This is a genomic window from Sphingobacterium paramultivorum (genome assembly GCF_014109745.1).
GTDB lineage: Bacteria > Bacteroidota > Bacteroidia > Sphingobacteriales > Sphingobacteriaceae > Sphingobacterium > Sphingobacterium paramultivorum.
Map to the genome: position 1 here is coordinate 2,651,746 of NZ_CP058555.1, position 57,671 is coordinate 2,709,416.

Below are 57,671 nucleotides of genomic sequence, written 5' to 3' on the forward strand. Positions count from 1 at the left end.
TGTTGAATAGGTACCTCAACTTGTATACCACCTGAAAGTGTTATGGTTAATGTTTTTGGTCCTTCGAACAAATCCGTGTAAACCACATCCATCCCCAGACCAATGGCGATTTTGGCAACTTCGCGACCGATACGACCAAATCCAACGATACCGATAGTTTTACCACGAAGCTCAGTACCAGCTCCATAAGCTTTTTTAAGGGCGCCAAATTTTGTATTGCCCTCAACAGGCATTTTTCTATTTGAATCGTATAAGAAACGTACACCATTCAATAGGTGAGCAAAAACCAGCTCAGCAACTGATAAAGAAGATGCCGCAGGAGTATTGACAACAGCAATCCCTTTTGAACGGGCATAGTCTACATCAATATTATCCATGCCTACTCCACCACGGCCGATAACTTTCAAGTTAGGGCAGCCATCAATCAGGGCCTGACGTACTTTAGTTGCACTACGTACCGTGATTGCATCATAAGCAAGGAGTTTTTCTGGCAGCTCTTCTTGTGGAATATGAGTTGTATCTACACTATGACCTGCATCTTCCAGCATTTTCTTTCCTAGTGGATCGATACCGTCATTCGCTAATATTTTCATCTTTATAATTCGTTTTTAAAGGTATCAGTGCCGTTCAACTCATCGGAAGATCCAACCAGGTGAATACAATACGACCTCTATAATTCTTAATCTAACTAATTATCTGTTTGTCAACTACTAAATTTCAGCAACATGCACAGTCCCTTAGGCCGTATGCGTGTCCTCAAATTCTTTCATTGCATCAATCAACGCATTTACGCTGCTTAATGGTAAAGCATTGTAAATCGAAGCTCTAAATCCACCTACAGAACGGTGACCTTTGATTCCGATCAAATTACGCTCTTTTGCCAAAGCCAAAAATTCAGCTTCCAACTCTGGTGTATCCATTACAAAAGTAACATTCATGCGTGAACGATCTTCAACAGCTGCAGTACCTTTGAACAATGGGTTGCGGTCGATTTCATCGTATAAAGCACGTGCTTTGATGATATTCTCTTGCTCCAATACAGAAACACCGCCCTTTGCTTTTAACCAACGAAGGTTTAACATCGATACAAAGATCGAATATACCGGTGGAGTATTGTACATTGAACCACCATTGATATGCAATTGATAATCCAACATCGACGGAAGAACACGTCCTGATTTACCTAAGATGTCATCTTTAACAATCACGAGTGTAACACCTGCAGGGCCCATATTTTTTTGAGCACCAGCATAGATCAAATCATAGTCAGCAACATTGATCTCACGTGAGAAAATATCAGAAGACATATCAACAACTACTGGCAACGCCGTTTCAGGCTTATCAAAAACCTCAGTACCGTAAATGGTATTGTTAGCTGTATAATGAAAATATGCAGCATCTGTTGGGATGGCATATCCCTTAGGGATGTAGGAATAATTTTTATCAATCGACGAAGCTACAACATCTACTGTACCGAATTTTTTAGCTTCTTTTAATGCTTTTGTAGCCCAGACACCAGTATCCAAATAAGCAGCCTTACCTCCTTCAGGTAAAAGATTCAACGGCGCCATTGCAAATTGCAAACTAGCCCCTCCTTGAAGGAAAAGAATCGAATATCCCTGAGGTACTGACAATAACTCGCGTACTAATTGTGTGGCCTCATCTATCACTGCTTCAAACTCTTTGGAACGGTGAGAGATCTCTAAAATTGATAAACCGGTGTTGTTAAAATCAATTACAGCTTCTGAGGCTTGTTGAAATACTTCCTTTGGCAGAATACATGGACCTGCTCCAAAATTATGTTTCATTGATGTTATAGTTTGTTTGATTGCTATTCTTTAACCCTAGCTAAGCAATCCGTTGTTTAAAAACCAAAGGTAAAATAAAATTATATATTTTTCAACTAATCTGTTTTTTTATTGAAAATTTATAAAATTCTAAATGATTTCAATAAAAAGATCGCACAACAAACACCTAGTTCAATGCAAAAAACATCAAATAAGCAGCACTTTCCACGCCATATCTATCTGATTATCTTGTAAATACTCCTTAGCTTTAAGTTGAAGATGGGTATTACGGGCGGATTGATCGCCAATAAAGGCATTTAGCAATTCGTAAATTTCAGGGAGACTAGTTATATCATCTACCTCATGTGGAGTGGGTAAACGTTCGATCTGAGCCAACTTAATTTTCTCGTTTTCCGTAAAAATATTCGATTCCCTTATAAAAAGAGGAAGCTGATTGTAATCCATAAAAAAGCAGAAATTTTATTCAAATTTCTGCTTAATATCTCAGAAAATAAAATTCTTATATTTTTTCGATAATTCGATCGGCAAATTCACTTGTTTTGACTAATGTAGCATCATCCATCAAATTGTAAAAATCTACGGTCACGGTCTTGGCAATTATGGTTTCGCCCAAGGCCTTAACAATTGCCGCCGCAGCTTCCGTCCATCCAAGGTATTCGAGTAGCATAACACCGCTTAAAATAACCGACGAAGGATTCATGGTATTGGTATTTGCAAAACGAGGTGCTGTACCGTGAGTAGCTTCAAAAACAGCATGCCCTGTTTTAAAATTGATATTAGCTCCCGGTGCGATCCCTATACCGCCAACCATTGCGGCCAGCGCATCAGAAATATAATCACCGTTCAGATTTAAAGTTGCCACAACAGAAAAATCCCGTGGATTAAGTAAGATCTGCTGTAAAAAATTGTCGGCAATAATATCTTTAATCAAAATTTTACCTGAATCCAAGGCCGCCTTTTGTTCCTGGTTGGCAACCTCCGCACCTTTTTCTGCTTTCGTTCGCTCCCATTGTCCCCAGGTATACGTTTTGTCAGCAAATTCCGTTTCAGCAACCTCATACCCCCAAATCTTAAAAGCACCCTCCGTAAATTTCATGATATTTCCTTTGTGAACAATCGTCACTGAAGGTAAATTGTGATGAATAGCATGTTCTATTGCCGCACGGACCAGTCTTTTCGACCCTTCCTCAGAAACCAGCTTGACACCGACTCCTGTCGTGGCCGAGAAATTATAATCAATATTAAGCTCGTCATGCAAGAAATCCTGAAACCTGTTGGCTTCAACTGTTCCCGCCTGAAACTCTATTCCAGCATAAATATCCTCCGTATTTTCACGAAAAATCACCATATCCACATATTCCGGATGTTTGACTGGTGAAGGTACGCCCACAAACCATTTTGTCGGCCTTTGACATACATAGAGATCCAAATCCTTACGCAAAGCAACATTCAAAGAACGGATTCCGCCGCCTACTGGCGTGGTTAGTGGCCCTTTAATTCCAACAAGGTATTCTTTTAGTACATTTAGGGTATCTTTTGGTAGCCATTCGCCTGTTTCGTTAAAAGCTTTTTCACCTGCCAGCACCTCCTTCCATGTTATTTTCCGTTTTCCATCATACGCTTTCTCCACCGCTTGATCAAAAACACGCACTGCCGCATGCCAAAGATCAGGACCAATACCGTCGCCGATAATAAAAGGAATTGTTGGAAAATCTGGAACCTGTAAAGTTCCTTCACTTGACATTGTAATCTTATTTGACATAACCTTCAATTTTAACGGACAATTACTATCCCTTATTAAACATATTTCCGATCTCTTTGCTAATTTTTCTAAAGATTGGAGCTGCTTCGACATCTTCATACTCATCGATGTGTGCATTTTCCACTCTACTAGGAAACACTAAAACAAGATTTTCGTTTGCATAAATACGATCTAATTTCTTTGCTACCCCATCCAGAGAATCACGATAGGAAACTTCTCCATTTCTGGCCGAAACAAAAATAAACATCGCATCTTCTTCCTTAAACGCTTTAAGGCCCTGCAAATTGTCCCAGGCATCGTAATGTTCAAAGGTAACAGGAACAGAATTTTTCAGCTCAACAAGATGTTCTTTAATGGCGGCAGCAGAGCGTTCATCGACAACAAATGTTACTGGAACAGATAGCTCCTGCGCCAGTTTAACAACCTTCTCCAGCCAATACTCGAACCCAAATTCTGCCTCGCACATGGGTGGTGCAAAAACGACAATGGATTTATTAGAAATAAAAGGTTTTTTAAAATGACATAACATCACATTAGCCGAGGTTCTGTTTAAGATACTTTCCGTTTTTTCTCCAACAAACTTATCCATAAAATTGGCCGCACTCGGCCAGCCCAAAACAATACAATTGGCAGAAACTTCTTTTGCCGACCGTGCAACCCCGCTAGCAATGTTTAAATCTATTGTAGCACTGATATTAACATTTGTTTCACTACCCGAAGCATACCTGACCATGTTATCCAGGTTCTTCCGTGCTTTTGACATGTTTAATTGAGCCTGCTCATTATCCTTCACAACGGACACGATATTGACTGGATAGGAACATTTCTTACTTTTAATATAGGTTGAAAAATCCAAAATAGGCTCCATATTATCCATGTTAGCGATAGATATCAAGATGTTTTCATCTTTTTCCTTCACCACATCTGTATGTTCTTCGTCCTGTTCACCATCCATAACCACTTTACGCGAGGCATTTCCGGTAACCACTGTAGCGACAATACAGGTAACCAAAATCAACAGAATCGTACCATTAAGCACATTCTCATCGATAATACCGTTCTTATGTCCAACCATGATTACAGCTAGTGTTGCAGCAGCATGAGCACTACTTAAACCAAATATCAGATTGCGCTGACCACGGCTATATTTAAAAACGAGCTGCGTCAACCATGCGGCCACATATTTACCGACGATAGCCACAACGGTCAGTGTTCCAGCAATAATAAGTGCCTGCGGCCCCTTCAAAATCACGCTGACATCGACAATCATCCCCACAGATATCAAGAAGAAAGGAATAAAAATCGCATTGCCGATAAACTCAATTCGGTTCATCAAAGCGGAAGAGTGTGGTATCAGTTTGTTGAGGGCTAGACCGGCAACGAAAGCCCCAATAATAGGCTCAAGGCCGGCAATTTCCGCTAAAAATGCAGCAAAAAATACGACAGAGAGCACGAAGATATAATTGGACGTCTTCTCACTCCCCAAGCGTTCAAAAAACCATTTTGCAATCCTTGGAATAACACCAAACATGATAAACAGGAAAATAGCAAAGGAAATCGTCAGGGTAATCCAAAATTCATTGCCAATATTTCCCTGGGAAACGCCGGTAATCACCGCAAGAATAATCAGCACGGCCGTATCCGTCAGGATTGTTCCACCTATCGTGATCGCAACAGCCTCCATTTTAGAAATACCATAGCTATTTACGATGGGATAAGAAACCAACGTATGGGTAGCAAACATGCTTGATATCAACAAACTCGGTAAAACGCCGTAGCCCAGTAAAAAATGACAAACAGGATAGCCAATACTGATCGGAACAATAAATGTTAAAAAGCCAAAAAGTAAACTCTTATTCTTGGTCTTTTTAAACTCATTCATATCTAACTCCAAACCGGCAATAAACATGATATAGAGCAGGCCTATTGTTGAAAACAGTGTGATAGCCGAGTTTTTTTCCAACCAGTTGAGTCCATGTGGTCCAATAATAACACCAGATATAATCAATCCAATAATACCCGGAACCTTTATCGGTCGCAGTACGATCGGTGATAACAGGATAATAAAAAGTACCAGCGAAAATATAAGTACAGGATTTTGTAAAGGCGCTTCGAAAGCGTGGGAAATATGCTCAAAAGTTTTATTCATAAGTGCTTGTATACTAGCCGTAATATGTATATACTTATTTTTCTATACAGCTCGAAAAATAGTTAACAGCACTAAAAATACGATTTTTTCAAGAAAGCGAAGCCTAAAAGTAGTGTTACTTAAAAGAAATGGCTTTGATCGGACTAATCTTGGTAATTAGCATTGACGGAATAAATAATGAGATCATTCCGATAAACACGACAGCCAAATTGACCAAAATCACATCAGACCATTGAAGTTGAACGGCCACATAGGAGATATAGTAGGTCTTCTCATCCAATTTAAAGAAATGGGTAAAATCTTGAAAAAAGTAAAAACCTAAGCCAATAAGATTACCGATTAATAATCCCAGACCGATGAGGTACAGGGCACTGTACATGAAGACGCGGCGAATCCCGGCATTGTGATACCCCAACGCCTTTAAGATACCGATCATTGAAGTCCGCTCAAGAATGGTGATCAGCAAGGCGGAGATCATATTGATAATAGCAACGACCGTCATCAGTATGAAAATGATTTTGGTGTTCATGTCAAGCAATTCCAGCCACTGAAAAATATCAGGGACCTGATCCTTGATATTGATTGCCTGCATATCGATAGGCAACAGATCTTCAACCTTGTTCGTTGTCTGTTCGAGCTGACTAAAATCTTTAATCCGAATCTCATAGCCCCCTACTTCATGATCATCGAGGTTACTCAGTTTACGAATGACATTGAGAGACCCGATCACATAGACCTTATCTAATTCTTCGGAGCCTGTATTAAAAATGCCCTTAATGACAAATTTACGTTTACGTATAGGATCCTGCACGAAATACATAATAAAATCGTCACCGACTTTTAGGAGCAGTCGATCTGCGAGATACTTGGACACCAAAATCTGATTATCCGCATTATCCGATTTAAAGTCTATCATGCTCCCTTCCACCAGCATACGCTGAAAGGGCTGCTGATTATACAAGGAATCGATACCTTTGAGAACCACTCCTTCAACTTCATTGTTGACATTAATAATCCCGGCCTTGGTCGCAAAGGAACTGATTGAGTTGACTTGGGGAATCGCCAATATGGACTTACGAACCTCCGGTGTAAGTGTTATGGGTGAATTTTCGTAAGACTTATTCAGGTCGTAACGTAAAACCAATACATCGGCAAAAAAGCTCCGTTGCTTACTGATAATCTCTCCCTTAAATCCGCGCAATACCGCAATAGATATGATAATCGCTGCAATAGCAAGAGCAATTGCACCAATAGTCACCCGAACGATCAATTTTGAGAACGTTCTTTTTCCAGAAAATGCGATCCGATTTGCTAAAAAATAAGGAAAATTCAAGCTTTCAATATATTTATGTAACTTCGCAAAGTTATAAAAATTTGTTATTTACAAAACTGAAATGACAAATAATTAGGCGTTTTTCAGTAGGCTATTCAACGAGGAGGCCCCTGTACTGGTTTAAAGGGTTTTATAAAAATTACAAGTATTATGCGTATTATTTTCATGGGTACTCCCGATTTTGCTGTAGCTTCACTTGAAGCACTGATTCAGTCTGGCGAACAAGTTGTCGCTGTGGTTACGGTACCGGACAAACCCGCAGGACGTGGACAAAAAATACATGAATCTGCTGTGAAAATATTTGCTACGCAACATAACATCCCAGTTCTTCAACCAGTGAAACTCCGTGATGAGGCATTTTTAGATGAACTGAAAAGTTTTCAGGCGGACCTACAGGTTGTGGTAGCATTCCGCATGCTTCCTGAGATCGTCTGGAATATGCCTAAATTTGGAACAATCAATGTCCACGCCTCACTCCTTCCACAGTACCGGGGTGCAGCACCGATAAATCATGCAATCATCAATGGAGAGAAAGAATCGGGCGTAACGACATTTTTACTACAGCACGAAATCGATACAGGAAACATCTTATTGTCGAAAAAAGTTGCTATCAAAGAAACAGACAACGCCGGTGATCTTCACGATAACCTCATGGTGGCCGGAGCAGAAACTCTCCTGCAAACCATCCAGCAATTAAAGGATGGAACCTTGCAGCCCAAACCTCAGGAAGTCCTTCTCACAACGGAGCCGCTCAAACATGCTCCAAAAATTTTCAAAGAAGACTGTAAAATAAACTGGGATCAGCCCACTGCGCAAGTGTATAACTTCATTCGCGGTTTAAGCCCCTATCCAGCGGCATTTACCCTCTTAAATGATAAGGTCCTAAAAATCTATAGCACAGAAAAAGAACTTGTCAATACAGCTACAATACCGGGAACCATAGAAACTGACAAGAAAAGTTTCTTAAAAATTGCGGCGCAAGACGGCTATATTGTCATTTCTGACCTTCAACTCGAAGGGAAGAAAAGAATGAATGTAGTCGATTTTTTAAAAGGTTATCGATTTTAGCCTTTTTCATCACCACCATCATAATATTGCAGCAGATCACCAGGCTGACAGTCTAGCGCTTTGCATATCGCTTCAAGGGTGTCTAATCGCAATGCCTTCGCCTTTTGATTCTTGATGATTGAAAGATTGGAAAGGGTAATTCCGACATTGTCACTCAATTGGTTAAGCGACATTTTTTTCTCTTTCATTATTTTATCCAAGTGAATTAAGATTGGCATAATATAATTTTTATTCTTTTAAATTTATTTAATGTCACTAATAAAACAAAAGATCCATCTTTTTGTTTTATCATAAAATTATCATTTTAAAATAAATTTGAGGAATGCATATTGCATAATAAATCAGCTACTACCGAGTTAAATTGTCTAGAATAAGAAAAAAAATTTAAACCCTTTAGCACTTTAAATATCAAACAGTTGAATATTACAGCAACAGATAAGAAGAAAAAAAATATTAAAATGGAATAGTTTTTGATGATTAAAAATTGAAACTCAAAAAAACCTAACTCATTAAATATGAGTGGCTAGATAATCAATTTTCCATTAATAATTCAAAAATTTTTCGTATTTTCGCAAACATTTCTTAGAGAGGAGAATTAATAAAAATTAATGAGACAGCTCAAAATTACACAATCTATCACCAATCGTGAGTCACAGTCTTTGGACAAATACTTACACGAAATTGGTAAAGTAGACTTAATTACAGCAGAAGAAGAAGTAGAATTAGCACAGCGTATCCGCGAAGGCGATCAAGTTGCCTTGGAAAAATTGACTAAAACCAACCTTCGTTTCGTAGTATCAGTAGCAAAACAATATCAAAATCAAGGTTTAACCTTAGGTGATTTAATCAATGAAGGTAACCTGGGCTTAATTAAAGCAGCTAAACGTTTTGACGAGACAAAGGGGTTTAAATTCATTTCTTATGCCGTTTGGTGGATTCGCCAATCTATTCTTCAAGCAATTGCTGAACAATCGCGTATCGTACGTCTGCCATTGAACCAAGTCGGTTCATTGAGCAAAATCAGTAAGGCTTTCTCAAAACTAGAACAAGAATACGAACGGGAACCATCTCCAGAAGAATTGGCGGATATCCTTGAAACCACAGTAGACAAGGTTTCGGATACCCTAAGCAACTCTGGTCGTCACGTATCTATGGACGCTCCCTTTGTTCAAGGTGAAGAAAACACACTTTTGGACGTTTTGGAGAACCATGATCCAGACACAGACAGTTCTTTGATTGATGAATCTCTATCGGAAGAAATCAAACGATCTTTGGCAACATTGACAGAAAGAGAACGTGAAATTATCGTACTTTTCTTTGGCTTAGGTTCCAATCACCAATTGTCGTTAGAGGAAATCGGAGAGAAATTCAATTTGACACGTGAACGTGTTCGTCAGATCAAAGATAAAGCTCTTCAGCGTTTGAGACACACTTCAAGAAGCAAAATCTTAAAATCCTATTTGGGTTAACAAGAGATACTTATTAGACATTTTGGCAATCCCAATCAGAAATGGTTGGGATTTTTTTGTCCATAATTTTTTGTCCAATAGAAAAAGGGTTGCCTACTGGGCAGGCAACCCTTTTTCTATTTTCCAAGACTCCTGTTATTTAGAATCCGGCATCAAGATAAATTCAAAAAGTCGATCTCTTTTCAAATATTTCCCGGCAACGTCCTGCACCGACTTTGAAGTTACCTTCTTCAAATTGTCTATTCTTCGTGTATATCGCGTAAGATCAAGATCATTCTGATATGAACTTGATATGTAATTCAGCCAATAGCCATTTTCACGAAGATTTAACTCATTTTGTCGCTGTTGTTCTGCTAGGAACTTCTCAATATCTCCATTTTCGGGGCCCTGTTCCTGAATCTTTTTTACCTCATCCAATGCTGAAGCGATTAAAGCATCAGCCTTATCTACTGCGGAACCAAAACCAATGGAGAAAGCATAACGCGCTTTTGGCAGCTTACTAAAACTAGCCCGAGCACCCACTCCATAAACACCACCTTCTTTTTCACGGAGTCTTTCAAGCAATTTGATCGTCAAAACACTCTCCAAGGCTTCCATATTAACATTTTCAGTTTCATTATAGGTATAGTCCCCATAGTAGGCCAATTGCGTACTTGCCTTTTCTTCTTTTCCCTTATGAACAACCACGCGCTCTCCCTTGCTCGGCTCCAGAATATTTAAATCCTTATAGCTCTCCCCTCTTTTAAGGGCCGGCAATGAGGCAAGATAGGTTTCTAAATAAGGCTTGATCTGATTCTCGTCAAATGAACCCACAATTGTAAACACAAAATCCGAAGCATCCGCAAATCGTTCTTTGTAAATTGCCAAAGCACGCTCCCGATCAATTTTATTGATCGTTTCTACTGTTGGGTTTTGCCGACGGACATTGTTGCCATAAAGCACTTCTTTCACTTTATCCGAGAATACATTATTTGGATTGCTCAATCTATTTTCCAAAGATCCTTTTGCCCGGGTCATGGTACTCTGGAAAATATCCTCGTCCAATCGAGGTTCCGTAAAATAACCATAAATCAATTCAAAAGCATTCTTCAATCCTTCTTTATCTGTGCTACCTGAGATACCTTCGTAACGTTCAGAAATGTACGGAGAGATGGAAACATCTTTTCCCGAAAGATACTTCGTAAGCTCAACGTTGTTCATTTGTCCAACGCCGCTTGCATCAATTAAAGAGGATGCATTGGAGGCCGAAAAGTAATCTGCATCGTTATAGCCTGATGTTCCACCTGGACTATACGCCATAATCTGTATCTCATCATTTTTAAAGTCCGTAGGCTTTAAGATCACTTTAACGCCATTGCTTAAGGTCAATTCTTTCGCTTGAACGGCGTCAATATTTCTTGACGATACAACAGCGCCTTTCACCGGTTCTTTTGAAAGCAAGGGAAGATTGGAAACTTTATCTTCATAAGCTGTCACAGGAGTCTCTTCAACTGCTTTTACCCAGCTCATTACGGTAGACTCAGCCGGTAAACTGGCCTTATCCTTCTCTGGCCCCATAACCAGAACATCGCGGTTCAGATCAGTATAATATTTTTTTACCAAGCCATTTACTTCTGACAGCTTCAACGTTGGTAACAGCTGTTTAGTCAAACGATAAGCGTTTTCATTACTTAAAGCTGGTTCATCATCAATAAAATAATTTAGATAACGATTGACGTAACTATCCGATTTCTTTTTATCACGTTCGATAAAAGACATCTCGTTACCTTTTTTCATATCTGCGATGGCACGATCCAACTCCGTCTGTGTAAAACCGTATTTTTGAATGCGCTCAAATTCTGTTAGCATCGCTTTAAATCCGGATTCTAACTCGCCCGGTTTTGGGACCACCAGCAATGAAAAAGTATTGAGGTTAGCAACAAAATCGCTGATACTTCCACCTGCCTGCATAAAAGGAGGGTTCGGTTGCTGCATCAATTCAGAAAAACGACCTGCGATCATCTGATTGAAAACACTCTTCAACAGCTCGTTTCTGTAATCTCCTACGGTGGAAACTTTTTCTTTTTCACTTTTGATCAAAATCTGCGCGACGGTATAAGGCAGTTCCGGATCTGAAATTGCCAAGAACTGGTTCTTGTTTAACAAATCAACACGATATTTTTTACGCTCCAATGCTTTTTTGGGCATTTTCATATCGGAAAACAAAACTTTCACCCTTTCTTCCATTTCCTTAGGATCAATATCCCCAACGATGATTAGAGCCTGTAAATCTGGGCGATACCAGTCCTGGTGGAATTTGCGTATTTCTGTATAAGGAAATGTCTTCAGTATCTGTTCAGTTCCGATAGGCAAACGTTTGGAGTAAAGGGAGCCATTGAGCAACATCGGAAAGTATTGATCCTGTAAACGCTGCTGTACTCCTCTTCCACCACGTTTTTCTTCGAGGATAACGCCCCGCTCTTTATCAATTTCTTCGCCATCCAACAAAGCATCCTGAACCCAGTCGCGCATCACCTGCAAACCATTTTTTAAAAGTTCAGGATCGTCAGAAGGAATTGGTAGCTGATAAACTGTCTGATCGAAGCTGGTATAGGCATTGAGATCCGAGCCAAATCGAACGCCCGCTTTCTGGAGATAGTTAACCAATTCATTCTTTGGAAAATGCTTCAGGCCATTGAAGTTCATATGCTCTAAAAAATGTGCCAAACCAAGCTGTTTTTCATTTTCCAGAATAGAGCCGGCCTTCATGCCCAAATACATGGTAACACGACCTTTAGGCTCGCTATTTTTACGAATGAAGTATGTAAATCCATTTTTCAGCTTCCCCGTGATGACTTCGTTGTCCAAGGGTAATTTTTGATTCAGGGCCAAACTATCTTGGGATAGAATCGCTCGTGCTTCCGCGGTTAACGTGGTTGGCTTTTTTGCTTCTGCTATATAGAATGTAGCCGGTAACAGAAAAGCTAATGCGAGTGGTTTAATGAATTTCATACAAAAAAATATCTTTTTTTTAGTCAGTTATTTTTGCTAATTGTTTTATATTAGGGTAAACGGAACTGGAGATCAATTGTCCCGATAAATAGTAAAATACAGATCAATACTTTTTTCATTATCCAAGGAGGAATCGGGTACCTCCATTAGGGAACATCTCTTTGTGTTACTTATAATCTGTAAAATTTCACCTAAAAATACAGAATAACTTTCGAAAAGAACAACAGTTAATTGTAATTTTGTTGCAAATGGATTTTGAAAACTGGAGTGATATAAAAAAGGAATTCGAACAATTCTTAAAGTTCGAAAGAGGCTTGAGCATTAATTCAATTGATGCTTACTTAAATGATGTATCCAAATTTCAGATCTACTGTGAAGACAATCATTTGGTTTTAAATACCGTAACGAGAAAGAATATACAGGAGTTTTTGGCTTGGTTGCAGGAATTTAATATTTCGCCCTTCACACAATCCAGGTTGATATCTGGCCTTAAGACTTTCTTTAGCTTTTTGATGATCGAGCATGAATTCGTCAACAATCCGACCGATCTCCTTCAGGCGCCACGCTTGGCACGCAAGCTGCCCAGCGTTTTGAGTATACATGAAATCGATCAATTAATCTCGGCAATCGATCTTACTTCACCCGAAGGTGAACGTAATAAAACGATCATCGAAATCTTATACGGATGTGGCCTCCGTGTTTCCGAACTTGTCACCCTCAAAATATCAAACCTTTTTTTAGATGTAGAATTTATCAAAGTTGAGGGCAAGGGAAGCAAAGAACGCCTAATTCCAATTGGCCAACACGCCATTAAACACCTTCGCATCTACTTAGAAACGGTCAGACCACATATCAAAATTAAGGGCGGAAATGAAGATATTGTATTCCTCAACAGAAGAGGCGCCGCATTATCGCGGGTTATGATCTTCTTGATCATTAAGGAACTTGCCTCAAAAATCGGCTTACAAAAAACCATCAGCCCACATACCTTTAGACATAGCTTTGCATCACACCTGGTGGAAGGTGGTGCCGACTTAAGAGCTGTACAAGATATGCTCGGTCATGAAAGTATTACCACGACCGAAATATACACACACATCGATAGGGACTACCTTCATTCCATTATTACGCAATATCACCCCAGATCTTAACTATATCGATTTTTCCTGCTTGGACATTCGGATAAGATGCGCCAAATTTTTCACCACACGATCGTGTTTCAAAACGAATGGATTGTTTTTATCCCACACGTATCCCGCTAATATTGCACAAATGCTACGTTTCACCTCCGGGTTTTCGGGTTGATGATAAAATAACTCCTGCAGATTGCCTGTATACCATTCCTGTATATATGTTGTAAAAACTGCAATCCCATCTTTCATATAGTCTTCAAATTCTGACTGCCAATCCACTGTTTCACCCTCGATCTGCCTTAAAGCTAACTTCGCTGCCAAAATACCAGATTCTGTAGCGAAACACACACCGGAAGAAAAAACAGGGTCCAGGAATTCGGAACTATTACCGGTCAGGGCATACCCTGGCCCATACATTTTGCTCACCGCGGTAGAATAATTACTCAATTTACGGGGTTCAAAAACAAAAGGGACATTACCAAACCGCTTGACATAGTAATCGGACAGCTGAATAGCCCTATTTAGTGCTGTAGTGGTATCTTCGCCCAGGCTTTCGATGAACGAAGTTGGCCCCACAATTCCAACAGAAGTATTGCCATTGGAAAATGGAATTACCCACAACCAAACCTGCGTTTCCAATATATCAAAAGAAATCAGACTACCTTCTTGCCCTAGCGGTCGATTAACGTCATTGACATGGCTGAATATCGCCGAATGAGGGCTTAAACGTGAGGGTTGGTCCAAATTTAGCATGCGAGGCAAAACGCGACCATAACCTGAACAATCTATCAGAAAGTTTGCCTCTATTTTTGTTTCAACACCTTGGCTATCGCATACCGTAGTGATCGATTTTGCACCATCAAATTGTACGTCAGTTACTTCTGTACCGAAGGAAAGATCTACCCCTTTACGCATAAGCTCATTCGCCATTTCCTGATCAAAATCAGCTCTCGGAATCTGCCAGGTCCAATCCCAACCTTCGGAAAATTTATCTGAAAAATCGAAAATACAGACTTCTTTCCCGCGTATAAACCGCGCTCCAAATTTCTTTTCGAAACCTTGTGCATCCAACGCATCAAACAGCCCGGCTTCATCAAAATGATCCATCACGCGCGGTATCAGACTCTCTCCTACCACGATTCTCGGAAACTGGCTTTTTTCGACAACCTTTACCCTTGCACCCTGTTTTTGTAAATACCCAGCAGCAACCGAACCGGAAGGTCCCGCCCCGATGATCAAAATGTCAACCTGTTCAACGTTCATTATACGCTTTGATTAAAAGAAAAAAATATTAATTTCGTGCCTGATTAATAATTGCCAAATCTATTCACAAAAAATAAAATAAAAAAAACAATTTCGAGAGTTTTTCAAAATTGCTACCCCATAAATCATGAGCTTACTCACCAACCATTTAGATTTAAAACAGTTTATCCAAATAACCTACGGAAACGAAAAATTGGATATCGATGACGATATTTGGGGAAAAGTAGATGCTAGCCACAATTTTCTTCAGAAATTTGCTGAAAACAAAGTAATTTATGGTGTCAATACCGGTTTTGGCCCCATGGCTCAATATCGGATTAAAGACGAAGACCGCACTAAACTTCAATACAACCTAATTCGCAGCCACGCCTCAGGAACAGGACGACTTCTCGATCCGCTTCAGGTAAAAAGCACGATTTTAGCACGCTTAAATACATTAACTCTCGGTTATTCAGGAGTCCATAAATCCACCATTGCTTTGATGAGAGAATTGATCAACCGCGATATTTATCCAGTTATTTTTGCACACGGTGGTGTCGGTGCCAGTGGTGATCTCGTACAGCTCGCACATTTGGCCCTCGTATTAATTGGTGAGGGTGAAGTGATGTATAAAAACGAACGAATTCCAACCAAGCAGGCTTTTGATGCCGAAGGCCTGGCCCCTATTCAGATTGTTCTACGTGAAGGCTTGGCACTGATCAATGGGACTTCGGTCATGACAGGGATAGGGATACTAAACTGGAACCATGCGCAAAAGGCCTTATCTTGGTCCATCAAAGCAGCCTGTGCAATCAATGAAATCGTTCAAGCTTATGACGATCATTTTTCGGAAGCGTTAAATCAAAGCAAAAAGCATCCTGGACAACAAGCTATTGCCAAAAAGATGCGCAGTCACCTTGCAAGCAGTAAGTTGATTCGAAAACGCGAGGAGCACCTATATACCGGTGAAAATCAAGAGGATATTTTCAAAGACAAAGTACAGGAATATTATTCCGTCCGTTGTGTTCCGCAAATATTGGGTCCGGTTTCGGATACCATTAACAATGTGGGCACCGTGCTTGAGCATGAACTAAATTCAGCCAACGACAATCCCATCATTGATCTAAACGATCAACATGTGTATCATGGCGGCAATTTTCATGGCGACTATATTTCACTGGAAATGGATAAACTTAAATTGGTTATGACCAAGATGACAATGCTTGCGGAAAGACAATTGAATTATCTACTCAACAGCAAGATCAATGAGATTTTCCCGCCTTTCGTAAATTTAGGCACATTAGGGCTAAATTTTGGCATGCAGGGTGTCCAATTTACGGCAACTTCCACAACAGCGGAATCCCAAGCGCTAAGCACTTCGCTCTACATCCATAGCATTCCCAACAATAATGACAACCAAGATATTGTGAGCATGGGTACAAATGCAGCAATATCATGCAGTCAGGTCATCGAAAATTCCTTTGAAGTGCTGGCGATAGAATTTATTACTTTAGCACAGGCAATTGACCATTTAAGTTGTCAGGAAAAGTTAGCCAAAGAAACACTATCTTGGTATACGGACCTGCGTAATTTGTTTCCGGCCTTTGCCGAGGATCAAGTGATGTATCCGATTATTAAAAAAGTAAAAGAATACTTAATCAATAAAAATCATGATTAAAAGGCTCGCATTCGGCGGATTATTTATACTATCATGCAGCTTCGCATCTGCGCAACAATTGGCGCGGGTACAAGAAAAGGGACTTGTCGGATTTATCAATAAAGATGGATCGTTTCAGATTACACCTCAATTCAAAAATGCTCAAGATCAATCCGAAGGAAAGATTGCTGTTTATGATGGCAGCAGATGGGGATTTGTAGATAAAGATGCGAATTATATTATTCAACCTCAATACGTCAATGCCAAATCCTTCAGTCAAGGAATGGCGATGGTGAAATCTGCAAGCGGTTGGCTTTACATCGATTCTCTCGGGCAGGAATTGAAGTCGATCTCTAGCAAGCGGGTTTATGAATTCAATGATGGTGTTGCTTTTTATCGTGATGCGACCAATTTAGTCGGTCTCATCAACAACAAACAAGAGGTTGTGCTTCCACCAACTTATGATGTCATCCGCCCATTTAAGGATGGCTACGCTAAAGTCGCCAAAAATAAAAAATGGGGTGTCATTGACAACCAGGGAAAAGAGGTCGTCGCTCCAAATTATGATGATATCGGCGATTTTAATGTTGGATTGGTATGGGCAAAAAAACAGAACAACTGGTTTCTCGTATCTGGTCAAAAAGAAATTGCCCTCCCCGGTATTTCGAAAATCGAACATATCGAAAACTCGGACTTCATCCTTGTTCAGCAAGGAAATAAAGTCGGTTTTATGGCATCGGATGGCAAATGGGTGATACCCGCAACTTATGATGATGCGCGAAATTTTCAGGAAGGCCTAGCCCCCGTGAAATTAAACGGGAAATGGGGATATATTGATACTACAGGTAAAATGGTCATCCCTACTGCCTATCAGGATGCCCTTTCCTTTTCTCCCGAAGGTCTCGCTGCTGTAAAAGAAGGCAAATGGGGCTTTATCGATAGAGATGCCAAAGTTGTCATCCCCTTTCAGTATGAGATTACTGCGGCGCTTACGTTTAAGAAACAGGAGAAGGGATTTATCGATGGTTTAGCGCGAGTTAAACTCAATGGCAAATGGGGATTTATTGATACCAAAGGAAACCTTTTAGGAAACAAATGGTTTGATAATGCAGAATTATTTCAAAATTAATATACATATTGTAGGATGAAATGCGCTTTAGTTACAGGAGGATCAAGGGGAATTGGCAGGGCAATTTGTCTTAAACTGGCTCAAGAATTGGGCTATCATGTGTTGATCAACTTTCAGCATAATGAAACTGCAGCATTAGAAACACTTGCTGCTATAGAAGCAAACAGCGGTAGTGCTTCGCTCCTAAAATTCGACGTCGCAGATAAATCCGCAGTCGACAAGGCCTTATCTACCTGGGAATCGAGCCATCCCGAAGCTCAGCTTGAGGTTATCGTCAACAATGCCGGTATAGCCAAAGATGGCTTGTTTATGTGGATGCCAGCAGAAGATTGGTCCTCGGTAATCAACACAACTGTCAATGGATTCTATCATGTTACCCAATTTTTTATACAGAAACTGTTACGCCAGCGTTATGGCCGTATCATCAATATGATTTCAGTATCCGGTGTAAAAGGTACACCTGGTCAAACCAACTATTCGGCGGCCAAAGCGGCTTTGCTAGGTGCAACTAAAGCGCTGGCTCAGGAGGTTGCCAAACGGAATATCACGGTCAATGCTGTGGCACCTGGATTTATTCATAGTGACATGACTGCCGATATGGACGAAAAGGAACTAAAAAAACTGATTCCGGCCAATAGATTTGGAGAACCTGAGGAAGTCGCAGATCTCGTCACCTTTTTGGCTTCTTCAAAAGCAAGCTATATTACGGGGGAAGTAATCAATATAAATGGAGGAATTTATTCGTAAATCTATGGAGCAAAGAGTAGTGATCACGGGGATGGGAATATATTCCTGCTTGGGAACATCATTGGATGAAGTAAAAGATTCTCTGCAACAAGGGAAATCAGGGATTATCTTCGATGAAGAACGAAAAACTTTTGGATTTCGTTCCGCATTAACCGGTGCAGTTCCACAACCAAATTTAAAACATGAATTGAACCGCCGCCAGCGAATATCCATTGGCGAAGAAACGGAGTATGCATATTTGGCTACTATGGAGGCCTTAAAAAATGCAGCCATTGACGATACTTTTCTCGATGAACATGAAATTGGAATTCTCTATGGAAATGATTCGGTGTCCAAAGCCATTATTGAAGCTGTTGATATTGTACGCGAGAAAAAGGATACCAGCCTGATAGGTTCCGGAGCGATTTTTAAATCAATGAACTCCACGGTAACCATGAATCTCTCCACGATATTCCGTTTAAAAGGCATTAACATGACGATATCCGCCGCCTGTGCCTCCGGATCTCATTCATTGGGACTTGGATTCAACCTGATTAAAAGTGGCATGCAAGATATGATTATCTGTGGTGGCGCGCAAGAAATCAATAAATATGCCATGGCAAGTTTTGACGGTTTAGGTGTTTTTGGAAATGATACCCTGCCAGCTACAACAGTATCACGTCCCTTTGACAAAGATCGGTCCGGATTGGTACCTTCTGGCGGCGCCGCTACAATAATTATAGAAAGTTATGAATCCGCAGTACGTAGAGGAGCCCCTATCCTAGCGGAAATCGTAGGTTATGGATTTTCATCCAACGGGGGGCATATTTCTACACCAAATGTCGAAGGACCGGCCTTGGCCATGGAACGAGCGATTAAACAAGCTGGCGTTAAACCCTCCGATATTGCCTACATCAACGCACATGCCACATCCACCCCTGTAGGCGATACCAATGAAGCACAGGCTATTTTGCAGGTATTCGGTGAAAGCCAACCTTTTGTCAGCTCCACAAAATCTATGACAGGCCATGAATGTTGGATGGCAGGCGCCAGTGAGATCATCTATTCCAACATCATGATGTTAAATGGTTTTATGGCACCAAACATTAATTTTGAAAATCCGGACGAACATTCAGCCAAATTAAATATCGTTAAACAAACCGTATTTAAAGAATTTGACCTATATTTGTCCAATTCTTTTGGCTTTGGGGGAACTAACTCTGCATTAGTCATTAAAAAAATAAACGATTAACTTATAAAAATGATTTCTGAAAAGATTAACGAAATACTTGTTGATGAGTTTGAGGTGGATGTTGATTTAATCCAACCGAATCTAAATTTAAAAGATACATTAAATTTAGACAGTTTGGATTATGTCGATCTTGTCGTTATCATTGAGTCCAATTTTGGTGTCAAATTGGTCGAGGCCGATTTCACAAACATCCAAACCTTCCAAGACTTTTATGACCTCATCAAACGCAAGACAACTCATAACTAAGTCAATGTTTGCCAATGAGTCAGTGGAAAGGACAATCGAAGGGTAGTGTCTTAGGATATCGAATTTTTGTATTCTGTATTCAAAAGCTAGGAATCCGTACAGCTTATTTGCTGCTGGTATTTGTAGCTTTTTATTATTACCTGACTTCTTGGAGTAGCAACCGGTCTATCTATTTTTACCTAAGATATCGACTAAAATATTCACTTTCTTCAACGCTCATTGGATTTTACCGGAGTTACTTTACTTTCGGTCAAATCCTGATCGATAAAACAGCCATAGCTGCGGGGATGCGCAACAGATTCAGCTATGAATTTGACGGTATTGCGATTTTAAAATCCGCCTTGGAGAAAAAAAACGGTGGTATCCTGTTATCAGCACATATTGGTAACTTTGAAATCGCCTCTTATTTCCTGGAAGACATCAATATCGAGAATCAGATTAATCTGGTTATTTCGGACCGCGAACACCAAGCCATCAAATCATACTTGGCAAAAGTATCGCGTAAATCGACCGTAAAATTCATCGTTATCCAAGAAGACCTCTCCCACGTATTTGCCATCAATGAAGCACTTACAAACAATGAACTAATTGTCTTTACAGGTGATCGTTATCTAGAAGGCACAAAAACTCTTTCGGCAGATTTACTGGGCAAAAACACACAATTCCCAGCTGGTCCATTTTTAATCGCTTCCAGGCTCAGGGTTCCTGTTATTTTTGTCTATGTTATGAAAGAACCTAAGCTCCACTATCATCTCTATGCACGCGAAGTGGAAGTGAAACACCGTGACGCTCAAGGCTTGCTACAAACCTATTGTCAGTCGCTAACCTATATGATCAGAAAATATCCAATGCAGTGGTTTAACTTCTACGATTTCTGGAAGGACTATTCCCAATAAACATCCACAGTTCTGTTTACATTATTTATCTGAAGAAACAAAAAAACAACACAGCAGAGGCGCTGTACTAAAACCGATCAAAAGCAATTTTGCGCTACTTGAAACCTATGATTTCATTTTTTAATTAGTACCTTTGGAGGAACTTTTTTAGACAAATGACAGCTGCCCCATTTCCAATAGTCGATAACATATTTTTACAGGATTTATTACCTCATCGTGCTCCGATGGTTATGATTGACTGCCTGTACGATTTCACCGAAAAGACAGTGGCAGCAGGTTTAACTGTTCAAGAAGATAATATTTTTGTGGAAGATGGTGTATTATTGGAAGCGGGTATTATTGAGCACATGGCGCAATCCATTGCTTTACATACTGGCTATAGCTTTTATATTAAACAACAAACTGCACCTATAGGTTATCTCGGTACAATAAAAAGTATTTCAATAGATTCCTTCCCTCAGGTCGGAGAAAAATTGCTGACCAAAGCAACGATTCTACAAGAGTTTATGGGGGTTACACTCGTTTCCGTAGAAAGCTTTGTAGGAGATCGACAGATCGCTCAAGCTGAGATAAAAAGTGTAATAGCTTCTTCATGATTATGGCAAAAAATAAACGAACTGAACAAGTTAATCAGATTACTTGGACAAGCCCCTTACGTATACGTTTCAATGAAGTCGATTCGTTGGGGATAGTTTGGCATGGCCATTACATCAGTTATTTTGAAGATGGCCGAGAATCTTTCGGCATGGAACACGGAATGACCTATCTAGATATTCATGGCCATGGTTATACAACACCGATCGTGAAGAGTACCTGCGAACATAAACTCCCATTAAAATATGGTGACAATGCACGTATTGAAACATCCCTATTGGATACCAAAGCAGCAAAGATTATTTATCGTTACCGCATCCTAAATGACAACAATCAGGTTGTCTGCCTAGGTGAAACGATCCAGGTATTTTTAGATTCTTCAGGAAACTTACAATTGTATACGCCGGACTTTTTTCAGCAATGGAAAAATCGGCTTGATTTTGTCAGCAAATGAAAAAGGTGTATTTAGGCCCATACAATTGTGTATCACCCATAGGTAATAATCTGACAGACACCTGGAATGCCCTTGTTAGCGGCAAATCAGGAATCAAGTTGACCGACTTCGCTGAATTACATGGAGACATTTACGCCGCTATTGTTGAAGAAGAACAATTGGATCAGCATTTAAACAAGTTGCTGCGGAACACACAGCTCCCCTTCGATGCGGCATTCTCAAAACTAGAAAAGCTCATGATAGCCGCATTAGTACCTCTTGTCAAAGCAGTTGTTATTACACAAGAGACTGAATTAATCGTATCAACAACCAAGGGCAATATCGCGCAATGCGCAGGCGGAGCAAACGATATTGTTGCAGCAAGCCTACCGGTACTCGCTCAAAAAATAGCCGATTTTTTTGATTTCAAACGGCCTCCGATAATCATTAGCAATGCCTGTGTATCGGGTCTACAGGCCATCTCGACCGCTAAACGACTTATACAGATGGATTATTGTAAAGATGCCATTATCGTTGCTGGAGACCTGGTCAGTGAATTTGTCGTTTCAGGATTTAAGTCTTTTCAGGCCCTAAGTAACACAGTATGTAAACCCTATGACGAGTTTAGACAGGGCCTAAATCTCGGCGAAGCAGCGGCAGCAATTCATGTCACCGGCCAACAATTAACAGATCAAGAATTTTTTATCGCCGGCGAAGCCTCAATCAACGACGCAAATCACATTTCAGGACCATCGCGTACAGGCGAAGGACTGAGACTTAGCATCGCATCTGCATTGGCCGAAGCCAAATTAGAGCCAAAATCTGTTGATTTTATTTGTGCACATGGAACAGCTACAATTTACAACGATGAAATGGAAGCTATGGCCATACATCATTCCGGATTAGCCACTAAACCGATCAATAGCTTAAAAGGGTACTTCGGTCATACCTTGGGAACCGCTGGGCTCATCGAGAGTATTATTTCCTTGGAATGCTTACGAAATAATTTACTACTCCCCAGTTTAGGCTATCAAAAACAAGGCACTTCATTACCTCTAGCGGTTGTCACTGAACTATTGGAACAACCCCAACCTCTTATTCGCTGCTTAAAAACAGCATCGGGATTTGCTGGCACAAATACAGCCGTATTATTTGAAAGGGATTTACGATAAGCATGGAACAACACTATCAAATCAGCAGGCATTGCCGCATCGATACACAAGGCGTATATGTTAATGGTGAACAGATTTCAGCAGCAATATCCTCAGATTTTGCTACTTTTTCAAAAGCATTTTACTATTCACTAGAAACGACTTACCCGAAGTTTTTCAAGATGGATAACCTCAGCAAATTAGCTTGGCTAGGAGCTGAATTACTATTGAAAGAGGAAAAAACAAAGAATATCGGCATTGTCTTGTCGAATAGGCACAGTAGCCTTGATACCGACTTAAAGCACCTAAATACCATCGCAGACAAGGAGCAGTACTATCCCAGTCCTGCTATATTTGTATATACCCTGCCCAATGTCTGTATGGGTGAAATTGCGATTAGGCATAACCTGCAAACGGAAAATATCTTTTTTGTTTCAGCGCAATTCGACAGTCAACTTGCAGTAAATTACTGCAATTACCTCTTAAATTCCAGCAGAGTGGAAAAGGTACTATGCGGTTGGGTCGATTATATGGAAGGAAACTATAAATTGGTTTTGTATCTTGTGGAAAAAACAGGCATTGTAGCACATAATTTAAATGTCGTAAGACAACTAACACAATAAAGAATGGAAGAGTTGAAATCGGAATTAAAAACGAAAATCATTGAAGCCTTAAACTTAGAAGAAGTCACTGTAGATGAAATTGAAGATCAGGCGCCATTATTTGGAGATGGCCTAGGACTAGACTCTATTGATGCATTGGAGCTGACTGTTTTATTGGATAAGGATTATGGTATTAAAGTTACTGATCCAAAAATCGGAAAGACTATTTTTCAATCCATTGAAACATTGGCAACCTATATTTCAGAAAATAGAACGAAATAAAACATGAAAAATGCTATTGCTGTTACTGGAATGGGCATGATTACCGCCATTGGAAATGATGTCGCGCAAAACTATCATTCTTTGCTCCAGAAACAGCATGGTATCAAACCGCTTCAACATATCTCGGGAAAACATCAACATCACACGCTTGTTGGTGAAGTGTCGTTAACGAACGAAGCATTAATTGAAAAATTAGGTACTGAAGTACCCGACTATTGTTCCCGAACCAGCCTACTTGCCGCAATTGCTGCAAAAGAAGCCATGTCTCAGGCTGGTATTACAGCAGCAGCTGATATGCCAATTGTTCTGGGGACTTCCGTTGCAGGAATGGATATTTTTGAACAGCATTTCCCGCATTTACAACAGACCGGCACACTCATACAACGCCGGGATGTTGGGGATTCAAGTGCCATATTGGCCAAAATATTGGGCAGCAATGGTTATGTGACGGCTATTAGTACAGCATGTTCCTCGGCAGCTAATGCCATAGGCTTTGGGGCTCGACTTTTGCGCTCGGGACGCGCAGATCGGGTTTTAGTAGGCGGATCGGATGCGCTATCAAAATTTACAATCAATGGATTTGACAGTTTAATGCTTCTGTCCGACCAACTTAATCGCCCCTTTGACAGCAATAGAAAGGGGTTAAACTTAGGTGAAGGTGCAGGTTTCTTAGTACTTGAATCTACAAGATCCTTAAAAAACACAAAGAAACCCATATTAGGTTACCTGAACGCTTTCAGCAACGCTAATGATGCTTTTCATCAAACCTCAACTTCAGATAACGGTGAAGGTGCTTATCTCGCTATGCAAGAGGCTCTAAAAATGGCAGAGTTGATACCGAGCGAAATTGATTATATCAATGCGCACGGAACGGCGACCGAAAATAATGATCGAACAGAAGCAACAGCGATACAGCGATTATTTAACGATACGATACCGCCCTTTAGTTCAACCAAATCATATACTGGACATACATTGGGAGCTTCAGCCGGTATTGAGGCAATATATGCACTACTCGCCATTCAGCATCAACTGGCCTTTGCTAATTTAAGATTTGAAAATACCATGGAGCAGCCTGCGTTGCCGCCGCTCGCTGAACACCAGCGTATGGAAATCCGGCATGTACTCAGCAATTCCTTTGGATTTGGTGGCAATTGTTCAAGCTTAATTTTTTCGCATGCATAAAGTATATATTAATGCCGCAAGCATATGCGTTAACAACCTTAACCTACCAAATAGTCCAGAAAATTGGATCAAGGTTGATCTACCTAAAATAGACAGTAAGATCCTATCGCCCAACAGTGCAAGGCGAATGTCCAAAGCTGTAAAAATGGGAATTATATGTGCTATGGAAGCACTGCAACAGATTGATCACAGTGAGCTGGACGGTATCCTCGTTGGAAGTGGAAAAGGCTGTCTAATAGACTCCGATAAATTCTTACAGTCCATTGTTGTTCAACAAGAAGAGTTTTTATCACCGACTGCATTTATCCAGTCGACGCACAATACCGTTGCCGGTCAAATTGCCCTTTTGATCAAAAATACAGGTTATAATATGACCTATTCACAGGGCCGTGTATCATTTGAATCGACTGTATTTGATGCCTACCTACAACTTGTGCTGAACGAACGGAAAACTTTATTGGTCGGTGCCGTTGACGAACTTTCAGACATCAGTATCGACATCAGCGAGACCATAGCCAATACAACAGATCAACCGACAACAACAGGAATCCCGCAGACGGAAGGTGCCGGTTTCTTTATTTTCTCCAATCAAAAGAATCAACATACCCTTGGCGAATTGGTTGACATGGTAATTTATCATCCAACAGAAGAGCTACGGCCAGAAACTCAACTAGCTACATTTCTAAAAAAAAACAAGCTATCTACCGAGCAGCTTGACTTGGTCATTTATGGTTCGGCAAAGCCGGAAACCCCATCGGAAATGGAGGCTGAGGCCTTCAACGAGTTAGCTAAAATAAATTATCAATCGCAGGTAGGATACTTTGACACAGATATTGTATTTGCATTCGATTTGGCTTTAAAGCAATTGGATAATCAAACCTTTCGATCGATGGAGAGTCCAACTGAAAATAAGACCGGTGTTTTTCAACATGTACTGATTTGTAATTTTGGAGACCAAAACAGTCTAATGCTGTTATCGAGATGCTAAATTTTAAAAACACAACATACGTGAGTCTTGCCCTTTTTCTGATGACGGTATTCATCTGGAAAAACGATCAACTGTATTCTCCTTGGATTATTGTGCTGATTCTGTATGTTGGAATAGTTTCCTGGGGAGCATTTGATCTCCGCCTAAATTTCTTTATGCAATCGACAACAAGCGTAAGAAAAAATGTGCAGCAAGTTGCGATCACTTTTGATGACGGTCCTACGCCTTTTACCTTGGAAATATTAGACTTACTGGATCAATATCAAGCAAAAGCCAGCTTTTTTTGTATTGGCACACAGGTCGTCAAGTATCCCATGATAGCGAAGCAAATTATTGAAAGGGGCCATGTCATTGCCAATCATAGCATGAATCATCCCAATAAGATGGGGTTTCTACCAAGCGGACAAGTTGTTGCAGAGATAAATGAAGCTAATCATGCCATTGAAACAGCAACAGGAAAAAAAGTATTGCTTTACAGGCCTCCATTTGGCGTCAGCAATCCACATATTGCAAAAGCATTGCACGATTGCAAGTTGAAATCCATTGGTTGGAACATCCGCTCGTTGGATACTTTAAGTCTAACTGAAGATCAGATTTTTGCACGCATTGCAAAAAAACTAAGTCCCGGCAGTATCATTCTCTTACATGATACATCGGAGAAAACAGTACATATCGTTAAAAGTTTATTAATAGCATTAAAGGTTAACAAATTAGAAGCCGTAAATTTGGAAGATTTCTTAAATCAAAAAGTATATGAAAACTAAGCTCATTCTACTCCTTGTTTCTGTATTTCACATTACGCTGACCAAAGCACAAGAAACAGCTATGTCAAGCGCTGAAATAACTAGTTTTAAACAAACCGTTGTAGCGGAAGCACAAAAAATAAAAACCTTAAAAACAGATTTTGTCCAATATAAGCACTTGGATTTTCTTTCTAAAGAGATTACCTCCAGTGGATCCATGTTATTGAAAAACCCAAACAAGCTGCTTTGGAAATACAATACACCGATCCAATATGGTATTCTTTTTAAAGACAATAAAGTATTGGTAAATGATCAAGGTAAAAAAAATAAGGTCGACCTTGGCAACAATAAAAAGTTCGAGAAAATCAATAAAATGATTATTGGCAGCATTAGTGGAGATCTTTTTGCTGCCGACGACTTTACGATCACCTTTCACAAAAATCGAAATCAACGCATAGCGAAGCTTTCACCTAAAACAAAAGAGCTATCGGCTTATATTCAAACGATCGTATTGTATTTTAATGATCAACAATCTACAGTTTCGGAAGTCCAGTTGATAGAACCCTCTAAAGATTATACAAAAATAGTTTTCAAAAACAAGCAGATCAACCAACCAATCAGCGATGCGTTATTCAGTTTTTAGTCTGTTACTTTTAGTTCTTCTGACAGGATGTAAGGTTTACTACCCAAATGGTAAACAAAACTATGGTGCAATCGACACTCTTGTTCAAAACCCCTATTTTGCCAGGTTAAATGAAGAGCGCTTATATCGGGCTACAATTCGCTTTTATGGAAAAGAGATGACAGGAATGTTTGTCGCCAAAAGAATCAGTCAGGACGATCATCGTATTGTACTTACCTCTGATCTGGGAAATACCTTATTTGATATAACGATTTCCAAAGACCAACATCTGGTCAATTATGTCATGCAAGATCTCGACAGAAAGATAATCCTTCACACCTTAGTGAGGGATTTCAGAGCTTTAACACAAACAACTTATAGAGCTGATTATCAAAACTCAATAGCCAATCAATTTTTTTGTATCTATAACGGCAAACGATATTTTCTTAAGATAGATGACCAAGGCACCTTAACCAAAATCGAAATGGCATCCAAGTACAAAACAGCTTTTGAAATTCAATTCAAACCAGATTCTCTGGGGAAACTTGACAGCTTTAATATAAAACATCATGGTATCAAGCTAAAAATGGATTTTGTAAATATTCCATTTTAAGCGACATGATACATAAAACTATATATAAAAAATAAACAAAGCCGTATTTCCGCTATATTAAGTTCTTCAATTACTTTTATTATGCTATGCTATTATATTGCATATAAAAGGTAATTTATCTAAGTTTGAAACATGGTTTTAGCAGACTTTTATACGATACACAATAGTCAGGTACGTGAAGATGGGAAATATTTGATGGAGATAGGTATTCATCCCGATCATCCGATTTTTAACGGGCATTTTCCGGGGCGACCAGTAACACCAGGTGTATGTATGTTACAGATCATAAAAAATATAACCGAAGATTTACTGCAGGCAAAACTCCGAATGCGGTCTGCCAAAAACATTCGTTTTTATGCCATTATAGATCCTTCCGTTCATCCCATCCTGACATTGGAATTGGCGGTTCAAGAAACCGAAACCATACAGATCAAGGCCAATTGTTCTTTCGATGATACCCTTGCACTTAAAATGGAACTCAATTTTTGCCGCACTTATCCTGTTGTATAACCATGATCAATTCGCCAAGCTTCAGCCAATCTGTTATTCCTACAGCTGTATGTGTACTCATACCCACCTACAACAATGCTAAAACGCTAAAAAGAGTGTTAGATGGGGTTTTGGCCAATACCACACAGGTTATTGTAGTCAATGATGGTTCGACGGATGCAACAGCAGAGATTTTAGCAAATTACCCTTCCATTACAGTGCTGCACCTGGAAAAGAATTCAGGTAAGGGCAAAGCTTTACGAATAGGGTTTGATACGGCAAGAAAACAGGGATTTCAGTATGCAATCACCATCGATTCGGATGGGCAACATTTTCCCGATGACATTCCAACTTTTATAGACGCACTCAACCAAAGTGACGGAAATATTTTATTGATTGGTGAGCGCCAAATGGATCAAGCCGGCATACCCAAAAAAAGCAGTTTCGGTAATAAGTTTTCCAATTTTTGGTTTTGGTTTGAAACAGGGATAAAACTTGCTGACACGCAATCAGGATACAGACTTTACCCTCTTGACCGCATACCTAAAAAACTATATACCAACAAATTCGAGCTAGAAATTGAAGTAATTGTACGCTCAGCATGGAAAGACATTGCCGTGAAGAATGTACCGATCAAGATACTTTACGATCCGATAGAGCGAGTTTCGCATTTTAGACCATTTAAGGACTTCACACGAATTAGCACCCTTAACACCTTCTTAGTTTTGATTAGTCTACTCTATATATTTCCAAGAAACGCTTTTCGAAGTTTCAAAAAAAAAAGCTTTAAGGATTTTCTAAAAGAAGATATTCTAGGAACACACGATTCGGATTTTATTAAATCCATTTCGATTGCATTGGGTGTGTTTATTGGGATTGCCCCCTTATGGGGATTTCAGTCTTTTTTATCAATTTTTCTCGCCTCTGTCTTTAGGCTTAATAAAGGTCTTTGTTTTGCCTTTTCAAATGTCAGTATCCCCCCTATGATCCCATTGATTATTTGGGGATCGATACAAACAGGAAAGTTATTTATATCCAGTGCTAAACCTTTGTTGGATTATAGCCACATCGATTTTCAAGCTATATCCGAACATTTTTTACAATATGTACTGGGTAGTCTCGCTTTGGCTTTAGTGGCTGCAGTCCTGTTTGGACTTTCCTCTTTTACACTATTGCGGTTTAATCAACGACGTTAATATGCAGCATTATTTTTATCAGCTTTATCTATTTTTCAAGAAGAAACCTTATATCGCCTGGTTAGTTGCCCTGCTCTTTTTGGTCGCAACAGGATATTTCGCGCTAAAACTAAAATTTGAAGAAGATATTACACGGATTATACCTCAAAATGAACGGACAAATGAGGTTGCCAAAATATTGAACCAACTTAAATTTTCGGATAAAATAAGTGTCATTATTGAACGGGAAAAAGATGCTTCAATTGACGATATGGTTGAAATGGCTAATTCCTTTTCCGATAGCATCGTATCGCTTGCCCCCTACTATCATAGCATACAAGGGCAAATTAGTGATGCGGAAATGGAAAGTACCATGCTGTTTGTTTACCAGTATTTGCCGACATTATTGGACGAGAACGATTACAAAACCATAGCAAGCCACCTGCCAAGTGATAGCATAGCACAAGTAGTTGAAGCCAATTATGCTGCATTAATTTCGCCTACGAGTATCGTTGCAAAATCTTTTATACAACGAGATCCCCTAGGGATTGGCTTTATGGCGCTTAAAAAATTCCAAAAGCTCAGTATTGCCGGCGATTTTCAACTTTACAATGGCTACATTATTACAAAAGATTCAAGCAAGCTGTTATTGTTTATTAATCCCAAATATTCAGGCTCGGAAACAGCGCATAATGCGATTTTCGTCGACAGGCTTGACAAAATGAAAAGTGAGTTAAACGAGGTCTACTTAAAAAAAACAAAACTTAGCTACTTCGGATCATCTTTGGTTGCTGTCGCCAATGCAAAGCAAATCAAAACAGATATCCAAACGACCATCCTTATCTCGATGAGTTTATTGATGCTTATTTTGATTCTCTTTTACAAGAAAGTGCAAATTCCGGTCATCATCTTTATTCCCTCGCTTTTTGGGGCTTTACTAGCACTCGCATTTCTTTACTTTCTGCGGGGCACAATATCTGCTATTTCAATCTCCATTGCTGCAGTATTAATTGGCATTACCATTGACTATGCACTGCATATCATGACGCATTTCAAGCAAACTCAGGATATCAAACACCTCTATAAAGAAATCACTAAGCCAATCTTGATGAGTGCGGGCACTACAGCCGTTTCTTTTCTTTGCCTACTCTTTGTCAATTCGGAGGCCTTAAAAGATTTGGGAATATTTGCGTTCATTGCCATCCTATTCTCGGGAATATTCTCTTTGATTCTTATCCCTCATATCTATAAACCGAATATAAAAACCTCGGATGATAAAAACCATCTCATCGATCGGATTTCCGCATTTAGTTTTGAACGGAATAAACCCTTACAAATATTCAGCTACCTATTGTTAATAGTGAGCTTGTTTACCTTTTGGAAAGTCGGATTCAACAAAGATTTATCTGCACTAAATTTCTTCCCAAAAGAACTGCAAGAAGCCGAATACAAACTTGAAAATTCAGCACAACAGCAAAACAAGTCGCTATTTCTGATAAACTATGGTAACAATATCGACAAGGTTCTTTCAGCTAATTCTGTATTGTATAACAGATTACAACAAGATACAGGTATGATCGCTATCAATTCCATTGGTGAAATTGTCCTATCGAAAAAAGATCAGGAGGCGAAAATTGCCCAGTGGAATTCCTTTTGGACAGATGTCCGTAAAACGGAAATCCGGGAGAATCTTATCCGTTCGAGCGCTGCTTTTGGTTTCAAACCAACTGCTTATCAAGCTTTCTTCTCTCTTTTGGATCAAAAATTTTCGACAGTCACATGGGATGATTATCAGAAACTCAACAATGGAATATTAAGCGAGTATATCAGTTCCAAAGATGGCTTTTTCACCGCAAATACCATTGTAAAAACGGCAGAAGGAAACCGGGAAAAATTGATTAAGCAGTTCAATAATGGCAGCACCGTTGTCATTGATCGCAAAGAAATGAATGAAACCTTTTTGGGACAGCTGGTCAATGACTTCAACACCTTGGTCAATTATAGCTTTGTAGCCATATTTGTTATTCTTTGGTTGTCATTTCGCCGCATCGAGCTGACATTGATAAGCATGGTACCTATTGTGTTAACAGGCTTGGTTACGGGGGGCCTCATGGGCCTGTTTCACCTCGAATTTAATATTTTCAGTACCATTGTCTGCACACTGGTATTCAGTCACGGTGTAGACTTTGCCATATTTATGACCGCAGCCCTACAAAAAGAATACAGTACCGGCAAAGATGAAATGCCTACGTACCGCACGTCTATTCTGCTTGCCGTATTAACGACAATTTTAGCCATCGGTGCCTTAATTTTCGCTAAACACCCGGCATTAAGGTCCATTTCAGCAGTTTCCCTACTCGGTGTTACAGCAGCGGTTTTAAACACTTTTGTTCTTTACCCGCTCGTTTTTAGGTTTGTATTTCGCCGCAGGCCTTCCCAAGGCTTATCTCCGCTTAGTTTGCGTCTGCGCTTGATTTCAGCGTTTTCGTTCAGCTACTATATCATCGGAAGTATGCTTTCAGGCCTTCTCTTTAGTTTGATCTCTAATAGAGCTTGGATGACACGCGTAATGTCTCGTTTTGGAGACTCTGTATTGAAGTCCAACCCTTTTGTCAAGAAACAGCAATTCAACGCGCACGACGAAGACTTCAAAAAACCCGCGATTATTATAGCCAATCACAATTCGCTATTAGATACACTTCTTATTGGGCGTTTATTGCCAAAGTGCGTATTTGTTACGAACGAATGGGTCTACAAATCACCGGTCTTTGGTCGTGTGGTTAGGCGTGCAGGCTTTTTAATGCTCGACGACGATTTAGAAAAATCGAAAAACATCTTAAAGCAACGTATCGATGCAGGGTATTCGATTGCGATTTTTCCAGAAGGAACGCGATCGGCAACAAATGATGTACAACGATTTCACAAAGGCGCATTCTATATTGCCGAACAGCTGCAGTTGGATATACTCCCTATTTATATACACGGTGCTGCCGATGTTTGTCCAAAAGGAGATTTTGTTATTTATGATGGAACACTCAGTACGGTCATAGGCGAAAGAATTCGACCTACCGACCAACAGTTTGGGGACAATTATTCTGCACGCTGTAAAACGATCAGTCGCTTATTCAAACAACAGTTCGCTGATATCAGAAAGCAATTTGAGGGTCCGACTTACTTTAGAGAAAAAATAAGCTTAAACTATCGGTATAAAGAAACGGAAATCGAAAAATTAAGCCTAAATGATTTTGACCTTCATCAAGAGTCTTATACAACCTGGAATAATTTCATTGCAGCAAATGCAAAAATTTTGCATATTGGAAACGATTTTGGTCATATTGATTTTTTGTTGACCATGCAACAGGCGCAGCGACAGGTAGAGACTTATATCCGTGATCCCGAAAAACGTGCTATTGCGGCCAATACGTATCTAAAGCATAAACGTAAATTGACTTATCTAAATCAGCCGACCGAAACCACATTGCGTTTCGATGTACTGATCTGGGGCAGTAACGATGAAAAGGTTGAAATCAGCGATTCGATACATACTATTGTATGTTATGATTTCCTAGAAAAGCCGCATTACATTGGTTTTGAAGAAGTATTTAAAGATCAATACAGTTGCGTATTAAAAAGAAGAACGAATGGATAAAGTCTACGATAGCGTCATCATTGGTTCAGGGCTAGGAGGCCTTGTTACCGCAGTTCTCCTTGCTAAATTTGGACGCAAAGTATGTGTCATTGAAAAAAACAATCAATATGGTGGCAATCTGCAGACTTTTGTGCGAGACAAAGAAATCTTAGACACAGGGGTACATTACATTGGTGGTTTGGGTGAAGGTGAAAATCTGTATAAATATTTTGAGTATTTGGGGATTATGAAGGATCTATCGATCCAACGCATGGGAATCGATGAATATGATCGAATTTCATTTGATGGAAATCCGATCAATTATCCACATGCACAAGGATATGAAAATTTTGTGCAGCAATTGCTGCATTACTTTCCTGAAGAAAAGCAGGCCTTAACCGTATATTGTGAGAAAATACAGGACATCTGTAATTCATTTCCCATGTATAATCTCCGCAAAAGTTTTGGATTCAATGAGGCTGTACTCGGTATTTCATTGAAGTCTTTTTTAGACGATTTGACCGATAACGAACTCCTTAAGGCTGTACTCGTCGGTTCGAACTTCCTTTATGTTGCCAAAGCAGAAAGTACACCACTCTATGTACATGCGCTTACCATAAACTCCTATATTCAGTCCGCTTGGCGTTGTGTAAACGGCGGTAGCCAAATTGCCAAGTTATTGATCCGCCAATTGCGCAAATATGGTGGTGACATCATCAAAAATAAAGAAGTCATTGCTGTAGAAATGGACGATCAGCTGATCAAAGCAGTACGCACCGATGACCAGGAGCTGATTTATGCAAAGGAATTTGTTTCGAATATCAATCTCCGGCATACCTTTGCCATGCTGCCTGAAAGATTTCAAAAGCAAGCTTATGTCAAGCGTATACAAGGCTTACCGTTGAGCCCTTCGGTTTTTTCCGTTTACATTGTTTGTAAAGAAGGTTATATCCCCTATCAAAATTATAATATTTACCATTATAAAAACATCGCTTCCGTTTGGTATAATCAGGAGCAATCTCCCTTAGTCGTTTCCATGAGCTGTAACAGCGAAAATCAACGCTATTGTAGCACGATGACCGTGATGTGTTATATGACTGCGGACGAAGTGCAACAGTGGAATGAGACTTTCAATCGGTCCATTATCCAGCAGTTAAGTAGCCGTGGTGAAGAGTATGAAGCCTTTAAAGCTGCGAAGGCTGCAGAAATTATCGAAGAACTCCAACAATTGTTTCCGAATATTAAAGCTGCCGCTCGATCTGTTCACACGTCCAGTCCATTAAGCTACCGTGATTTTATCGGGGCCGAGGAAGGTAATATGTATGGCTATTTGAAAGAATACAAGCATCCGTTGAATAGCTTAATTTCCACGAAGACAAAAGTTAAGAACTTGTTTCTGACAGGCCAAAATGTCAAGATGCACGGTGTATTGGGGGTTACAATTACAGCCTTCTCCTGTTGCTTAATGATGCTTGGAAAAGAATTTGAAGATGATCTATTTAAAGAGAATGATGAAAAAGTATTGGTTGGCGATTTGGATAGCATCACTATTTAGCTCTTGTGCGCTAAATGGCGCCCTGAAAGAAAAAGCTAAATTCGAACAGCAGACGATTCCGACATTAAGGTTGACCGACTCTACGGACAATTATCTCAGCATAGGCAGTAACTTCCTATTTCATAACGCACAAGGTTTATGGGAACTCTACGTCAGCGGTAACCCGATTGAACTCGGATTAAAAACGGGTATACTGACACAATCGCTTTATGCCTACCAAGAAAAGGCTTTCTTTTCTAAAATTCAAGAGTTTATCCCCTCTCAGCGCAAGCAGAAATGGATGATGAAATTGACTAAAGTCTATAATCGAAACATCCATAAATATATCCCGATAGCGTATAGAAAAGAGATTTTTGGATTGTCACGGTATGCTTCTCCTCGCTACGACTCCCTTATGGATCCCTATCAGCGGAATCTTTTTCTTCATGGGGCCCATGACTTGGGTCATGCTTTCCAGGACCTCGCTTTGGTTGGCTGTTCTTCCTTAGCAGCATGGGGACCAAAGTCTGCAGATGGCGAGCTCATTATCGGGCGAAATTTTGACTTTTATGCGGGCGACGATTTTAGTCACAACAAATTAATCACTATTGTGAAACCCGATTCTGGTTATTCATTTCTCTCCGTGGGCTGGGCAGGCATGATTGGTGTCGTCTCCGGCATGAACAGTGCTGGCCTGACAGTTACACTCAATGCAGGAAAATCGTCTATTCCTTGGGCCGCAAAAACGCCTATATCTATTGTTGCCCGAGAAATACTCCAATATGCCCGAAATTTTAAGGAAGCCATCGCCATTGCAAAAAAACATCCTATTTTTATTTCAGAATCACTTATGATCGGTTCTGCAGATGAAGACCGTGCCATCTTAATTGAGATGTCGCCACATAAATTTGCTGTTTTTGAATCAGACAATGCAAATTACTTGCTATGCACAAATCATTTTCAGAGCAGTACCTATCAATCCGATAAGCGCAATCAAAAACAGATTGAAGAAAGCCACAGTGTTTATCGACACCAACTGCTGACAGAGCAGTTGCAACAGCAGGATAAGCTTACTGCCCCTAAAGTTGCGGCTATACTAAGAGATCGCAATGGACTAAAAAATAAGGAAATAGGCTATGGCAATGAAAAGGCCTTAAATCAGCTCTTGGCTCATCATGGCGTCATTTTCCAACCCAAAAAACGCCTTGTATGGATCTCAGCCAACCCCTATCAGCTTGGGGAATTTGTCTGTTATGACTTAAATAAAATCTTCGACAACAAGGCACATCAGCCTGCTTCTACATTGGCCAATACAGCATTGAATATTCCTCAAGATACGTTTTTAAATAGTAAAGCCTACCGCGATTATGAGGAATACCGTAAACGAGATCGAATAATAGACCACAAACTGAAGTCTGACCAAGAAATTACTGAATCGGAATGGCAGGAATATCAAAAGCTCAATCCCCTGTTTTGGGCAGTCTATTACAAGAGAGGAACGTATTATTTTGAGCAAAAGCGCTATGACGAAGCACTAAAGCAATTGCAACAGGCCGACTCCTGCGAAGTGACCACTTTGGTTGACCGCAAAAAAATTGCTTCATATATTCATAAAATTGAAAAGAAAGGAGATAATCGATGATCCCAACGATAGAACAAGCCAGTCTTGAAGAAATAACCCATTATCAAGATGAAAAGCTAAGATATGTTTTAAACTATTTGAATACACATTCAACTTACTACAAACGTCTTTTTCAACGTGAAGGAGTTGACTTACAACGTATCCACGGTGTTCAGGATCTCCCCCTTCTGCCGACGACTTCCAAAGAACAGCTGCAGCAGTTTAACTGGGATTTTCTGTGCGTCCCCGAAGAGGAGATTGTCGACTTCTCCACAACTTCCGGTACACTGGGGACACCTGTTGTATTTGGATTAACGGACGCAGACCTGGAGCGTCTCGCTTATAATGAGATGATCTCCTTCCAACGGGTAGGTATTAAAAAAGGTGACCGGGTACAAATTATGACGACCCTGGATCGTCGTTTTATGGCCGGATTAGCCTACTTTCTTGGACTACGTAAAATTGGAGCCGGAATACTCCGTATTGGGGCTGGCATACCACAAATGCAATGGGATTCAATCCAACAGTTTAAACCCAAATTTCTTGTTGTCGTACCCTCCTTCCTGCTCAAAATGATTGCTTATGCCGAAGAACATAACATAGACTACAACAGTAGCTCTGTAAAGGTCGCCATTTGTATCGGTGAAAATCTCAGAACTGCGGAACTGCAGGACAACCAACTGGCAAAACGAATTCAGGAAAAATGGAATATTGCCCTCTACTCCACTTATGCCTCCACCGAAATGAGCTCAGCATTCACAGAATGTGAAGCTTTTGCCGGTGGTCACCAACATCCAGCATTAATCATTACTGAAATATTGGACGATAATGACCATCCTGTACCCGATGGTCAACTGGGAGAATTAGTTGTCACAACCTTAGGAATAGAGGCTATGCCCCTTTTGCGCTATAAAACTGGCGATATGGTCAGACGACATGCTGGCCCTTGCACATGTGGTCGGAACTCCTATAGAATAGGCCCTGTTGAAGGCCGGAAACAGCAGATGATTAAGTACAAGGGTACAACACTGTTTCCCCCGGCTATGTTTGATGTATTGGCCAGCTACACCGCAATTGAACATTATCAGATCGAGATCTCCAGCACTGCGGTCGGTACAGACGACATTCGGATTTTAATATCCTCCAAACAACAAAACAGCGCATTATTAAAAGAAATTAAAGATAGTTTTCAGGCGAAACTGCGCGTAATTCCCAATGTGGAGTTCGAACGCGAAGAAATTTTGATCAGCCGGATTTATAATCCGCTCAGCAGAAAACCCATTTATCTGGTGGATAAAAGGGAATAGTAAGTAGCCCACAGTACTACCATCCGAATGCTAAGCATTCATATACAAATCATTAGCCCCAGTGTAAAAAAACAGAGAATTGACGAGTGTGAAACATAAAAATGCTGACGACAAAAGGCATTAAAAATAGTCTGCTAAAAGATTGAATTTTATCGCAAAGATTATTTGTAAGATCTAGAAAATAGTATATCTTTGCGACACGTCCCCGTAGTTCAATGGATAGAATTTCAGATTCCGGTTCTGACGATATGAGTTCGAATCTCGTCGGGGACACAAAAGGAGACACTTCATAGAAGTTGTCTCCTTTTTTATGCACATAAAAACACCATTAAAGCATATCCATTTAGTGTTCAAAATTTTCAATAAAATTATTTAGCCTTTTGGTTACCAATCACTTAAAAAAATCAGGTTTACAGCATCTCTTTCCCCCTTTGTAGAGTTCGATTTCTCTTTAGGGATTCGGTACTGGCTATATAGATTGACAATGTAATATCTGACCCACAATATAAAAGATTTGAGATATATTCTTTAATAGATTTCGCTTCTGAATTGATTCAGTGCCCTTTCATCAGCAAATCCTACCAATACATCAATAAGTTTCTCCGTCGTTGAGATCTTATTTTCGTGCACCATTCTCATAAATTTCAACATTTTTTCTTCTCCTATATTCTTCTCCAATTGATATAGGATATAAGGCCCTTTATAATAAGCAACCGAATGCCAGTTACTATCTCCTGTCTTTGTCTGAGAAATTTTGGTCGTTTTTTTATAGGCTTCTTCATATTTTCTCAATTGTTTTGCAAAGATCTCAGGTGAAAATGTCTTTTCTAACCATTTCAATGTAGAATATTCGGCAAAAGATTCATTAAGCCAGTCTTCCCATACCCCTGTTTTAGCATTCTGCCACCACAGATGTGCAATCTCATGAGCAAGTACTTTTTTATCAATCAGACCATATCCATCCAATAAGGACAAAGAAATGAATCCGCGCCTTGCATAAGACATATCGTGCTCAAAGGGATTTACGGTAATGACTAAGCTTTCCGTAAGACTGTTTCCGTAATTACTTTGATAGAAATTGTACATTGCAGAAGATGACTCTTTGATTTCTCTTATTTTTTCAGATGAAAGCTGTACCGAGAAAAATTTGATTTTCGTATTGTACGATTTGAAACGCTGGAATCTATTGGATAAGACAAGAGGTATGTCAAAGTGATTGTTGTTGTTAACGATTATCGTATTCTGGCTTTCTTCTTTGATGTCACCGTTACCAATAATTTCATAATTCTTCGGAACACTAAATTCCAGTCGATACGAATAGTTCTTATCTTCGATATTGACCGGAAACCAACCTGTGTAGAGGCTCAATTCGATCCAATTGGGATTATATGCAAATACCTTGTTCTCAATCCTGTCCAGCGGGTATGAGTAGGAAATATAGAGATCAAATTTCGAAGGAAAACCGTTTTGAATGGAAACCTTTTTTAAGTCTTCTATAACTTCTAATATCTCATATTTTATAGCTTTGTTTCCATAATCGAGGCTCCTTATCTCTGAATTTTTATTGATATAGAATTGAATATCATTGGTTCCGGTATTCAAATATTTAATCTTGAAAGATGCATTAATGATTTTCAGAGAATCTAAATATACACTTCCCTCATAATGTGTTATCTTTTGCCCATTTACTAAATTGCTAATTAGCATGCACATTATTGACATGACATTTTTTAATTTTAAAGTATTTGACATAAGTTTTGATTCATAATTATAATGAGTTAATACTTAAATATAAATAATCCGTTCTGCCTATAACGATAAATGAATCAGCTAACTGTTAAATCAAGATGTTTCCATTTATATAGATTCTCAGCATGCGAAAAATTATACCCGACCGAAACCTCTTGATTGTTCCTTTTTTCCGTTCAAAAAGCAGAAGGCAGACGTATAAAAGACAATTATGAAAGAGTATTCATTACATTAGATTTATACAGATATGTGATTTTTATAATGTTTCTCCTATCTTTAAGGATTAGACAAACAAAACAAACAGATAGAATTGCATAGGAAATCTCGTGTTACCTGCACTTCACTTTATAAACGAAAAAGACTATCCTAGGATAGTCTTTTTTGTTTATAAGCTCTTTTGCAATAACTTGTGTTGCGAAGCCGTAAAAATGTTCCGGAAGATTATATTGATTTCATGTTCGATGGCGGCCCCCGAAATTCCGGTATGTGGATAGAGTCTTATTGTATTTGTCAAGATAGATTCCACAAAATCTCGACTTTGTATCCCTATCTGTTCATAAATTGCTGCATTATCATTGCCATCATGAAGATTTACCCAAGAACGAGCGGCCAAATTCATTATTGCTTCCCTCCGATTAACATAATCTTGCTGAAAGTCATCGAGTACCCTAAACGCTTCTTTACTTTCAGTCTTCTCCCATTTGGATTGATTGCTTTTTAACACAAATAGTTTTTCGATTAAATCCAAAAAGCGCTTATACATTCCCGTAAAGTTGGCCAGTAAAGTCAATTCCGCAAAAGGCATAAATGGATATTGATACAACAGCTCGCTACGTGTACTTTTTGCCGCATCAATCTCAAAAGACTGCCTACCATCAACGAGTATGTCTTCCAGCGAAAAGGAATGCGAAGCCGTAGCCTCCAATCCAAATGTATCCCAGTCGTAATGCACCAGTACGTGGTCACGATCCACAAAAAATGATTTTATCAGTGGTTCACCCTTTTCGTCCAACACGGGTTTTCCTGCTTCCTGAATTGCAGCATTTAAGGTAAAATGGGTTAAATGAGGAGCTCCAGTAGCATATCTCCAAAAACCGCGGAGCCGATAATGTTCACCTTCACGTGTAGCTGTACCTGATGCCTGTCCACTGCCGCCAAAACAAACCCGATCCGTTTTGAAAATCTGATCTCCTAAAACCGGATCAATAAAACCGACAAAGAGATTTGCTCCTGAACATAACGTTACTGTCCAGGCTAGTCCCCCATCCCAATAAGCCAGGCCAGCCAATAAGTTGAGGCCTTCGGGTAGAGTCAGTCCCAATCCACCCAATGCACGGGGAACCCAAATCTTAAACCATTTCCGACGAAAAATGAGCTCGAGTTGTCCATCCGACAATGTTTTCTGATGGATTCCCTTAGCTTGATTATCTTTCAGAATAGCAATATCTTCGCTACTGAGTTGCATATCTTTCTTCACTTATTATTCTCCTCCAATTAAAATATCCACTAAATGCCATAACAAATAAAAACAAAGTCAAGCCCGAATAAAGAAATAACCCTTTATGGATCAGTAAAGGAATTGCTATCAGATTACTGATATTCAACAATATCCAATTTTCTATCTTCCGTTTTGCCAATAACCACATCCCTGCCCAAGCTGTACAGGAAACTGCAGAGTCCCAAAGTGGTACATCAGAATCCGTTAAATGTACCAATCCGAAATAAAACAACAGAAAACCGAGAGCGCAGATTCCCCCTACTATCCACCATTCTTTCGGCTCACAATGCGTTATGGGAGCTGCAACATCACTACTATATTTCCAATAGATCCAGCCATAGATGCTCATGATCAAATAATAAAGATGTAGTAATATTTCTGCATATAGTTTCGCATGGAATAATACGTAAACAGAAATTAAGATACCAATAATCCCAAAAATGTAATTGATCGATTTATTTTGCCGGGAAAACCAAACCTGTAAAACACCAAAGGATACCCCTAGCCACTCCGCGATGGTGGCCTGTTGGATCTGTTTTATAAAAGCTTCGAAAATTGTTTCAGAAGTCATCGCCTTGTTTATTATTTCGTGTAATTCATAATAAACCTATGGGAGAAAAACGGACGTTTTTATTGAAATTAAATCCCTACGCCAGCATTACCTGGATCAGGTATATAAAAGCGATTGTACAAGGAGGTACAATCGCTTTTATTGGGTATAATCTCAGCCGAGAATGACCATGGTCATTCCAAGCACCCCATAAGTATATTTTCTGTCGAATTGATTATTCTATATCAATCAATTTCAACGCTTTGTGCGTACGCGTACGCGTTTCTTTACATAGTTGCGCATCATCGTTCAATGATTTCCCGTGTGAAGGAATCATTTCACGTAGTTTTTTACGGTATTCATCTGATTTCGCACGTTCAGGGAAACATCTCTTCAACAGGCTGATCATGATAGCAACTGAGGTCGAAGCTCCAGGAGAAGCTCCTAATAGCGCTGCAATAGAACCATCTGCACTAGAAACGACCTCTGTACCAAATTCTAAAATTCCACCTTTCTTTTCATCTTTCTTGATGACCTGAACACGTTGTCCTGCTTTCTCGATAACCCAATCCTCCAATTTAGCTGTAGGCATAAATTGTTTTAAAGACTCTAGTTTATCTTTTGGTGACTTCATGACTTCAGTAATAAGATACTTCGTCAAAGGTAAGTTGTCAAGTCCGGCTGATAACATCGGACGGATATTGGACAGTTTGATAGAAGCGGGTAAATCGAAGTAAGAACCTTGTTTTAAGAATTTAGTTGAAAAACCTGCATAAGGTCCAAACAATAACGCTTGTTTGCCATCAATATAACGTGTATCTAAGTGCGGTACAGACATTGGAGGAGCTCCAACAGAAGCTTTTCCATATACCTTCGCATGATGTGTATTAATGATTTCTTCATTTACACAACGTAGCCATTGGCCCCCTACAGGAAATCCGCCATAGCCTTTCGCTTCCGGTATTCCAGATTTTTCCAACAATAACAACGAGTGGCCACCGGCCCCAATAAATACAAACTTTGCTTTGATTTCTCTCTTTGTTCCTGTCTTTAAATCTTTGACCTCCACTTCCCAACGGCCATCTTCTTCACGTTCGATGTCGATTACTTCATGGTTTAAGGAGATCGAAATATTTTCTTTATTTTCAAGATTAGCGATCAAATCACGTGTCAACGACCCAAAATTAACATCAGTACCCAGATCCATTTTTGTTGCAGCGATTTTTTCGTCGGCCTCGCGTCCTTCCATCATCAATGGAATCCACGATTTCAACAATGCCGTATCTTCGGTATACTCCATCCCTTTGAACAAGTTTTGGGTCGTCAATGTTTCCCATCTTGTCTTTAGGAATTTAGCATCTTTTTCACCAAAAACCGCACTCATGTGTGGAATACTACGGATAAAATTTTCAGGTTGGGCAATAATGCCTTTATCAACGAGGTAGGACCAAAATTGCTTAGACACTTCAAATTGCTCAGCAATTTTAACTGCTTTATCAATCTTTACAGAACCATCCTTCTGTTCGGGGGTATAATTTAACTCGCATAAGGCAGAGTGACCCGTGCCAGCATTATTCCAAGCGTCAGAACTTTCAGCAGCCACAACATCCAAACGCTCAAGAATTTCAATATTAACGTCTGGGCTTAATTCATTGATTAGAGTACCCAAAGTAGCACTCATAATACCGGCGCCGATCAGAACAACGTCAACTTCTTTATTTGATTTTTTGCTCATGTTTTTGTGATTGATGCAAATTTAATATAGTTTTTGGTAAACGTCCAAGTCTTTTGTCAAAAAACTGTACTTTTTAGAACCACTTATTCAAAAATACCATTGATTTATTAAAATAATCCTAAGTGAGCGATCGCTTACCGTAAAATTCTAAAATTGTTTCCTGAAAACACTCCCCCACTCCAAGATAAACACAAGGTCAGCACACAATGTTTTTCTATTTTAAACCGTTATTTATCGAAAGATTTTGTGTTATAATATAGTTTTAACATTTTTGCAGAACATCGAAAGGCAATAGTGTACACAATAGCTAAAAAACAAGATCATTTATTCGCTAATACGACGGCATCGAAAAAACACAAGCACTGTGGCATAACCAAGATAAACCAAATGGAAACGAGTTCATGTTTCGTATTGAATTCCAATAACAGACGGGCTGTGAGAGAAAGACAGCGCGTGGAAAATGGACATAAATGCCTAAGTGTGAATAATTGAAGAACAAATAACTTATACAGATGAAAATACTTGAAGGAAAAATTGCTTTAGTAACAGGAGCATCAAAAGGAATCGGAAGGAAAATTGCGGAAGTGTTTGCACAACATGGTGCTAACGTCGCTTTTACATATCTTTCTTCTGTCGAAAAAGGACAGGCGCTGGAACAGGAGCTTCAAGCTTTCGGCACCAAAGTGATTGGTTATCGCTCTGACGCTTCAAAATTCGAAGAAGCAGAACAATTAATCAATGCGATCGTTGCCGATTTTGGAGGATTAGATATCGTTGTAAATAATGCCGGTATCACAAAAGACGGCTTGTTAATGCGTATGACCGAAGAGAATTGGGATGATGTATTAAATGTCAACTTAAAATCTGTCTTTAACGTTACAAAAGCTGCTTCGAAAATTATGATGAAAAACCGTAAAGGTTCATTTATCAATATGTCTTCAGTTGTTGGAGTTCAAGGAAATGCCGGTCAGGCAAATTATGCCGCATCGAAAGCTGGTATTATTGGGTTCACAAAATCCATCGCTAAAGAATTAGGTTCTCGTAATATCCGTGCAAATGTAGTTGCTCCAGGTTTTATACGTACCGAAATGACAGATGTACTGGATCCTAAAGTTGTGGCTGGATGGGAAGCCGGAATTCCATTGAAACGTGCTGGCGAACCAGAAGACGTTGCCAATGCATGTCTTTATTTAGCATCTGATTTATCAGCATACGTAACCGGACAGGTTCTTCCTGTTGATGGTGGTATGTTATAAAATAAACAGGCTTAGGTTAAGTTTTCTTAACTTGACCTAAGCCTGTTCTCTAGTTATATTTCACGGCCTATCCTGATCTATTTCTACGAAACACCTATGCACGCCACAATTAACGGTGTTCTTTTCCAAATTTTAGTTAATTTTGTCTATCAAATTTTTAAATGCTATGACGAACTGGAAGGATTTTTTTGACATTAAAACAGAGGATGATTTTAATCAGCATTGTTTAGATACCTACCAATTCCAAAGCCAGCATTGCAAAGTTTATCGTGACTATATCAGGCTCCTTGGGCGAGAAAAAGACCTTATTCAGCACTATACGGATATTCCTTTCATGCCCATCGAATTTTTTAAGACTCAACAGGTTATTGCTGAAGGAATGGAGGCTGAAATTGTATTCTCGAGTTCGGGTACAACGGGTATGGTTACCTCAAAACATCTGGTCGCTGACCGGAGTATATATGAGCGAACTTTTCGGAAGATTTTTGAAAGTTTCTATGGTCCGCTCGGCAACATCGCCGTCCTTGCATTGCTCCCATCCTACCTAGAGCGAAGTGGTTCGTCGCTGATCTATATGATTGATGATCTCATGAAGCAAAGTGAACAACCTGAAAGCAATTATTTTCTCTATAACCACCAAGAGCTTTACGATACACTTATTAAGCTCAAAAATAAAGGCACAAAGACCATCCTCTTTGGCGTAACGTATGCCCTACTCGACTTCATTGAACAATATGCCTTTGAATTTCCTGAACTGATCATTATGGAAACCGGCGGAATGAAAGGTAAGCGTAAGGAAATGGTGAAACAGGAAATCCATAAACTCCTGGAAGAAGCCTTTTCTGTCCATGGTATCCATTCTGAATATGGCATGACAGAGTTACTCTCACAAGGCTACTCTTCAGGTCAGGGAATATTCTATCTTCCCAAATGGATGAAAATCTTGATTCGAGATACCAATGATCCTTTAAGCCTGATTCCTTTGAATAAAACTGGCGGTATCAATGTAATCGACCTCGCCAATCGCTACTCGTGTTCATTTATAGCCACACAAGATTTAGGCAAAGTATATCAGGATGGATCTTTTGAAATATTGGGACGTTTTGACCAAAGTGATATTCGTGGTTGTAATCTCTTGGTTCAGTAATGATCTAACATGATCAGCGCGGCATTTGCCAAACGGCTTGGTTCCCTCAAGGCAAATTGCCTATACCACAATAAAAAACACCTGGTCTTAATGCACGGCCAGGTGTTTTTTTATTCGAATTACGATCCTTATTTCAGACTCGGATCTTCAAAGGTGTTGCCCGATCGCATATCCCCTGAGTCATATCCTTTTTTAAACCATTCCATACGCTGGGCGGATGTACCATGTGTAAATGATTCAGGAACAGCATAGCCCTGTGCTTCCGTCTGTAATTTATCATCACCAACAGCAGCTGCAGCTTTCATCCCGTCCATTATATCATTATAATCAATTTTTACATCTGTTAATTCATTGATGTAATGCGCCCATACACCAGCATAAAAATCCGCTTGCAGCTCGGTCATAACGGAAATCCTGTTATTTTCACGCTCACTCAGTTTCCCTCGGGCTTGATTGGTCTTCGGCAATAATCCCACCAATTGTTGGATATGATGTCCAACTTCATGCGCAATTACATATGCCATAGCGAACTCTCCCTTTGCACCGAATTTATCCGACAGTTCTTTACTAAAGCTCAGATCCAGATAAATCTTTTGATCACCCGGACAATAAAAAGGTCCGTAAGAAGCCTGCCCCATACCACAACCATCCGTTTGTGTTCCCCCATCGTAAAATACGAGTGTTGTAGGGGTATAATTTTTCTGCATCTGCTCTTTAAACAGCTTTGCCCAAACATCCTCGGTACTCTGAAGTACAGTTAATGAAAATTCAGTTAGTCTTTTTTCCTCAGGATTTAACTCACGCGGCTGTCCCGACTGTTCAGTTTGCGCCCCCATATTTTGGGCTTGCTGTAAGAGTTGCATCGGATCTCCACCCATCAAAAATCCAATGACCAAAACAATAATTCCACCAATTCCTCCTAAAGCAATTTTTCCTCCCCCCGACATTCCACGACGGTCCTCAAAATTACCACTTTGCTTGCCTCCTTGCCATTTCATAGTATTCCTATATTACAGTTAATAATCTTTTCTAATGTTGGTTAAACACAAATTCGGTACCAATGTTCTACATGAAGTAAATTTATTTTAAGAAAAAATTTACTTCACTTTACCTCATAGCCCGCATCATATAAATAAATCTACCAGCAAACAAATGAAAGTCATAAGCAAAAACAATGCTTTATAAGAGTAAAAACAGGAATTATTTCCCTAAGTCGTGATATTCGTCATTGCACATCAAAGCAAATTTGGCTAAGTTTGGGCTTTCAAAAAAACTGACATGAAATTAGAAGAACAATTACAAGCGAGAGCTGGCGGGAAATGTGAGCTGACAGGCGAAGATGCTACTTTAATTGCCTACACATTACCACCGGAAATAACATCAAATTTGGACAATACTTTACTGATTTCAGAAACATTGGTCAATCAGCTCAACAAAACGGAGCAATTAAATCCAGACGACTGGAAATTCCTTCCAAATGCGATGTGGTCCGAAAACCCATCGGTGCAAATTGTATGCTGGCGTATGTTAAACCGATTAAAAAATGAAGGCTGGGCGTCTGAAGCACTGGATATCCTCTATCTCGACGATGAAACACTATTGGAAGCTAAGAAAACTGGAGATCATGAAAATGATGGCTATGTTTCTTTTCATGAAGATAGCATCGGGCAACGACTGTTGGAGGGCGATACCGTTGTTCTGACAAAAACGCTTGACGTGAAAGGTTCCTCCTTAAAAGCGACTTTAGGCACCGTGGTTAAGAATATTCGACTAGTAGCAGACAATATCGAACAAATTGAAGGAAAGATTGAAGGTCAAACAATCGTTATACTGACCAAATATCTCCGTAAACAAAATTAAAATAGACTTTTCGACTAAATAATTAAGGCTTAAACTGGTGTTCATTCCTGTTTAAGCCTTAACTATTTAGATAGATAGCTGTCACTATTGCGGATAATTCCGCACAAATTCAAAACGATAGTTTGGATGTTGTTTGAGACTATCGATCAAATCCGATAATAACCGCTGTCCTTTTTTCGTTTGATACATATTATCATGTGTCAATAGCACAACATTGTTTTTCGTATAAGAGGTACCTTTACGAAGTAAATTCTTCATTTGGGTATACAACTGATTCACCGATAGGTCTGGCTTCCCTGTAACACCATTAATCTTCCACTCACAGTCCCAACCAATTACTTTATAACCATTCTGGTGTAGTAACTCGGCCGTCGAAGCCCCACTTTTCAAATCAACCTTTTTACGGTCTCCGATATACCAGATATTTCGTCCCGGCAACCGCACTATTTTATGTGTTAAACCCAGTGATTGCTCAGCAAGTTCAAAATCTTCAAAAGCCGTCTGTGGATTCGAATAGAAAGTACTGTATTTATTGTGCGCATGCCAGTAACTGTGGTTGTAACAATCCACTAAAGGATTATTCTTATAACGTTCTGTAAAACTGTGTAATTTTTTACTCATTTTGTCATGATTGCCAATCAGAAAAGCATTAATTTTGATCCCTTTAGCAGTCGCAATGGAATCAAGGTGCTGGCTTCCATTCAGTGGACCATCGTCAAAAGTGAGATAAATATAACGTGGAGAAACTGTATCAGTCAACAATACTGTCGTATCTTTAGTCCCTTTGTAGTCCACATTTTCTTCCATTTTTGTAATGGTGTCTTTACGCAGCGAATCCACTTTACTTATAGAATCTTGCACAGCAAGCAAACTATCCTTTTTTGGCGGCATAGAGTCAACAGCTCCCACATTTTGCACCTTATTTGTCCCACTTTGATTGCAGGAGTAAAATCCAAAAATAGATATACTTAACCCTACCCATACAACACCCGAATTAACCACTTTTCTCATCACAAAAATTAACTTACACATTACAATTATTTCCCAAAAACTCAAAATCGCCTAAAATAGGCTGACCTCAGTCCCGTGTAGCGCAAAATTAATATATTTTTCATTAATCAAGCTGTTATGTTATTTAATTTATTGTGCATGTACACTAAAAGCTTCATGATTCCGCAAGCACCCAAAGCTACGAATGCAAACAGCGTGTTATTTCTGGCCAAAAAAAAGGAACCTATATTTATATAGATTCCTTTTTTATCATGTTATTCAACTACTCGATTAATCTCTATGTCTTCCTCCGTGACCGTTACCACGCCCATGTCCGTTTCCATGCCCTTGGTTATTGCCACGTCCATGTCCATTTCCTCTATCGTATCGACGGCTTTCTCCCCATGAATGTTCGCGCCTTACACTACGCTCGCTGGCAAATGAATACCCGCTACCACCGTGGTGGTTGTCACGGATAGATACTTGTCTTCCACGGTAACCGCCATAACGGCTTCTATACCGATCGTGGTGATGCCATGGTGTGCGATCGTTAATAACCACTTTATGAGCCCGATAAAAATCGTAATGTCTGTATCTCCTCGGTAAACTTGCTCTTCTTATCCAGCCGCCATTATCATAATAAACGTAACATCTCGCGGGTACATCGTAATACATATTGTATTCTGGAATATAATAATAACGAGCATAATCATAACCTACTGGCCCCCAGCTTGGCTGACTCCCAATATTGACACTAATACTGACTTGCGCTTGTGCAGCTCCCGCTGTAAAAAGGCCTGCAATAATCGCCGCCGCGTAAAACAATTTTTTCATAAGTAGCTCCTCCCTCTAGTTTGTAATTTCTTCTTTACAATACGACAACAAACAGTGTGCAAAAGATTAATGTTCAAATGTTAATTTTTGTTAACACAACAATAAGAGCTTCATTTTAAACAGGTTGAATATGATTATAGTTAGCAATAAAACCGCAAACTTTTTAGTAGGATCAGTTGTTCAGATCATACAGACTTTAATGAACTAATCACAATGAGTATATATAACGTAGGAATATTGGTTGGTAGCTTACGAAAGGAATCTTACAACAAAAAAATTGCGCAGTTTATTCTTGAACAAGAGGAATCTAAATTTGGCTATCGCATAATCGATATCAGCGAGCTTCCCCTATATAATCAGGATGTTGACGATGTAGGAAATCCTCCTCCGAGCTATGTGCGATTTCGGAAAGAGGTTGCGTCCCTGGATGCTGTACTTTTTATTACTGCAGAGTATAATCGTTCTATTCCTGCAGTTTTAAAAAATGCGATTGACGTGGGTTCAAGACCCTATGGAAAAAATAAATGGGATGGTAAACCTGGCGCAATAATTTCTTCATCAACGGGAGTTTACGGAGGCTTTGGCGCCAACCACCATTTACGTCAGTCACTAGTCTTCGTCAATATCTTAACGATGCAGCAACCCGAAGCTTATTTGGGCAGTATAACAACATGTATTGGTCCCAGTGGGACTATTGAATCACAAAAAACCAAAGATTTTCTACGCAGCTTTAAAAATGCCTTTGAGCAATGGGCTGAGCGAATTATACATACAAAAGGTCAGGATTAAATCCTGACCTTTTGTATGTATAATCAAATTATTCTAGTCCTGTTCATCACTGACGTCATAGTTCCAATGTTGTAATTTTTCCTGCAAAATCCGCGATATCTTATTGAAATAGCGCTTTTGCTTATAGCCCATTACCCATTGTACGCCCTGTACAGCATTGGTACAGAAAATCTCATCCGCCCGTTTCATGATTTCGGGGCTTATCTGTGCCTCAACAACCTCTATACCTTCATCCTGTGCCATGTCCATAACTACCCGGCGCATTACTCCTTCAATACATCCTTCGGATAACGCTGGTGTATAAAGTACCTTTTCATAATAGACAAAGATATTTGAAATCAAGGATTCACATAGATAACCTTCCTGATTTAGAATCAATACATCATCAAAAGCCATTTTCTTTTTATAGATGCCAGCCAACACATAAATCTGCGCATTTAAAGATTTAATCTTTGAAAGATCGCTATACGGTTTTTTGAATTCACTGTACAGCCCTACAATCAAACCGACCTTCTTATCGCGAAGATTAGGTTCTATGCGCTGCACCTGCAAAACAAAACCAGGTTTATTACTCGTTGGACTATACAATCCGCCTCCAGATCTAAACACGATCAATCGGATACGAACCTGCTGCCCCAACATGTTGTTTTTACGGATTAATTCTTCGGATCTCGAACGAATAAAAAATTCATCGAACAGGTTCGCATCATCCAAATGAATCAACTCCATTCCTTTCTGTAAACGCTCGACATGAAAATTTAGAAAGCGGATATCACCATCCTTATACAGCATCGTTTCGAATAATCCATCCCCATAACGGAAACCTCTATTCTCAATGCTAAATATTTCCTGATCTTCCGGCACTACACTGCCATTGAAATTGATATAGTTTGTTGGCATCTTAATTTTGTTCTAAATTTTAATCATTTTCTATAGCCATTGAATTTGCCGCATATCCGCGCCACTTTTCTAAAGCTAAACGAAAATCTTCCGGAAATGGTACCTCAAAATACATATTTTCTTTTGTAGAAGGATGGATAAATCCCAATACTTGCGCATGAAGGGCTTGTCGCGGCAGTAATGAAAAACAGTTATCCACAAACTGCTTGTACTTTGAAAACACGGTACCTTTTAAAATCTTATCTCCACCATACATTGCATCATTAAATAACGGATGACCAATAGATTGCATATGCGTACGAATTTGGTGTGTACGCCCTGTTTCTAACTGACATTCTATTAAAGTAACATAGCCCAGTCGCTCCAAAACTCTGTAATGTGTCACTGACCAACGCCCTTTGTCTTCACCATCATACATCGCCATGATGCGTCTGTCTTTTAGATGACGTCCAATATAACCTGTAATTGTTCCGTCCTCCTTTAAATCACCCCAAACTAATGCAATATACTTACGGGTAATGCTGTGATCGAAAAACTGTTTTGCCAAAAAGGCCATTGATTTTTCATTTTTAGCAATAACCAATAGTCCGGAAGTGTCTTTATCGATTCGATGCACCAACCCCGGGCGATCGGAGTTTCCTGGGAGCTGTGGCAGCTGCTGTATATGATAAGTTAATGCATTTACCAAGGTTCCCGTATAATTATTATATCCTGGATGCACGACCATTCCCGCCTCTTTATTCACAATCAGCACGTCGTCATCCTCGTATTTGATATCCAATGGAATGTTTTCAGGATAAACTTCGTTATCCCGTGGTGGATCAGGTAGCACCAATGTAATCACATCATCAGGTCTAACCTTATAGCTCGCCTTGATCTCCTTACCGTTAACCATGACAGAACCTGCTTCAATAGCATGCTGAATTTTGCTCCGCGTAGCATTTTCTACCCTGTTCATCAGGTATTTGTCAATGCGGAGTAATGCTTGTCCCTTATCCACCTCAATACGTAGATGCTCAAATAATTCTTGTTCTTCCTGATCTTGCGATCCTATTTGTTCTGTCATGCTACAAAAATAAACCAAATGAAACAATTTTCGTTAAATTTGTTTTCATTTAATGTTATGTTGCCCTTCAAAATCCATAGCCCCGAAACTGAATTGTGCCTCCCAGCCTGGGAGAAGAAGCATATTAAAGTAACACTTAAGCGCGATGACCTCATCCATCCTTTTATTTCAGGCAATAAATGGCGAAAATTAAAATATAATCTGGAAGAAGCCCTGCTGCTTCAGAAAAATCATCTTGTTACATTTGGTGGAGCATGGAGCAACCATCTTTTAGCTACCGCTTGCGCCGGAGCTACCTTCAAGTTTAAAACAACCGCTTTTGTTCGAGGTGAAGAAGGGGTTAACAACCCTGTTTTAGCGATGTGCCGCCTTTTTGGGATGCAGCTCATTTACGTCGACCGCGAATCTTACCGAGATAAAGAAAATTTATACAACACCTATTTTGGTCAGGATCCAACGACGTTCTATATACACGAGGGTGGTTACGGCATGCTAGGAGCAAAAGGTTGCTCCGAACTCGTTGATGAACTCCAACATGAATACCAGCATATTTTTACCGCCTGCGGCACAGGAACAACATTAGCTGGAATAGCCAATGCTATAGAAAAACGAGATCTATTTACCCGCGTACACGGCATACCTGTTTTAAAAAATGGGGGCTTTATTCAGGAGGAAGTCGATCAACTTTACCCCAACATCACCCCTCCTATTTTACATCTTGATTATCATTTTGGTGGTTATGCAAAATCCAATACCGACTTGCTCGCCTTTGTGCAGCATTTTATAGCTGCTACAGGAATCATGATCGAGCCCACCTATACCGGCAAATTACTTTATGCCGTAGATGATCTGATCAAAAAGGACTACTTTACCCCCGCAGATCAGGTACTCGTTATTCATACTGGCGGACTTACAGGCCTGCTTGGTATGTACGAACGTTTCAATTTTATTGATCTACATCAATAAATACGCTAGAACGCCGTACAGAGACATTTGATTGACATTTATTCAGCAATTATATCGTAAGTTTGACCAGATTTTAAAATAAAACATAGCGAAAACATGCGAAATTCATGATTTTCTAAAGGTAACAACTAGGTCAGTATAGGGTAGTTTTGCCCCTATTCAACACCTCATAAATTAATGATATAAAGATGAAAATATTAGCATTTGCAGGAACAAGCAACAAAAATTCAATCAACAAAACGTTCGTCACAAGTACTTCCAAATACTATAAAGAAGCAGACGATATCATCGAATTGCTAGACTTAAACCATTTTGAAATGCCTATCTATTCTTACGACAAAGAAGTTGAGTTGGGCATTCCACAATTGGCGCATGACTTTGCAGCTAAAATGGACGCAGCAGATTTCCTTTTGATTTCTTTGGCCGAACACAATGGGTCATATACTACAGCTTACAAAAATATTGTTGACTGGGTTTCGCGTATTCCTAACCGCAAATTATTCAATGGCAAGCCTGTTTTTTTATTGGCTACTGCCCCTGGTCCAATGGGAGGTGCCACGGTATTGAACACCGCAGTAAACCGAATCACTTGGGATGGCGCCGATATATTAGACTCCTTCTCCCTTCCTGAATTCCACAAAAACTTTGAAGAAGGTAAAGGTATTATCGATCCCACTTTAAGAAGTCAATTAGAAGCTAAAGTGCGTAAAACAAAACGTGCACTTGCCGAAAAATTAGCCGTGCAAGGTTAACAAAAGATTAACAAATAATCATTGTGAATACCTCTTTTAATATGTAAATTGAAAACCTATTAAAAGAGGTTTTTTGATATGGCAAAAAAAATATTACTACTTGTAGGTGACTTTGTAGAAGATTACGAAGCAATGGTTCCATTTCAAGCAATGGGTTCAATAGGATTAACGGTAGATGCAATTGCTCCGGACCGCAAAAGTGGAGATGTAGTTCCCACAGCAGTGCATGATTTCACTGGTGATCAGACTTATAAAGAACTGCGCGGGCATAATTTCGCAATCAATAAAGATTTCGACGCGGTAAATGTCGAAGATTATGACGGTCTATATATTGCTGGAGGGCGATCGGCAGAATATATTCGACTCAACAAACGTGTTTTGGAGATTACGAGACACTTCTTTGAGCACAATAAACCTGTGGCAGCAATATGTCATGGCATCCAAGTGTTGACAGCAGCAAAAGTACTCGCAGGTCGCACATTGACAGCTTATGTTGCTGTGGGTCCCGACATTGAACTAGCAGGCGGCACATGGAAAAACATCCCTGCGGATCAAGCGGTCGTAGACGGCAATTTGGTCACCTCTCCTGCTTGGCCAGGACACCAGGCAATTTTAAAAGAGTTTTACAAATTATTAGGTATAACAATTACAATTTAAGTATTTTTAATGAAGAAGAATAAAAGGCTATGGCTTTTGGTCATACCGATTTTAGTGCTGTTGGGTTTTATTTTAAAAGATAGCTTCAATCAGAAAAGTATTGAAGATCTACCTGGAGGTTTTAAGGAAGTCGCTTTCGTCAGAAATGAACAAAATAAAGGTGGTATCATACGCATTTATGCCGTTACTGTGGGCGACCTGTTGAATGCGGATTATTCTGCCTGTCTTGATTTAATGCCTGTTAATGATTACGGAAGTACAACAACAGTGTACTTCTTCGATCGAAGTGCTCCTTATCCGACAAGCTTGTCAATTGACACGCCACATTTTGACACGACGAAATACAAAGCTCTTCAAATTTCCAAAAAGTACGGAAAGAAGAAATAGACGAAACCAAACATAATGACATATCCCTCAAAGTCTGAATAGACCTTTGGGGGATTTTTTTTGCCATGCAGTGCAACACCTTGTAGCGGTCATTGCCAGGGAAGAAGAGCAGTGGTAAAAATGCACCTTTAAAATTCCGGTCTACACACATGAACAAAAAATAACTTAATAATTCTTTAACACAAAAAAGTTCGATTATCCCCTGTAGAGCTATAGTTTTGCTTTTTAAATTTACGTATATTTAGCTATGGCGAAAAAATTTATTCCTAGAGACGTTAGTTGGTTGAGCTTTAATGGCAGAGTACTTCAGGAAGCTGCGGACGAGACGGTCCCTTTACCCTTAAGAATCAAATTTTTAGGTATATTTTCCAATAACCTCGATGAATTTTTCCGTGTGCGTGTTGCAGGTCTAAAACGGGCTATAGACCTGAAAGACAAAAGTGCCAACCAATCCTTCTACGAAGATCCACAGCTCATATTAGAAGAGCTCAATATCCGGGTAATCAAGCAGCAAAAGAAATTTGACAGTACGTGGAATCGTATCCAAAAAGATATGGCCAAACAGAGTGTCTATATTAAGACCAGTGAGGAACTGAACCCCGAACAACAAAAGTTTGTGAGCGATTATTATCAGGATGAGGTGGAATCGAACGTCATTCCTTTGATATTGGACGATGTACGACCTATGCCCTATATTCGGGATAAGAGCCTTTACTTGGGTATTGCGATGGGAAAACAGGAATGGCAGTATGAAACCAAATTTGCGCTCATCGAAATCCCTACCAGTCAAAATGGACGCTTCGTACAATTACCTTCGCCAAAAGATGAAAAGCATATTATACTTTTGGAGGACGTTATCAAGTTTAATCTTCCATTAATATTTTCCTATTTCGGTTTTGATGTATTCAATGCACATGTCTTTAAAGTAACAAAAGACGCCGAATTTGACATTGACAATGATATCAACACGACGCTGGTTGAGAAGATAAGCAAAGGGGTAAAAAACAGAAGAAAAGGTAAACCTACCCGGTTTATTTTCGATCAAGAGATGGACCATAAATTGGTAGAATTCCTGATCAAGAAACTTAACCTTTCAAAAAAAGACAGCATCATTCCAGGGCAAAAAATACACAACTTCAAACACTTCATGGATTTTCCCAATGTGTTTAAATCCTACAATCAGCCCTTGGAACGAACGTCCTTTCCACATCCTTATTTCCAAAATTACGAACGTGTAACGGATACCATATTAAAAAAAGATGTGTTGCTCTCCTTTCCATATCATGAGTTTAGACCGATCATCGATTTACTTCGGGAAGCAGCAATGGATCCCGATGTAAAAACGATCCAGATTACGGCATACCGCTTAGCCTCGAGTTCAAAAATTGCAAATGCCTTGATTAACGCAGCCCGCAACGGAAAGGAAGTCACCGTGATGCTTGAACTTCGTGCAAGATTTGATGAAGAAAACAATTTGGACTGGAAAGAGAAACTTGAACTGGAAGGCATTAAAGTACTGACCGGTATTCCAAATAAAAAGATCCATGCAAAACTATGTGTGATAAAAAAACGTATTGGGATGAAAACGATCCAATATGGTTTTGTCAGCACAGGAAATATCAACGAAAAAACGGCGAAATTATACGGAGACTATTGCCTCTTAACGAGTAATAGGGATGTTATTGCCGATATAAATAAGGTTTTCAATTACCTGAGACGTCCCAAATCAAATCCGGCTGAAATTATCAAAAATTGCAAAAGTCTTTTGATATGCCCAACGGATATGCGTAGAGAACTTCTACACTATATCGACCAGGAAATTACCGAAGCAAAGGCTGGCCGAAAAGCATACATCATTGTCAAGGTAAATTCACTCAGCGATAAAGAAATGATTAAAAAGCTCTATGACGCAGCTACAGCTGGTGTCAAAATAGATCTTATTATCCGGGGAATCTACTGCGCAACAAATCAAAAAACGTTTAAATTGCAAATGAATGCCATTTCAATCGTGGATGAATATTTGGAGCATGCACGTGTGATGTATTTTTATAATGCTGGCCGAGAGCTGCTATTTATTTCCTCTGCGGACTGGATGACAAGAAACTTGGATCATCGTATTGAAGCAGCAGTAAAAATAACAAGCAAAAAAATCAAGGAGGATTTAAAAGAAATGCTTCAGATCCAGCTCAAAGATAATGTCAAAGCGCGGATACTCAATAATTCCCTGAGCAATCATTACGTCGAGAATAAAGAGGCCCCATGTCGTTCACAGATAGAAATATACAATTACCTGAAAAAAAAAATTAGCTGATCATTAGTGGCCTGTCTATCAATAGGAGCGCAAATTGATCAATAAACCGAACTGGGTTTTATACCTATTGATACAGACGAGAATCAACGTTTTTATTATATTAATTAAGACACAAGTTGTATCTTCATTCCATGAAATTCAACTTGTGTCTTACATTTGGCTTAAGCCTTTTCACACTTTGCCTCCGTGGGCAGGAAAAGATCATGCCTTCAGATTTTGTATACGTCAAGGACATTATCCCTACGATAAGCTTAGAAATGCGTTATTTCGGCAGTCACAACTTCACCGGAAGGCCGATTCAAGGTTATGAAAAACCAGTCGCTATTTTAACTAAACGCGCAGCGCTAGCACTGCAGCAGGTCGAGAACCATTTAAATAAAAAAGGTCTTGGCTTGA

The 57,671-nt window shown here is 39.6% G+C and carries 53 protein-coding genes and 1 tRNA gene (2 of these 54 only partly in view); 36 read left to right on the top strand and 18 right to left on the bottom strand.

Annotated elements, in window-relative coordinates; all coding sequences use genetic code 11:
• The 6 genes from HS960_RS11485 to HS960_RS11510 all read right to left on the bottom strand — a co-directional run.
• Window positions 1-593, bottom strand: partial view of a D-2-hydroxyacid dehydrogenase gene (locus tag HS960_RS11485; RefSeq protein ID WP_075991985.1) — the 5' portion only. 355 nt of this gene lie to the left of the window's left edge; 593 of the gene's 948 nt are visible here — the first part of the coding sequence; the start codon lies at window positions 591-593; its stop codon lies off the left edge, out of view.
• A gap of 144 nt (window positions 594-737) precedes the next feature.
• Window positions 738-1,808, bottom strand: coding sequence for a 3-phosphoserine/phosphohydroxythreonine transaminase (gene serC / locus HS960_RS11490; protein WP_153847453.1), 1,071 nt, complete (start codon window positions 1,806-1,808; stop codon window positions 738-740).
• 186 nt (window positions 1,809-1,994) lie between these two features.
• Window positions 1,995-2,252 carry a hypothetical protein gene (locus HS960_RS11495; protein ID WP_153847452.1) on the bottom strand — a complete coding sequence of 86 codons (258 nt, stop codon included), beginning with the start codon at window positions 2,250-2,252 and terminating at the stop codon, window positions 1,995-1,997.
• Window positions 2,253-2,307: 55 nt separating this feature from the next.
• Complete coding sequence (icd, locus tag HS960_RS11500) at window positions 2,308-3,570, bottom strand: NADP-dependent isocitrate dehydrogenase (RefSeq protein ID WP_153847451.1); 1,263 nt, start codon at window positions 3,568-3,570, stop codon at window positions 2,308-2,310.
• Window positions 3,571-3,595: 25 nt separating this feature from the next.
• Window positions 3,596-5,719 (bottom strand): cation:proton antiporter, encoded by a 2,124-nt coding sequence (locus tag HS960_RS11505; protein ID WP_153847450.1) that lies wholly within the window; start codon window positions 5,717-5,719, stop codon window positions 3,596-3,598.
• Between the two features lie 115 nt (window positions 5,720-5,834).
• Window positions 5,835-7,052: an ABC transporter permease gene (locus HS960_RS11510; protein ID WP_159728707.1), complete on the bottom strand. Its 1,218-nt coding sequence runs from the start codon at window positions 7,050-7,052 to the stop codon at window positions 5,835-5,837.
• A gap of 150 nt (window positions 7,053-7,202) precedes the next feature.
• Between HS960_RS11510 and fmt the strand changes: the two genes are divergently transcribed.
• Complete coding sequence (gene fmt / locus HS960_RS11515) at window positions 7,203-8,120, top strand: methionyl-tRNA formyltransferase (protein WP_182332725.1); 918 nt, start codon at window positions 7,203-7,205, stop codon at window positions 8,118-8,120.
• Here fmt and HS960_RS11520 read toward each other — a convergent pair.
• Window positions 8,117-8,338 (bottom strand): helix-turn-helix domain-containing protein, encoded by a 222-nt coding sequence (locus HS960_RS11520; RefSeq protein ID WP_046675813.1) that lies wholly within the window; start codon window positions 8,336-8,338, stop codon window positions 8,117-8,119. The genes fmt and HS960_RS11520 overlap by 4 nt on opposite strands.
• 390 nt (window positions 8,339-8,728) lie before the next feature.
• Between HS960_RS11520 and HS960_RS11525 the strand changes: the two genes are divergently transcribed.
• Window positions 8,729-9,589, top strand: a complete 861-nt coding sequence (locus HS960_RS11525; RefSeq protein ID WP_028068906.1) for a sigma-70 family RNA polymerase sigma factor — start codon at window positions 8,729-8,731, stop codon at window positions 9,587-9,589.
• Window positions 9,590-9,724: 135 nt separating this feature from the next.
• Here the strand turns inward: HS960_RS11525 and HS960_RS11530 are convergent, their stop codons facing one another.
• Window positions 9,725-12,580, bottom strand: coding sequence for a M16 family metallopeptidase (locus tag HS960_RS11530; RefSeq protein WP_182332727.1), 2,856 nt, complete (start codon window positions 12,578-12,580; stop codon window positions 9,725-9,727).
• A gap of 248 nt (window positions 12,581-12,828) precedes the next feature.
• On the opposite strand from HS960_RS11530, the gene xerD reads away from it, so the two are divergent.
• On the top strand, window positions 12,829-13,731 hold the full coding sequence (xerD, locus tag HS960_RS11535) for a site-specific tyrosine recombinase XerD (RefSeq protein ID WP_153847446.1): 903 nt from the start codon (window positions 12,829-12,831) through the stop codon (window positions 13,729-13,731).
• Here the strand turns inward: xerD and HS960_RS11540 are convergent, their stop codons facing one another.
• Window positions 13,732-14,976: an NAD(P)/FAD-dependent oxidoreductase gene (locus HS960_RS11540; RefSeq protein ID WP_153847445.1), complete on the bottom strand. Its 1,245-nt coding sequence runs from the start codon at window positions 14,974-14,976 to the stop codon at window positions 13,732-13,734.
• Window positions 14,977-15,103: 127 nt separating this feature from the next.
• On the opposite strand from HS960_RS11540, the gene HS960_RS11545 reads away from it, so the two are divergent.
• The 23 genes from HS960_RS11545 (at window position 15,104) to HS960_RS11655 (ending at window position 38,101) form a co-directional block, all read left to right on the top strand.
• Window positions 15,104-16,633, top strand: coding sequence for an HAL/PAL/TAL family ammonia-lyase (locus HS960_RS11545; RefSeq protein ID WP_182332729.1), 1,530 nt, complete (start codon window positions 15,104-15,106; stop codon window positions 16,631-16,633).
• Window positions 16,626-17,741 (top strand): WG repeat-containing protein, encoded by a 1,116-nt coding sequence (locus tag HS960_RS11550; protein ID WP_153847443.1) that lies wholly within the window; start codon window positions 16,626-16,628, stop codon window positions 17,739-17,741. Before HS960_RS11545 ends, HS960_RS11550 begins: the two co-directional genes overlap by 8 nt.
• Before the next feature lie 15 nt (window positions 17,742-17,756).
• Complete coding sequence (gene fabG / locus HS960_RS11555) at window positions 17,757-18,488, top strand: 3-oxoacyl-ACP reductase FabG (RefSeq protein ID WP_153847442.1); 732 nt, start codon at window positions 17,757-17,759, stop codon at window positions 18,486-18,488.
• Between the two features lie 4 nt (window positions 18,489-18,492).
• Window positions 18,493-19,719, top strand: a complete 1,227-nt coding sequence (locus tag HS960_RS11560; protein WP_159728719.1) for a beta-ketoacyl-[acyl-carrier-protein] synthase family protein — start codon at window positions 18,493-18,495, stop codon at window positions 19,717-19,719.
• A gap of 9 nt (window positions 19,720-19,728) precedes the next feature.
• Window positions 19,729-19,965: an acyl carrier protein gene (locus tag HS960_RS11565; RefSeq protein WP_153847440.1), complete on the top strand. Its 237-nt coding sequence runs from the start codon at window positions 19,729-19,731 to the stop codon at window positions 19,963-19,965.
• A 14-nt stretch (window positions 19,966-19,979) separates the two neighbouring features.
• A complete protein-coding gene (locus HS960_RS11570) occupies window positions 19,980-20,861 on the top strand; it encodes an LpxL/LpxP family acyltransferase (protein WP_159728723.1) in 882 nt (293 codons plus the stop codon).
• Between the two features lie 155 nt (window positions 20,862-21,016).
• A complete protein-coding gene (locus HS960_RS11575) occupies window positions 21,017-21,457 on the top strand; it encodes a hypothetical protein (protein ID WP_153847438.1) in 441 nt (146 codons plus the stop codon).
• A gap of 2 nt (window positions 21,458-21,459) precedes the next feature.
• A complete protein-coding gene (locus tag HS960_RS11580; protein WP_182332731.1) occupies window positions 21,460-21,909 on the top strand; it encodes an acyl-CoA thioesterase in 450 nt (149 codons plus the stop codon).
• Window positions 21,906-23,060 carry a beta-ketoacyl synthase N-terminal-like domain-containing protein gene (locus tag HS960_RS11585; RefSeq protein WP_182332733.1) on the top strand — a complete coding sequence of 385 codons (1,155 nt, stop codon included), beginning with the start codon at window positions 21,906-21,908 and terminating at the stop codon, window positions 23,058-23,060. The genes HS960_RS11580 and HS960_RS11585 overlap by 4 nt, the downstream gene beginning before the upstream one ends.
• A 2-nt stretch (window positions 23,061-23,062) precedes the next feature.
• Entirely contained in the window at window positions 23,063-23,662 is a 600-nt protein-coding gene (locus HS960_RS11590; protein WP_145328533.1) for a beta-ketoacyl-[acyl-carrier-protein] synthase family protein, read from the top strand.
• A gap of 3 nt (window positions 23,663-23,665) precedes the next feature.
• A complete protein-coding gene (locus HS960_RS11595) occupies window positions 23,666-23,923 on the top strand; it encodes a phosphopantetheine-binding protein (RefSeq protein WP_075991965.1) in 258 nt (85 codons plus the stop codon).
• Window positions 23,924-23,926: 3 nt separating this feature from the next.
• Window positions 23,927-25,108 carry a beta-ketoacyl-[acyl-carrier-protein] synthase family protein gene (locus tag HS960_RS11600; RefSeq protein ID WP_182332735.1) on the top strand — a complete coding sequence of 394 codons (1,182 nt, stop codon included), beginning with the start codon at window positions 23,927-23,929 and terminating at the stop codon, window positions 25,106-25,108.
• Window positions 25,101-26,096, top strand: coding sequence for a beta-ketoacyl synthase chain length factor (locus HS960_RS11605; RefSeq protein ID WP_182332737.1), 996 nt, complete (start codon window positions 25,101-25,103; stop codon window positions 26,094-26,096). Before HS960_RS11600 ends, HS960_RS11605 begins: the two co-directional genes overlap by 8 nt.
• 20 nt (window positions 26,097-26,116) lie before the next feature.
• Window positions 26,117-26,860 (top strand): polysaccharide deacetylase family protein, encoded by a 744-nt coding sequence (locus tag HS960_RS11610; RefSeq protein WP_182332738.1) that lies wholly within the window; start codon window positions 26,117-26,119, stop codon window positions 26,858-26,860.
• Entirely contained in the window at window positions 26,850-27,482 is a 633-nt protein-coding gene (locus tag HS960_RS11615) for a LolA family protein (protein WP_182332741.1), read from the top strand. The genes HS960_RS11610 and HS960_RS11615 overlap by 11 nt, the downstream gene beginning before the upstream one ends.
• Window positions 27,463-28,074 carry a hypothetical protein gene (locus tag HS960_RS11620; protein WP_182332743.1) on the top strand — a complete coding sequence of 204 codons (612 nt, stop codon included), beginning with the start codon at window positions 27,463-27,465 and terminating at the stop codon, window positions 28,072-28,074. The genes HS960_RS11615 and HS960_RS11620 overlap by 20 nt, the downstream gene beginning before the upstream one ends.
• Before the next feature lie 132 nt (window positions 28,075-28,206).
• Window positions 28,207-28,584, top strand: coding sequence for a hotdog family protein (locus HS960_RS11625; protein WP_182332745.1), 378 nt, complete (start codon window positions 28,207-28,209; stop codon window positions 28,582-28,584).
• A 2-nt stretch (window positions 28,585-28,586) separates the two neighbouring features.
• On the top strand, window positions 28,587-29,759 hold the full coding sequence (locus HS960_RS11630) for a DUF2062 domain-containing protein (protein WP_153847428.1): 1,173 nt from the start codon (window positions 28,587-28,589) through the stop codon (window positions 29,757-29,759).
• A gap of 1 nt (window position 29,760) precedes the next feature.
• A complete protein-coding gene (locus HS960_RS11635) occupies window positions 29,761-33,387 on the top strand; it encodes a 1-acyl-sn-glycerol-3-phosphate acyltransferase (RefSeq protein WP_182332747.1) in 3,627 nt (1,208 codons plus the stop codon).
• A complete protein-coding gene (locus tag HS960_RS11640; protein WP_159728744.1) occupies window positions 33,380-34,921 on the top strand; it encodes a phytoene desaturase family protein in 1,542 nt (513 codons plus the stop codon). Before HS960_RS11635 ends, HS960_RS11640 begins: the two co-directional genes overlap by 8 nt.
• Window positions 34,875-36,542, top strand: a complete 1,668-nt coding sequence (locus tag HS960_RS11645; protein ID WP_200845596.1) for a C45 family autoproteolytic acyltransferase/hydolase — start codon at window positions 34,875-34,877, stop codon at window positions 36,540-36,542. The genes HS960_RS11640 and HS960_RS11645 overlap by 47 nt, the downstream gene beginning before the upstream one ends.
• Window positions 36,539-37,828 carry a phenylacetate--CoA ligase family protein gene (locus HS960_RS11650; protein WP_159728748.1) on the top strand — a complete coding sequence of 430 codons (1,290 nt, stop codon included), beginning with the start codon at window positions 36,539-36,541 and terminating at the stop codon, window positions 37,826-37,828. Before HS960_RS11645 ends, HS960_RS11650 begins: the two co-directional genes overlap by 4 nt.
• Window positions 37,829-38,029: 201 nt before the next feature.
• Window positions 38,030-38,101, top strand: a tRNA-Arg gene (locus HS960_RS11655).
• Between the two features lie 255 nt (window positions 38,102-38,356).
• On the opposite strand, the gene HS960_RS11660 is transcribed toward HS960_RS11655, so the two are convergent.
• From HS960_RS11660 to HS960_RS11675, 4 genes are all read right to left on the bottom strand, one after another.
• Entirely contained in the window at window positions 38,357-39,580 is a 1,224-nt protein-coding gene (locus HS960_RS11660; RefSeq protein WP_182332749.1) for a M1 family aminopeptidase, read from the bottom strand.
• A 382-nt stretch (window positions 39,581-39,962) separates the two neighbouring features.
• On the bottom strand, window positions 39,963-41,042 hold the full coding sequence (locus HS960_RS11665) for an acyl-CoA dehydrogenase family protein (protein ID WP_182332751.1): 1,080 nt from the start codon (window positions 41,040-41,042) through the stop codon (window positions 39,963-39,965).
• Complete coding sequence (pnuC, locus tag HS960_RS11670) at window positions 41,029-41,646, bottom strand: nicotinamide riboside transporter PnuC (protein WP_159728759.1); 618 nt, start codon at window positions 41,644-41,646, stop codon at window positions 41,029-41,031. Before pnuC ends, HS960_RS11665 begins: the two co-directional genes overlap by 14 nt.
• Window positions 41,647-41,860: 214 nt before the next feature.
• Window positions 41,861-43,360: a malate:quinone oxidoreductase gene (locus tag HS960_RS11675; RefSeq protein WP_120334729.1), complete on the bottom strand. Its 1,500-nt coding sequence runs from the start codon at window positions 43,358-43,360 to the stop codon at window positions 41,861-41,863.
• Window positions 43,361-43,872: 512 nt separating this feature from the next.
• On the opposite strand from HS960_RS11675, the gene fabG (HS960_RS11680) reads away from it, so the two are divergent.
• Window positions 43,873-44,616, top strand: coding sequence for a 3-oxoacyl-[acyl-carrier-protein] reductase (gene fabG, locus HS960_RS11680; RefSeq protein WP_075991942.1), 744 nt, complete (start codon window positions 43,873-43,875; stop codon window positions 44,614-44,616).
• Between the two features lie 166 nt (window positions 44,617-44,782).
• Window positions 44,783-45,763: a long-chain-fatty-acid--protein ligase gene (locus HS960_RS11685; RefSeq protein ID WP_153847421.1), complete on the top strand. Its 981-nt coding sequence runs from the start codon at window positions 44,783-44,785 to the stop codon at window positions 45,761-45,763.
• Window positions 45,764-45,891: 128 nt separating this feature from the next.
• Here HS960_RS11685 and ypfJ read toward each other — a convergent pair whose 3' ends face one another.
• Window positions 45,892-46,761, bottom strand: coding sequence for a KPN_02809 family neutral zinc metallopeptidase (gene ypfJ / locus HS960_RS11690; RefSeq protein WP_153847420.1), 870 nt, complete (start codon window positions 46,759-46,761; stop codon window positions 45,892-45,894).
• A 280-nt stretch (window positions 46,762-47,041) separates the two neighbouring features.
• Here ypfJ and HS960_RS11695 point away from each other — a divergent pair, with 280 nt between their 5' ends.
• On the top strand, window positions 47,042-47,623 hold the full coding sequence (locus HS960_RS11695) for a PhnA domain-containing protein (protein WP_075991939.1): 582 nt from the start codon (window positions 47,042-47,044) through the stop codon (window positions 47,621-47,623).
• A gap of 84 nt (window positions 47,624-47,707) precedes the next feature.
• Here HS960_RS11695 and HS960_RS11700 read toward each other — a convergent pair whose 3' ends face one another.
• Together HS960_RS11700 and HS960_RS11705 are read right to left on the bottom strand one after the other, a co-directional pair.
• On the bottom strand, window positions 47,708-48,634 hold the full coding sequence (locus tag HS960_RS11700; protein ID WP_153847419.1) for a polysaccharide deacetylase family protein: 927 nt from the start codon (window positions 48,632-48,634) through the stop codon (window positions 47,708-47,710).
• A 270-nt stretch (window positions 48,635-48,904) separates the two neighbouring features.
• The gene (locus tag HS960_RS11705) at window positions 48,905-49,447 is read right to left on the bottom strand and encodes a hypothetical protein (RefSeq protein WP_153847418.1); all 543 of its coding nucleotides are present in this window, start codon (window positions 49,445-49,447) and stop codon (window positions 48,905-48,907) included.
• 213 nt (window positions 49,448-49,660) lie between these two features.
• Here HS960_RS11705 and HS960_RS11710 point away from each other — a divergent pair, with 213 nt between their 5' ends.
• Window positions 49,661-50,236 carry an NADPH-dependent FMN reductase gene (locus HS960_RS11710; RefSeq protein WP_153847417.1) on the top strand — a complete coding sequence of 192 codons (576 nt, stop codon included), beginning with the start codon at window positions 49,661-49,663 and terminating at the stop codon, window positions 50,234-50,236.
• Window positions 50,237-50,269: 33 nt separating this feature from the next.
• On the opposite strand, the gene HS960_RS11715 is transcribed toward HS960_RS11710, so the two are convergent.
• Complete coding sequence (locus HS960_RS11715; RefSeq protein ID WP_159728763.1) at window positions 50,270-51,136, bottom strand: aminotransferase class IV; 867 nt, start codon at window positions 51,134-51,136, stop codon at window positions 50,270-50,272.
• Between the two features lie 19 nt (window positions 51,137-51,155).
• The gene (locus tag HS960_RS11720) at window positions 51,156-52,202 is read right to left on the bottom strand and encodes an RluA family pseudouridine synthase (RefSeq protein ID WP_182332752.1); all 1,047 of its coding nucleotides are present in this window, start codon (window positions 52,200-52,202) and stop codon (window positions 51,156-51,158) included.
• 18 nt (window positions 52,203-52,220) lie between these two features.
• Between HS960_RS11720 and HS960_RS11725 the strand changes: the two genes are divergently transcribed.
• The 6 genes from HS960_RS11725 to HS960_RS11750 form a co-directional block, all read left to right on the top strand.
• Complete coding sequence (locus tag HS960_RS11725) at window positions 52,221-53,168, top strand: 1-aminocyclopropane-1-carboxylate deaminase/D-cysteine desulfhydrase (RefSeq protein ID WP_227550283.1); 948 nt, start codon at window positions 52,221-52,223, stop codon at window positions 53,166-53,168.
• 188 nt (window positions 53,169-53,356) lie between these two features.
• Window positions 53,357-53,920, top strand: a complete 564-nt coding sequence (locus HS960_RS11730) for an NADPH-dependent FMN reductase (protein ID WP_153847414.1) — start codon at window positions 53,357-53,359, stop codon at window positions 53,918-53,920.
• Between the two features lie 78 nt (window positions 53,921-53,998).
• Window positions 53,999-54,577, top strand: coding sequence for a DJ-1/PfpI family protein (locus HS960_RS11735; RefSeq protein WP_153847413.1), 579 nt, complete (start codon window positions 53,999-54,001; stop codon window positions 54,575-54,577).
• A 9-nt stretch (window positions 54,578-54,586) separates the two neighbouring features.
• Window positions 54,587-54,964, top strand: a complete 378-nt coding sequence (locus tag HS960_RS11740) for a hypothetical protein (RefSeq protein ID WP_153847412.1) — start codon at window positions 54,587-54,589, stop codon at window positions 54,962-54,964.
• A 247-nt stretch (window positions 54,965-55,211) separates the two neighbouring features.
• Window positions 55,212-57,275: a polyphosphate kinase 1 gene (gene ppk1, locus HS960_RS11745; protein ID WP_182332754.1), complete on the top strand. Its 2,064-nt coding sequence runs from the start codon at window positions 55,212-55,214 to the stop codon at window positions 57,273-57,275.
• Window positions 57,276-57,406: 131 nt separating this feature from the next.
• Window positions 57,407-57,671, top strand: partial view of a M15 family metallopeptidase gene (locus HS960_RS11750; protein WP_200845597.1) — the 5' portion only. The gene runs 416 nt beyond the window's last position; 265 of the gene's 681 nt are visible here — the first part of the coding sequence; the start codon lies at window positions 57,407-57,409; its stop codon lies off the right edge, out of view.

Excerpts from the sequence above, each read along its gene's own strand:
- serC (WP_153847453.1), bottom strand. The coding sequence starts at position 1,808 with ATGAAACATAATTTTGGAGCAGGTCCATGTATTCTGCCAAAGGAAGTA.
- HS960_RS11495 (WP_153847452.1), bottom strand. The coding sequence starts at position 2,252 with ATGGATTACAATCAGCTTCCTCTTTTTATAAGGGAATCGAATATTTTT.
- icd (WP_153847451.1), bottom strand. The coding sequence starts at position 3,570 with ATGTCAAATAAGATTACAATGTCAAGTGAAGGAACTTTACAGGTTCCA.
- HS960_RS11505 (WP_153847450.1), bottom strand. The coding sequence starts at position 5,719 with ATGAATAAAACTTTTGAGCATATTTCCCACGCTTTCGAAGCGCCTTTA.
- fmt (WP_182332725.1), top strand. The coding sequence starts at position 7,203 with ATGCGTATTATTTTCATGGGTACTCCCGATTTTGCTGTAGCTTCACTT.
- HS960_RS11520 (WP_046675813.1), bottom strand. The coding sequence starts at position 8,338 with ATGCCAATCTTAATTCACTTGGATAAAATAATGAAAGAGAAAAAAATG.
- HS960_RS11525 (WP_028068906.1), top strand. The coding sequence starts at position 8,729 with ATGAGACAGCTCAAAATTACACAATCTATCACCAATCGTGAGTCACAG.
- HS960_RS11530 (WP_182332727.1), bottom strand. The coding sequence starts at position 12,580 with ATGAAATTCATTAAACCACTCGCATTAGCTTTTCTGTTACCGGCTACA.
- xerD (WP_153847446.1), top strand. The coding sequence starts at position 12,829 with ATGGATTTTGAAAACTGGAGTGATATAAAAAAGGAATTCGAACAATTC.
- HS960_RS11540 (WP_153847445.1), bottom strand. The coding sequence starts at position 14,976 with ATGAACGTTGAACAGGTTGACATTTTGATCATCGGGGCGGGACCTTCC.
- HS960_RS11545 (WP_182332729.1), top strand. The coding sequence starts at position 15,104 with ATGAGCTTACTCACCAACCATTTAGATTTAAAACAGTTTATCCAAATA.
- HS960_RS11550 (WP_153847443.1), top strand. The coding sequence starts at position 16,626 with ATGATTAAAAGGCTCGCATTCGGCGGATTATTTATACTATCATGCAGC.
- fabG (WP_153847442.1), top strand. The coding sequence starts at position 17,757 with ATGAAATGCGCTTTAGTTACAGGAGGATCAAGGGGAATTGGCAGGGCA.
- HS960_RS11560 (WP_159728719.1), top strand. The coding sequence starts at position 18,493 with ATGGAGCAAAGAGTAGTGATCACGGGGATGGGAATATATTCCTGCTTG.
- HS960_RS11565 (WP_153847440.1), top strand. The coding sequence starts at position 19,729 with ATGATTTCTGAAAAGATTAACGAAATACTTGTTGATGAGTTTGAGGTG.
- HS960_RS11570 (WP_159728723.1), top strand. The coding sequence starts at position 19,980 with ATGAGTCAGTGGAAAGGACAATCGAAGGGTAGTGTCTTAGGATATCGA.
- HS960_RS11575 (WP_153847438.1), top strand. The coding sequence starts at position 21,017 with ATGACAGCTGCCCCATTTCCAATAGTCGATAACATATTTTTACAGGAT.
- HS960_RS11580 (WP_182332731.1), top strand. The coding sequence starts at position 21,460 with ATGGCAAAAAATAAACGAACTGAACAAGTTAATCAGATTACTTGGACA.
- HS960_RS11585 (WP_182332733.1), top strand. The coding sequence starts at position 21,906 with ATGAAAAAGGTGTATTTAGGCCCATACAATTGTGTATCACCCATAGGT.
- HS960_RS11590 (WP_145328533.1), top strand. The coding sequence starts at position 23,063 with ATGGAACAACACTATCAAATCAGCAGGCATTGCCGCATCGATACACAA.
- HS960_RS11595 (WP_075991965.1), top strand. The coding sequence starts at position 23,666 with ATGGAAGAGTTGAAATCGGAATTAAAAACGAAAATCATTGAAGCCTTA.
- HS960_RS11600 (WP_182332735.1), top strand. The coding sequence starts at position 23,927 with ATGAAAAATGCTATTGCTGTTACTGGAATGGGCATGATTACCGCCATT.
- HS960_RS11605 (WP_182332737.1), top strand. The coding sequence starts at position 25,101 with ATGCATAAAGTATATATTAATGCCGCAAGCATATGCGTTAACAACCTT.
- HS960_RS11615 (WP_182332741.1), top strand. The coding sequence starts at position 26,850 with ATGAAAACTAAGCTCATTCTACTCCTTGTTTCTGTATTTCACATTACG.
- HS960_RS11620 (WP_182332743.1), top strand. The coding sequence starts at position 27,463 with ATGCGTTATTCAGTTTTTAGTCTGTTACTTTTAGTTCTTCTGACAGGA.
- HS960_RS11625 (WP_182332745.1), top strand. The coding sequence starts at position 28,207 with ATGGTTTTAGCAGACTTTTATACGATACACAATAGTCAGGTACGTGAA.
- HS960_RS11630 (WP_153847428.1), top strand. The coding sequence starts at position 28,587 with ATGATCAATTCGCCAAGCTTCAGCCAATCTGTTATTCCTACAGCTGTA.
- HS960_RS11635 (WP_182332747.1), top strand. The coding sequence starts at position 29,761 with ATGCAGCATTATTTTTATCAGCTTTATCTATTTTTCAAGAAGAAACCT.
- HS960_RS11640 (WP_159728744.1), top strand. The coding sequence starts at position 33,380 with ATGGATAAAGTCTACGATAGCGTCATCATTGGTTCAGGGCTAGGAGGC.
- HS960_RS11645 (WP_200845596.1), top strand. The coding sequence starts at position 34,875 with ATGATGAAAAAGTATTGGTTGGCGATTTGGATAGCATCACTATTTAGC.
- HS960_RS11650 (WP_159728748.1), top strand. The coding sequence starts at position 36,539 with ATGATCCCAACGATAGAACAAGCCAGTCTTGAAGAAATAACCCATTAT.
- HS960_RS11660 (WP_182332749.1), bottom strand. The coding sequence starts at position 39,580 with ATGTCAAATACTTTAAAATTAAAAAATGTCATGTCAATAATGTGCATG.
- HS960_RS11665 (WP_182332751.1), bottom strand. The coding sequence starts at position 41,042 with ATGCAACTCAGTAGCGAAGATATTGCTATTCTGAAAGATAATCAAGCT.
- pnuC (WP_159728759.1), bottom strand. The coding sequence starts at position 41,646 with ATGACTTCTGAAACAATTTTCGAAGCTTTTATAAAACAGATCCAACAG.
- HS960_RS11675 (WP_120334729.1), bottom strand. The coding sequence starts at position 43,360 with ATGAGCAAAAAATCAAATAAAGAAGTTGACGTTGTTCTGATCGGCGCC.
- fabG (WP_075991942.1), top strand. The coding sequence starts at position 43,873 with ATGAAAATACTTGAAGGAAAAATTGCTTTAGTAACAGGAGCATCAAAA.
- HS960_RS11685 (WP_153847421.1), top strand. The coding sequence starts at position 44,783 with ATGACGAACTGGAAGGATTTTTTTGACATTAAAACAGAGGATGATTTT.
- ypfJ (WP_153847420.1), bottom strand. The coding sequence starts at position 46,761 with ATGAAATGGCAAGGAGGCAAGCAAAGTGGTAATTTTGAGGACCGTCGT.
- HS960_RS11695 (WP_075991939.1), top strand. The coding sequence starts at position 47,042 with ATGAAATTAGAAGAACAATTACAAGCGAGAGCTGGCGGGAAATGTGAG.
- HS960_RS11700 (WP_153847419.1), bottom strand. The coding sequence starts at position 48,634 with ATGAGAAAAGTGGTTAATTCGGGTGTTGTATGGGTAGGGTTAAGTATA.
- HS960_RS11705 (WP_153847418.1), bottom strand. The coding sequence starts at position 49,447 with ATGAAAAAATTGTTTTACGCGGCGGCGATTATTGCAGGCCTTTTTACA.
- HS960_RS11710 (WP_153847417.1), top strand. The coding sequence starts at position 49,661 with ATGAGTATATATAACGTAGGAATATTGGTTGGTAGCTTACGAAAGGAA.
- HS960_RS11715 (WP_159728763.1), bottom strand. The coding sequence starts at position 51,136 with ATGCCAACAAACTATATCAATTTCAATGGCAGTGTAGTGCCGGAAGAT.
- HS960_RS11720 (WP_182332752.1), bottom strand. The coding sequence starts at position 52,202 with ATGACAGAACAAATAGGATCGCAAGATCAGGAAGAACAAGAATTATTT.
- HS960_RS11725 (WP_227550283.1), top strand. The coding sequence starts at position 52,221 with ATGAAACAATTTTCGTTAAATTTGTTTTCATTTAATGTTATGTTGCCC.
- HS960_RS11730 (WP_153847414.1), top strand. The coding sequence starts at position 53,357 with ATGAAAATATTAGCATTTGCAGGAACAAGCAACAAAAATTCAATCAAC.
- HS960_RS11735 (WP_153847413.1), top strand. The coding sequence starts at position 53,999 with ATGGCAAAAAAAATATTACTACTTGTAGGTGACTTTGTAGAAGATTAC.
- HS960_RS11740 (WP_153847412.1), top strand. The coding sequence starts at position 54,587 with ATGAAGAAGAATAAAAGGCTATGGCTTTTGGTCATACCGATTTTAGTG.
- ppk1 (WP_182332754.1), top strand. The coding sequence starts at position 55,212 with ATGGCGAAAAAATTTATTCCTAGAGACGTTAGTTGGTTGAGCTTTAAT.